The sequence below is a fragment of the Pseudomonas sp. PDM01 genome (assembly GCF_014852325.1).
GTDB classification, from domain to species: domain Bacteria; phylum Pseudomonadota; class Gammaproteobacteria; order Pseudomonadales; family Pseudomonadaceae; genus Aquipseudomonas; species Aquipseudomonas migulae.
Genome location: NZ_JACVBK010000003.1, coordinates 229,495 through 287,165, shown reverse-complemented (window position 1 = coordinate 287,165; position 57,671 = coordinate 229,495). Strand labels below are relative to the sequence as shown.

The 57,671-nt window shown below is 59.1% G+C and carries 42 protein-coding genes (2 of these 42 only partly in view); 30 read left to right on the top strand and 12 right to left on the bottom strand.

The window, feature by feature from the left end:
- Window positions 1-1,662, top strand: the 3' portion of a protein-coding gene (locus IB246_RS09175; protein WP_008042041.1) for a methyl-accepting chemotaxis protein. Its footprint begins 273 nt before the window's first position; only the last 1,662 of its 1,935 coding nucleotides appear in the window; the start codon falls outside the window, past its left edge; its stop codon occupies window positions 1,660-1,662.
- Between the two features lie 87 nt (window positions 1,663-1,749).
- Here the strand turns inward: IB246_RS09175 and IB246_RS09170 are convergent, their stop codons facing one another.
- The 3 genes from IB246_RS09170 to putA all read right to left on the bottom strand — a co-directional run bounded on the left by IB246_RS09170 (window position 1,750) and on the right by putA (window position 8,366).
- The gene (locus IB246_RS09170; RefSeq protein ID WP_008042042.1) at window positions 1,750-2,121 is read right to left on the bottom strand and encodes a hypothetical protein; all 372 of its coding nucleotides are present in this window, start codon (window positions 2,119-2,121) and stop codon (window positions 1,750-1,752) included.
- A 230-nt stretch (window positions 2,122-2,351) separates the two neighbouring features.
- On the bottom strand, window positions 2,352-4,154 hold the full coding sequence (locus IB246_RS09165) for an acyl-CoA dehydrogenase (protein WP_008042043.1): 1,803 nt from the start codon (window positions 4,152-4,154) through the stop codon (window positions 2,352-2,354).
- A gap of 258 nt (window positions 4,155-4,412) precedes the next feature.
- Entirely contained in the window at window positions 4,413-8,366 is a 3,954-nt protein-coding gene (putA, locus tag IB246_RS09160) for a trifunctional transcriptional regulator/proline dehydrogenase/L-glutamate gamma-semialdehyde dehydrogenase (RefSeq protein WP_008025099.1), read from the bottom strand.
- A gap of 463 nt (window positions 8,367-8,829) precedes the next feature.
- Between putA and putP the strand changes: the two genes are divergently transcribed.
- From putP to IB246_RS09125, 7 genes are all read left to right on the top strand, one after another.
- Window positions 8,830-10,314, top strand: a complete 1,485-nt coding sequence (gene putP, locus IB246_RS09155; RefSeq protein WP_008042044.1) for a sodium/proline symporter PutP — start codon at window positions 8,830-8,832, stop codon at window positions 10,312-10,314.
- Between the two features lie 377 nt (window positions 10,315-10,691).
- Window positions 10,692-12,608 carry a type VI secretion system tip protein VgrG gene (locus IB246_RS09150; protein WP_008042045.1) on the top strand — a complete coding sequence of 639 codons (1,917 nt, stop codon included), beginning with the start codon at window positions 10,692-10,694 and terminating at the stop codon, window positions 12,606-12,608.
- Window positions 12,598-13,335 (top strand): DUF4123 domain-containing protein, encoded by a 738-nt coding sequence (locus IB246_RS09145; protein ID WP_008042046.1) that lies wholly within the window; start codon window positions 12,598-12,600, stop codon window positions 13,333-13,335. The genes IB246_RS09150 and IB246_RS09145 overlap by 11 nt, the downstream gene beginning before the upstream one ends.
- Window positions 13,335-18,116, top strand: a complete 4,782-nt coding sequence (locus tag IB246_RS09140; protein ID WP_008042047.1) for an RHS repeat-associated core domain-containing protein — start codon at window positions 13,335-13,337, stop codon at window positions 18,114-18,116. Before IB246_RS09145 ends, IB246_RS09140 begins: the two co-directional genes overlap by 1 nt.
- Window positions 18,116-18,475, top strand: coding sequence for a hypothetical protein (locus IB246_RS09135; RefSeq protein ID WP_008042048.1), 360 nt, complete (start codon window positions 18,116-18,118; stop codon window positions 18,473-18,475). Before IB246_RS09140 ends, IB246_RS09135 begins: the two co-directional genes overlap by 1 nt.
- Before the next feature lie 148 nt (window positions 18,476-18,623).
- Entirely contained in the window at window positions 18,624-19,034 is a 411-nt protein-coding gene (locus tag IB246_RS09130; protein ID WP_032832685.1) for a hypothetical protein, read from the top strand.
- Between the two features lie 491 nt (window positions 19,035-19,525).
- A complete protein-coding gene (locus tag IB246_RS09125; RefSeq protein ID WP_008042049.1) occupies window positions 19,526-19,843 on the top strand; it encodes a hypothetical protein in 318 nt (105 codons plus the stop codon).
- Between the two features lie 67 nt (window positions 19,844-19,910).
- Here IB246_RS09125 and IB246_RS09120 read toward each other — a convergent pair whose 3' ends face one another.
- Genes IB246_RS09120 through IB246_RS09110 form a run of 3 tightly spaced genes read right to left on the bottom strand, consistent with a single transcriptional unit; the run spans window position 19,911 to window position 21,480 of the window.
- The gene (locus IB246_RS09120; RefSeq protein ID WP_008042050.1) at window positions 19,911-20,327 is read right to left on the bottom strand and encodes a hypothetical protein; all 417 of its coding nucleotides are present in this window, start codon (window positions 20,325-20,327) and stop codon (window positions 19,911-19,913) included.
- Window positions 20,324-20,896: a type VI secretion system amidase effector protein Tae4 gene (locus tag IB246_RS09115; RefSeq protein WP_008042051.1), complete on the bottom strand. Its 573-nt coding sequence runs from the start codon at window positions 20,894-20,896 to the stop codon at window positions 20,324-20,326. The genes IB246_RS09120 and IB246_RS09115 overlap by 4 nt, the downstream gene beginning before the upstream one ends.
- Window positions 20,896-21,480: a PAAR domain-containing protein gene (locus IB246_RS09110; RefSeq protein ID WP_008042052.1), complete on the bottom strand. Its 585-nt coding sequence runs from the start codon at window positions 21,478-21,480 to the stop codon at window positions 20,896-20,898. Before IB246_RS09110 ends, IB246_RS09115 begins: the two co-directional genes overlap by 1 nt.
- Window positions 21,481-21,731: 251 nt before the next feature.
- On the opposite strand from IB246_RS09110, the gene IB246_RS09105 reads away from it, so the two are divergent.
- The gene (locus IB246_RS09105) at window positions 21,732-22,568 is read left to right on the top strand and encodes a 23S rRNA (adenine(2030)-N(6))-methyltransferase RlmJ (protein ID WP_008025084.1); all 837 of its coding nucleotides are present in this window, start codon (window positions 21,732-21,734) and stop codon (window positions 22,566-22,568) included.
- Between the two features lie 396 nt (window positions 22,569-22,964).
- On the opposite strand, the gene msrA is transcribed toward IB246_RS09105, so the two are convergent.
- From msrA to aceE, 5 genes are all read right to left on the bottom strand, one after another.
- On the bottom strand, window positions 22,965-23,612 hold the full coding sequence (msrA, locus tag IB246_RS09100; protein ID WP_008040336.1) for a peptide-methionine (S)-S-oxide reductase MsrA: 648 nt from the start codon (window positions 23,610-23,612) through the stop codon (window positions 22,965-22,967).
- A 198-nt stretch (window positions 23,613-23,810) separates the two neighbouring features.
- On the bottom strand, window positions 23,811-26,504 hold the full coding sequence (locus IB246_RS09095) for a GGDEF and EAL domain-containing protein (protein ID WP_008040338.1): 2,694 nt from the start codon (window positions 26,502-26,504) through the stop codon (window positions 23,811-23,813).
- A gap of 666 nt (window positions 26,505-27,170) precedes the next feature.
- The gene (locus IB246_RS09090) at window positions 27,171-28,565 is read right to left on the bottom strand and encodes an alkaline phosphatase D family protein (RefSeq protein ID WP_008040340.1); all 1,395 of its coding nucleotides are present in this window, start codon (window positions 28,563-28,565) and stop codon (window positions 27,171-27,173) included.
- A gap of 271 nt (window positions 28,566-28,836) precedes the next feature.
- Complete coding sequence (gene aceF / locus IB246_RS09085) at window positions 28,837-30,801, bottom strand: dihydrolipoyllysine-residue acetyltransferase (protein ID WP_008040341.1); 1,965 nt, start codon at window positions 30,799-30,801, stop codon at window positions 28,837-28,839.
- A gap of 11 nt (window positions 30,802-30,812) precedes the next feature.
- Entirely contained in the window at window positions 30,813-33,458 is a 2,646-nt protein-coding gene (gene aceE, locus IB246_RS09080; protein WP_008027850.1) for a pyruvate dehydrogenase (acetyl-transferring), homodimeric type, read from the bottom strand.
- Window positions 33,459-33,648: 190 nt separating this feature from the next.
- Here aceE and IB246_RS09075 point away from each other — a divergent pair, with 190 nt between their 5' ends.
- The 17 genes from IB246_RS09075 to IB246_RS08995 all read left to right on the top strand — a co-directional run bounded on the left by IB246_RS09075 (window position 33,649) and on the right by IB246_RS08995 (window position 52,942).
- Complete coding sequence (locus tag IB246_RS09075; RefSeq protein WP_157214357.1) at window positions 33,649-33,846, top strand: hypothetical protein; 198 nt, start codon at window positions 33,649-33,651, stop codon at window positions 33,844-33,846.
- A complete protein-coding gene (gene glnE, locus IB246_RS09070; protein ID WP_008040344.1) occupies window positions 33,843-36,782 on the top strand; it encodes a bifunctional [glutamate--ammonia ligase]-adenylyl-L-tyrosine phosphorylase/[glutamate--ammonia-ligase] adenylyltransferase in 2,940 nt (979 codons plus the stop codon). The genes IB246_RS09075 and glnE overlap by 4 nt, the downstream gene beginning before the upstream one ends.
- A 332-nt stretch (window positions 36,783-37,114) precedes the next feature.
- Window positions 37,115-38,149 (top strand): lipopolysaccharide heptosyltransferase II, encoded by a 1,035-nt coding sequence (gene waaF / locus IB246_RS09065; protein WP_008040346.1) that lies wholly within the window; start codon window positions 37,115-37,117, stop codon window positions 38,147-38,149.
- A gap of 1 nt (window position 38,150) precedes the next feature.
- Window positions 38,151-39,212 carry a lipopolysaccharide heptosyltransferase I gene (gene waaC, locus IB246_RS09060; RefSeq protein ID WP_008027853.1) on the top strand — a complete coding sequence of 354 codons (1,062 nt, stop codon included), beginning with the start codon at window positions 38,151-38,153 and terminating at the stop codon, window positions 39,210-39,212.
- Window positions 39,212-40,336 (top strand): glycosyltransferase family 4 protein, encoded by a 1,125-nt coding sequence (locus tag IB246_RS09055; RefSeq protein ID WP_008040352.1) that lies wholly within the window; start codon window positions 39,212-39,214, stop codon window positions 40,334-40,336. The genes waaC and IB246_RS09055 overlap by 1 nt, the downstream gene beginning before the upstream one ends.
- Entirely contained in the window at window positions 40,333-41,139 is an 807-nt protein-coding gene (rfaP, locus tag IB246_RS09050) for a lipopolysaccharide core heptose(I) kinase RfaP (protein ID WP_008040354.1), read from the top strand. The genes IB246_RS09055 and rfaP overlap by 4 nt, the downstream gene beginning before the upstream one ends.
- The gene (locus IB246_RS09045) at window positions 41,139-41,873 is read left to right on the top strand and encodes a lipopolysaccharide kinase InaA family protein (RefSeq protein ID WP_008040356.1); all 735 of its coding nucleotides are present in this window, start codon (window positions 41,139-41,141) and stop codon (window positions 41,871-41,873) included. Before rfaP ends, IB246_RS09045 begins: the two co-directional genes overlap by 1 nt.
- Window positions 41,870-42,622 (top strand): lipopolysaccharide kinase InaA family protein, encoded by a 753-nt coding sequence (locus IB246_RS09040; RefSeq protein ID WP_008040359.1) that lies wholly within the window; start codon window positions 41,870-41,872, stop codon window positions 42,620-42,622. Before IB246_RS09045 ends, IB246_RS09040 begins: the two co-directional genes overlap by 4 nt.
- Window positions 42,622-44,073: a lipopolysaccharide kinase InaA family protein gene (locus tag IB246_RS09035; RefSeq protein WP_008040361.1), complete on the top strand. Its 1,452-nt coding sequence runs from the start codon at window positions 42,622-42,624 to the stop codon at window positions 44,071-44,073. The genes IB246_RS09040 and IB246_RS09035 overlap by 1 nt, the downstream gene beginning before the upstream one ends.
- Window positions 44,074-44,310: 237 nt before the next feature.
- A complete protein-coding gene (locus IB246_RS09030) occupies window positions 44,311-44,646 on the top strand; it encodes a YceK/YidQ family lipoprotein (protein WP_008027859.1) in 336 nt (111 codons plus the stop codon).
- Window positions 44,647-44,820: 174 nt separating this feature from the next.
- Window positions 44,821-46,578: a carbamoyltransferase gene (locus IB246_RS09025; RefSeq protein ID WP_008040362.1), complete on the top strand. Its 1,758-nt coding sequence runs from the start codon at window positions 44,821-44,823 to the stop codon at window positions 46,576-46,578.
- Complete coding sequence (locus IB246_RS09020) at window positions 46,562-47,692, top strand: glycosyltransferase (protein WP_008040363.1); 1,131 nt, start codon at window positions 46,562-46,564, stop codon at window positions 47,690-47,692. The genes IB246_RS09025 and IB246_RS09020 overlap by 17 nt, the downstream gene beginning before the upstream one ends.
- Entirely contained in the window at window positions 47,692-48,588 is an 897-nt protein-coding gene (locus tag IB246_RS09015) for an antimicrobial resistance protein Mig-14 (RefSeq protein ID WP_008040364.1), read from the top strand. The genes IB246_RS09020 and IB246_RS09015 overlap by 1 nt, the downstream gene beginning before the upstream one ends.
- Window positions 48,589-48,596: 8 nt before the next feature.
- Window positions 48,597-50,027: a PIG-L deacetylase family protein gene (locus tag IB246_RS09010; protein WP_008040373.1), complete on the top strand. Its 1,431-nt coding sequence runs from the start codon at window positions 48,597-48,599 to the stop codon at window positions 50,025-50,027.
- Window positions 50,024-50,980: a glycosyltransferase gene (locus IB246_RS09005; protein WP_008027864.1), complete on the top strand. Its 957-nt coding sequence runs from the start codon at window positions 50,024-50,026 to the stop codon at window positions 50,978-50,980. The genes IB246_RS09010 and IB246_RS09005 overlap by 4 nt, the downstream gene beginning before the upstream one ends.
- Before the next feature lie 38 nt (window positions 50,981-51,018).
- Window positions 51,019-51,786, top strand: a complete 768-nt coding sequence (locus tag IB246_RS09000; protein ID WP_008040375.1) for a hypothetical protein — start codon at window positions 51,019-51,021, stop codon at window positions 51,784-51,786.
- 4 nt (window positions 51,787-51,790) lie between these two features.
- Window positions 51,791-52,942 (top strand): O-antigen ligase family protein, encoded by a 1,152-nt coding sequence (locus IB246_RS08995; RefSeq protein ID WP_008040383.1) that lies wholly within the window; start codon window positions 51,791-51,793, stop codon window positions 52,940-52,942.
- Window positions 52,943-52,984: 42 nt separating this feature from the next.
- Here IB246_RS08995 and IB246_RS08990 read toward each other — a convergent pair whose 3' ends face one another.
- Window positions 52,985-53,626, bottom strand: a complete 642-nt coding sequence (locus tag IB246_RS08990; protein ID WP_008040384.1) for a hypothetical protein — start codon at window positions 53,624-53,626, stop codon at window positions 52,985-52,987.
- A 115-nt stretch (window positions 53,627-53,741) separates the two neighbouring features.
- Between IB246_RS08990 and msbA the strand changes: the two genes are divergently transcribed.
- The 4 genes from msbA to hldE form a co-directional block, all read left to right on the top strand.
- Entirely contained in the window at window positions 53,742-55,541 is a 1,800-nt protein-coding gene (gene msbA / locus IB246_RS08985) for a lipid A export permease/ATP-binding protein MsbA (RefSeq protein ID WP_008040387.1), read from the top strand.
- 185 nt (window positions 55,542-55,726) lie between these two features.
- Window positions 55,727-56,431: a sulfotransferase family 2 domain-containing protein gene (locus IB246_RS08980; RefSeq protein WP_008040389.1), complete on the top strand. Its 705-nt coding sequence runs from the start codon at window positions 55,727-55,729 to the stop codon at window positions 56,429-56,431.
- Window positions 56,424-57,029, top strand: coding sequence for an adenylyl-sulfate kinase (gene cysC, locus IB246_RS08975; RefSeq protein ID WP_008040391.1), 606 nt, complete (start codon window positions 56,424-56,426; stop codon window positions 57,027-57,029). Before IB246_RS08980 ends, cysC begins: the two co-directional genes overlap by 8 nt.
- A 102-nt stretch (window positions 57,030-57,131) precedes the next feature.
- A protein-coding gene (gene hldE / locus IB246_RS08970) for a bifunctional D-glycero-beta-D-manno-heptose-7-phosphate kinase/D-glycero-beta-D-manno-heptose 1-phosphate adenylyltransferase HldE (protein ID WP_008040393.1) crosses the window boundary here: on the top strand, window positions 57,132-57,671 show its start. 885 nt of this gene lie beyond the right edge of the window; only the first 540 of its 1,425 coding nucleotides appear in the window; the start codon lies at window positions 57,132-57,134; its stop codon lies off the right edge, out of view.

Below are 57,671 nucleotides of genomic sequence, written 5' to 3'. Positions count from 1 at the left end.
ACCGCCGCGTTCGTGCAGTATCTGGAGGGCATCCGCGCCGAACACAAAGCCTTTACCGCGCTAATTGTCGGTACGGCTTCAAACCACTATTTCACTGAAAAAGGCCTGGACCGCAGCCTCAGCCGTTCCAATCCCAAAGACGCCTGGTTCTATTCGTTCCTCGACAGCAACCAGCCGCGCACCCTCAATATCGACAACGACACAGCCACCGGAGAATTGGCGCTGTTCATCGACCTCAAGGTCGAGCAGGCCGGCAAAGTCGTGGGCGTTGCCGGGCTTGGCCTGAGCATGAAAGAGCTGTCGGAGCTGATTCACAACTTCACCTTCGGTGAGCGCGGCAAGGTCTATCTCGTGCGTTCCGACGGTTTGATCCAGGTTCACCCCGAAGCGCAATTCAGTGGCAAGCGCACCTTGGTCGAGCAAATCGGTGCGTCGGCCGCGCAGGCAGTCATGGGTCAAAAAGCTGCCAGCAGCAGCTTCGTGCGTGATGGCGAAGATTTCCTGGCCTTGAGCCTGCCGCTGAGGGACTTGGGTTGGACCCTGGTGGCCGAAGTGCCGCAGTCGCAGATCTACGCCGAAGCCCGTCGCGCCATGTGGATGAGCAGCGGCATTGGCCTGGCCGTGGCGTTGGTGTGCCTGTTGCTGGTGGTGTTGCTGGCCCGTGGGTTGGTGCGGCCGATTCGTCAAGTAACAGCAGCGTTGGTTGCCATCGGTAGCGGTGGTGGAGATTTGACCCACCGGTTAGATTCCAGCCGCGCCGATGAACTGGGTGACCTGGCGCGCGGCTTCAATCGATTCCTCGACAGTCAGCGCGAGATGATCGGCGAAGTGCTGACCACCAGTGAGCGTTTGCGCACCGCCGTCAGCCAGGTGGCGAAGGTTGTGGATAACACAGCCGAACGCTCCGGGCGTCAGCAGGAAATGACCGACATGGTTGCCACCGCCGTCCACGAAATGGGCCTGACCGTGCAGGAAATCGCGCAGAACGCCGGAAATGCGGCGGTTGCCTCGCAGGATGCTCGCGATGAGGCGATGCAGGCGCGGGAAGTGGTCGGTGGGTCGATTCGGCATATTGAAAGCATGTCCGATGAAATCGGTGTCGCCGCCAGTGCGGTGGGCGAACTGGCTGATCAGGTGGCGTCGATCGATCAGGTGTTGGCGGTGATTCGCGGGATTTCCGAGCAGACCAACTTGCTGGCGCTTAACGCGGCCATCGAAGCGGCGCGGGCCGGGGATATGGGGCGCGGGTTTGCCGTCGTGGCAGATGAAGTGCGGACGCTGGCGCGGCGAACTCAAACGTCCACCGATGAAATTCAGCAAATCATCGGCAGCCTCAAACAAGGCGCGGAGAACGCGGTGTCGTCGATGCACACCGGTCAAGCGGCGACCGGCACCGGTGTCGAATCGAGCCAGCGCACCGGGACGTCGCTGACCGCGATTACCGGGCAGATCGAGCGCATCAGCGACATGAACCATCAAGTTGCGACCGCGACGGAAGAACAGTCGGCGGTAACCGAAGAGATCAACCGCAACGTGCAGGGGATTTCCGACTTGGCTCGGGCGACGGCAGGGGAGGTCAGGGCTTGCCGAGAGGATTGTCAGACGTTGCAGCGGTTGGCGGATGATTTGGCGCGGCAGATGGGTGGGTTCAGGTTGAATTAAGTAATTGCTGCGTTTTGAAAATTCAACGTAATGGTGGAGTAAGAATCCATTAGTGCCTTTTATAAAAAAGGCACTAATGGATTTTTTTCATGGGAATACGGGAAACAATGGATGACTTACAGTTATCGTGTATTCGGCATTGCTAATGTTTCCTTGTTTGGAGGTTACAGTGTGATATCCCTCTGTACTTTCGATGAATACATAATCTCCTTGGTTAGCATGGGTGGAAAACTTTGCGGTGCTGACGGGTTTGTCCGTTTTGACACTAGTGCAAGCAGCTGGGCTGAACAATTTTACTTCCAAGGTGTAACGTGCGTTTTGGTCGTCAGAATGCCAGTGGTAAAACTTACCGGCAACGATATGTTTGGTGCCGTTAATTATGATGCTCTCATGGATGGCAAGCCCCAAGAGGATGCTATCTTTGTCGACTGGACTTGTTTCAGTATTTATATCGTTCATCTTTTCTTGTCCTTGGTAATTGTTTTAAATATTGAATGTGCGAAATCTGGAAGTTTCGATTTTAAGCACAACAAGAGTCTATAAAAAATAACCAAAGCTGTAACCTGTAATATATGACAGGTGCGCACGAGTTTGTCACGCAGTACTATCGTATGTTTTGTTGCTGCATTAAAGGATGGCGTTTTATTCCGTATGGAATAGGCGCCATCCATCAATGGTGGAGGACTATCTCAGAACCACTCATCCTGCATGTTCAAACACACATCATCCCGCGCCTCAAGAATCGCCAATTCATGGTGGCAACCCGGCACTTCCCAGGTCAGGAAATACCGCGCCGCCTGCAGCTTGCCATTATAGAAGCTCACATCCGCCGCGTTCCCCTTGACCAACCCTTCCTCGGCGCGAATCGCCTGTTCCAGCCAGCGCCAGCCAATCACTGTGTGCCCAAACACCTTCAAGTACAGCGCCGAATTCGCCAGGCTGCTGTTGACCTTGCCTTGAGCCAGGTCGGTCAGCAAACCGAGGGTTACGGTTTGCAGGCGGGCCACCAGTTTCTCCAGCGGTTCACGCAGCGCATTCAGCGATTCGTACGCTTGCGCTCGCTCGGCCGTGTCGGCAATCAGGCGGATCAATTGCTTCAGTCCCGCACCACCGTTCTGCGCCAGTTTGCGGCCCAGCAAGTCCAGTGACTGAATGCCGTGGGTGCCTTCGTGAATCGGGTTCAGACGGTTGTCGCGGTAATACTGCTCAACCGGGTATTCGCGGGTATAACCGTGGCCGCCGAGAATCTGGATCGCCAGTTCGTTGGCCTTCAGGCAAAACTCCGACGGCCAGGATTTGACGATTGGCGTCAGCAAGTCCAGCAGCTCATGGGCCTGTTTGCGCTCGGCTTCGGTCGCAAGCGTCGTGGTGTCATCGAACAGTCGCGCCGCGTACAGCCCGAGGTCGAACGAGCCTTCGACGTAAGCCTTTTGCGTGAGCAACATGCGTTTGACGTCGGCGTGCTGAATGATCGCCACCGGCGCGGTGTTCGGGTCTTTGCTGTCCGGCACGCGGCCTTGCGGACGCTCGCGGGCGTATTCCAGCGAATACAGGTAACCGGCGTAACCGAGCATCACCGCGCCCATGCCGACGCCGATTCGCGCTTCGTTCATCATCTGGAACATGTAGCTCAAACCGTGGTGCGGCTTGCCCACCAGATAACCGATGCACTCACCGTTATCACCGAAATTCAGCGCCGTGGACGTCGTGCCGCGCCAGCCCATCTTGTGGAACAGCCCGGCCAGCAACACGTCGTTGCGCTTGCCCAGGCTGCCGTCATCGTTGACCAGGAACTTGGGCACGATAAACAGCGAAATCCCCTTCACTCCGGCCGGTGCATCCGGCAGCTTGGCCAGCACCATGTGCACGATGTTTTCCGACAGCGGGTGATCGCCGCCGGAGATGAAGATCTTGTTGCCCTTGAGTCGATAGGTGCCGTCAGAAGCGGGCTCGGCGCGGGTACGAATATCCGACAACGACGAACCTGCGTGCGGCTCGGTCAGGGCCATGGTGCCGAAGAAACGGCCGTCGATCATCGGTTGCAGGAAGCGCTGTTTCTGTTCCTCGGTGCCGAAGCTTTCGATCAGGTTCGCCGCGCCCATGGTCAGGAACGGGTATGAAGTCGAGGCCGCGTTGGCTGACTGGAAGTGCGCGAAACACGCCTGGGACAACAGCGTAGGAAGTTGCATGCCGCCGGCGTCGAAACTGCGCGCGGCGTTGAGGAAACCGGCTTCGAGGAAGGCATCCACCGCTGGTTTCACTTCCGGAATCAGAATCGCCTGACCGTTCTCGTAGCGAGGCTCATTCTCGTCGCCCTTACGGTTGTGCGGGGCAAAAAACTTCTCGGCAATGCTGCGAGCGGTGCCGATGGCGGCGTCGAAGGTCTCGCGATTGTGCTCGGCGAAACGCTCACGCTGGGTCAGGCCTTCGGCATCGAGGACTTCATACAGCTCGAAAGCCAGATTGCGGGAACTGAGCAACGTCTCGGACATGGCGGCCTACCTTTTTTTGGAATGGACCGAGTCTAGGCGTGGGGATAGAGGCTGAACAGGATGATTGATGAGCGTGATGGTAGGGCAGAGCGACGACTTAACAGGCACCACAAAACAAATGTGGGAGCGAGCCTGCTCGCGATAGCGGTGTTTCATCCAATACATGTGTCGGATGACACACCGCTATCGCGAGCAGGCTCGCTCCCACAAGGGGTATTGCGTACCGGGCGGCTATTGCGGCAGCCCGGCTTATCGGTTTTAGCCGATGGTCATCAAGCTCGCATTACCACCCGCCGCAGCGGTGTTAACGCTCAACGCTCGCTCGATCACCAGGCGCTCCAACGCAATGTTGGTCTCGCCCAGCGACAACCCGTGAACCCCGACAATCGCCCCGGCACGCTTGGCCACTTGCTGGCACACCGCACGCAATTGATCGGAATGGCCGTGATGCAGAACCGCATCAAACACCACTTCGTCCTTGTTCCAGTCGGCAACCAGCTTGATGCGCGCCTGAACTTCCTTCGGCAGGCGTGCGAACAAGGCTTTGGTCAGGTCAGCTTCCGGCCATACCGCTGAGCCACCGACGGCCAATACCGCCGCCAGTTGCGTCAGCAAATCGCCTTCAGCTTCGGCCAGGGACAGCACGTGCTCACGCGGCAGGATCGCGTAGCTGTTGCGCTCGCCGGTCGGGCCTGCCAGAACACGGGTGATGCCGCTTTGCGATTGCGCCGCGAACTGCACGCACAAGGCGCTCAGGTCGGCAAACTTGTTGCTGTCGGCCCAGGTTTGCAGGGCGGTCAGCGGTTTGCTCATGGCATCGCGCAGACGAACATCCGGTGCAGTGGCGGCGTCGCCACGAGCGAAGGATTGTTCGATTGCATCGGCAGGACGCGTCGACAGCAGGCGGTACAGGTACAACGGACCACCGGCTTTCGGGCCGGTGCCCGACAGGCCTTCGCCACCGAACGGTTGCACGCCAACCACAGCACCAACGATGTTGCGGTTCACATAGACGTTACCGGCATTGACGTTGTCGATCACCTTGGCGATGGTCTCGTCGATGCGCGTATGCACGCCCAGCGTCAGGCCGTAGCCGGAAGCGTTGATCTGGCCGATCAACTGGTCGATGTCTTTGCGCTTGTAGCGCACCACGTGCAGCACCGGGCCGAAGATCTCGCGTTGCAGCTCATCGAAGCTTTCCAGCTCGATCAGCGTCGGCATCACGAAGGTGCCGCGTTTGACTTCTTCGCTGTTGGCGATGGCCACCTGGTACACGTTGCGACCTTTGTCGCGCATGGCCTGGATGTGCTTCTCGATGCCCGCCTTGGCTTCGGCGTCGATCACCGGGCCGATGTCCACGGACAGGCGCTCAGGGTTGCCGAGACGGCATTCAGCCATGGCGCCCTTGAGCATTTCGATGACACGGTCAGCAGAATCTTCCTGCAAGCAAAGTACACGCAGAGCCGAGCAACGTTGACCGGCGCTGTCGAAGGCCGACGACACCACGTCGATCACGACTTGTTCGGTCAGTGCCGAGGAGTCGACGATCATCGCGTTCTGGCCGCCAGTCTCGGCGATCAGCGGAATCGGACGGCCCTGTGCATCCAGGCGACCGGCGACGTTGCGTTGCAGCAAACGAGCGACTTCGGTGGAGCCGGTGAACATCACGCCTTTGACCCGATCGTCACCGACCAGACGGGCACCCACGGTTTCGCCACGGCCCGGCAGCAGTTGCAGCACGCCTTCCGGAATCCCGGCTTCGAGCATCAGGCGCACGGCCTGGGCGGCGACCAGTGGGGTTTGTTCCGCAGGCTTGGCCAGTACCGGGTTACCGGCGGCCAATGCAGCGGCAACCTGACCGCTGAAGATTGCCAGCGGGAAGTTCCACGGGCTGATGCACACCACCGGGCCCAATGGGCGGTGGGCGTCGTTGGTGAAATCGTTGCGAGCCTGCACCGCGTAATAACGCAGGAAGTCCACGGCCTCACGCACTTCGGCGATGGCGTTGGCGAAGGTCTTGCCGGCTTCGCGAGCCAACAGGCCCATCAGCGGCTGGATCTCGCCTTCCATCAAATCGGCGGCACGTTCCAGAATCGCAGCACGTTCGGCCGGCGGGGTGGCCTGCCAGATCGGTGCAGCGTTCAGGGCGCACTGGATCGCGTTGTCGACGTCTTCGACATTCGCTTCCTGTACGTGACCGACCACGTCACGCAAATCGGACGGGTTCAGAACAGGCGCAGGGGTTTCGGTGCTGGAGACGCAACCGAGCATCGGCGCGGCTTTCCAGTGGTTGTGAGCAGTGGCCAGCAGAGCGCACGACAGCGAAGCCAGGCGATGTTCGTTGGCCATGTCGATGCCGCTGGAGTTGGCGCGCTCGGCACCATAAAGATCGCGCGGCAGCGGGATACGCGGGTGCGGCAGGCCGAAGCCGCCTTCCAGCGTCGCCATCTGCTCGATGCTGGCCACTGGATCGGCCACCAGCTCCTGAATCGAAATGGACTGGTCGGCGATACGGTTCACGAACGAGGTGTTCGCGCCGTTTTCCAGCAGGCGACGTACCAGGTACGCCAGCAGGGTTTCGTGAGTCCCGACTGGTGCGTACACGCGGCACGGACGGTTCAGTTTGCCTTCGGAAACTTTACCTACAACCTGTTCGTACAGCGGTTCGCCCATGCCGTGCAGGCACTGGAACTCGTACTGGCCCGGGTAATAGTTCTGACCGGCGATGTGGTAAATGGCCGACAGAGTGTGGGCGTTGTGTGTGGCGAATTGCGGGTAGATGACTTCCGGCACCGACAACAATTTGCGGGCGCAAGCGATGTAGGAAACGTCGGTGTACACCTTGCGGGTGTAGACCGGATAGCCTTCCAGGCCTTCGACCTGGGCGCGCTTGATTTCGCTGTCCCAGTACGCGCCTTTCACCAGGCGGATCATCAGGCGATGACGGCTGCGGCGAGCCAGGTCGATCACGTAATCGATCACGTACGGGCAACGCTTCTGATACGCCTGGATCACGAAACCGATGCCGTTCCAGCCGGTCAGTTGCGGCTCGAAGCACAGGCGCTCAAGCAGATCCAGCGACAGCTCAAGGCGGTCGGCTTCTTCGGCGTCGATGTTCAGGCCGATGTCGTATTGCTTGGCCAGCAGGGTCAGCGACAACAGGCGCGGGTACAACTCGTCCATCACACGCTCGTACTGCGCACGGCTGTAACGCGGGTGCAGTGCCGACAGCTTGATGGAAATGCCCGGGCCTTCATAAATCCCACGACCGTGGGACGCTTTGCCGATCGAGTGGATGGCTTGTTCGTACGACGCGAGGTACTTCTGCGCGTCGTGCTCCGTGAGGGCTGCTTCACCGAGCATGTCGTAGGAATAACGGAAACCCTTGGCTTCGAACTTGCTCGCGTTGGCCAGGGCTTCGGCGATGGTTTCGCCGGTGACGAACTGCTCGCCCATCAGGCGCATGGCCATGTCGACGCCCTTGCGGATCATCGGCTCGCCGCTCTTGCCGATGATGCGGCTCAGGGACGAAGTCAAACCCGCTTCATTATGGGTGGCGACCAGTTTGCCGGTCAGCAGCAAGCCCCAGGTTGCGGCGTTGACGAACAGCGACGGGCTGTTGCCCAAGTGTGGCTGCCAGTTACCGGTGCTGATTTTGTCGCGGATCAGTGCGTCACGAGTGCCCTTGTCCGGGATGCGCAACAGCGCTTCGGCCAGGCACATCAGTGCCACGCCTTCCTGGGACGACAGGGAAAATTCCTGCAACAGGCCCTGAACAATTCCGGCACGGCCACCGGCGCTCTTCTGATTGCGCAGTTTCTCGGCAATCGAGGCAGCGAGCTTGTTGGTGGCGTCAGCCATGGCAACCGGCAGGCGCGCCTGTTCGATCAGCATCGGCACCACTTCCGGCTCAGGACGACGGTAAGCAGCGGTAATGGCGGCGCGCAACACCGATTGCGGCAAGATGCTTTCGGCGAACTCAAGGAAGCACTGGTGCGCGTGGTCGACATGGACGTCGCCACTGTCGTCAGCTTCTTTGGCCGTCAGGCCGTTGAGCTCGGTCAGGGTTGCACCACCCTCGAGTTTTTCCAGGTAATTGAAAATTGCCTGCTTGATCAGCCAGTGCGGCGTGCGATCAATCGAAGTCGCGGCGGCCTTGAGGCGCTCGCGGGTCGGGTCGTCAAGTTTGACCCCAAGGGTGGTGGTAGCCATATTTTTATCCTCATGTTTGCCACGACCGCGTGGCATCAGCTGGCGGCAAGATTAGCTGCGCGCTCTCTGAGGTGCAACCGGGTGCAACCCTTTTTTTGTCGGAATAATAGGCAGCTCGTCAGGAATTAAATTCCGGTACGAACGTACCGCTCCTGCTTGGTGCTTTTGCTTCTAGTAAACGCTCATGACTGCTCTAAAAGGGAGCAAAAACAGAGCTTTTCAAGCTAAATCCGACTAGGTGCAACTTATTCTCAAAAAATGGGTTGCACCTTATTTGCGTTGTTGAATAGGATTCGCGCCCAAGGTGCAACCGGTTAAAAAGACAGGTGCACCGGCTGATGGCTTTCCTGGGGAAACATCAGTCCTAAATGCGCGGACCCGCAAATCGTTTGATCAAACATTGTCGTTTGTCGGCGTTTTCACACTCTGCCGCTACATAAAAACAAAGCCAGGGCATCACTTAATGAGCGTTAGCAATCCAACCCTGATCACGTTCGTGATCTACATCGCAGCAATGGTGCTGATCGGCTTCATGGCCTATCGCTCCACCAACAACCTTTCTGACTACATTCTGGGCGGTCGCAGCCTGGGCAGCGTCGTGACTGCATTGTCCGCTGGCGCCTCCGACATGAGCGGCTGGTTGTTGATGGGTCTGCCGGGCGCCATCTACATGTCCGGTCTGTCCGAAAGCTGGATCGCCATCGGTCTGATCGTCGGTGCTTACCTGAACTGGCTGTTCGTCGCCGGCCGTCTGCGCGTGCAGACCGAGCACAACGGCGATGCGCTGACGCTGCCGGACTACTTCTCCAGCCGTTTCGAAGACAAAAGCGGCCTGCTGCGGATCATCTCGGCGGTTGTGATCCTGGTGTTCTTCACCATCTACTGCGCGTCCGGCATCGTCGCTGGCGCCCGTCTGTTCGAAAGCACCTTCGGCATGTCCTACGAGACCGCGCTGTGGGCCGGTGCTGCGGCGACGATTGCCTACACCTTCGTCGGTGGTTTCCTGGCAGTCAGCTGGACTGACACCGTACAAGCCACGCTGATGATCTTCGCCCTGATCCTCACGCCGATCATCGTGTTGCTGGCGACCGGCGGCGTCGATACCGCGTTCCTGGCCATCGAAGCGCAAGATCCAGCCAACTTCGACATGCTGAAAAACACCACCTTCATCGGCATCATCTCGCTGATGGGCTGGGGCCTGGGCTACTTCGGCCAACCGCACATCCTGGCGCGTTTCATGGCGGCGGATTCGGTCAAGTCGATCGCCAATGCCCGTCGCATTTCCATGACCTGGATGATCCTGTGCCTGGGCGGCACCGTGGCTGTAGGCTTTTTCGGTATTGCCTACTTCTCGGCCAACCCTGCCGTGGCGATGCCCGTCAGCGAAAACCACGAGCGCGTGTTCATCGAACTGGCCAAAATCCTGTTCAACCCATGGATCGCCGGTATTTTGCTGTCGGCCATTCTGGCTGCGGTGATGAGTACCCTGAGCTGCCAGTTGCTGGTGTGCTCGAGCGCCCTGACCGAAGACTTCTACAAAACCTTCCTGCGTAAATCGGCTTCCCAGGTGGAACTGGTCTGGGTCGGCCGCGCCATGGTGCTGCTGGTTGCCCTGATCGCCATCGCATTGGCCGCCAACCCGGAAAACCGTGTGCTGGGTCTGGTCAGCTACGCTTGGGCCGGTTTCGGTGCTGCGTTCGGTCCAGTGGTCCTGATCTCCGTGATCTGGAAAGACATGACCCGTAACGGCGCACTGGCTGGCATCCTGGTCGGCGCGATCACCGTGATCGTGTGGAAACACTTCGAACTGCTGGGCCTGTACGAAATCATCCCTGGTTTCATCTTCGCCAGCCTGGCGATCTACATCGTCAGCAAACTGGGCGCGCCGACTCACGGCATGCTGCAGCGTTTCGCTGCTGCCGAGGCTGATTTCCGCCTGAACAAGTGATCGGGATGAGCTGAGGCTCAACCCTTTCGCCGAACATGAAAACGGCCCGCTTCCTTTGGAGGTGGGCCGTTTTTATTGGGCGGGGAAAAGTTTGGTGTTGCCGATGCCGCCTTCGCGGGCAAGCCTCGCTCCTACAGGATTGCATTGATTCAAAACTAATGGGCGCAACCAAAAAACCGTAGGAGCGAGGCTTGCCCGCGAAGGCGTAATTTGATTCAACCCCGACCTTCCTAAGGGAATGTCTGTAGTTCGCTGTCCTGATTTATGAAGGAAAATTCTCTAAAAAAGCACGACAAATCTGAGTTTCCTGTCCCTTCGTCAACACCCCTTGCCGCTCATGCAGAATCGCCCGCCTTCACTCTGCAGAGACACATCGGATGTTCGCTCTTGCTAATCAACCGCGTTTCACGCTGACCGTCGACGGTGACCAGCATGACCTCAAGGTGCTTGAGTTCACCGGCAAGGAAGCCATCAGCCAGCCTTACCGCTTTGATCTGGAACTGGTCAGTGAACGGCCGGACATCGAGCTCGAAAGCCTTCTGCATCGTCAGGCATTTCTGAGTTTCGATACACACGGCAGCGGTATACACGGTCAGATTTTTCGGGTTGGCCAGGGCGATTCCGGTAAGCGTCTGACGCGCTATCAAGTCAGCCTGCTCCCGCGTTTGACCTACCTCGACCAGCGCATCAATCAGCGGATTTTCCAGCACAAAAGCGTGCCGGTGATCATTGCGCAAATCCTTGAGGATCATGGCATCCAGCGCGATGCGTTCGCCTTTCAGCTCGGCAGCGATTACCCCGATCGCGAGTACTGCGTGCAATACGCGGAAAGCGATCTGGCGTTCATCCAGCGGTTGTGCGCCGAGATCGGCATTCACTACCACTTTCAGCACAGCCCTGACGGGCATTTGCTGGTGTTTGGTGATGACCAGACGGTTTTCCCCCTGATCGACAAACCGACACTTTTCTCGCCTGACACGGGAATGGCGGCCGACGCGCCTGCGATCAATCGCTTCAACGTGCGGCTGGAAACCCGCACCACTTCGGTAGCCCGTCGCGACTACGACTTCCATAAACCCGGGCTGCAACTTGAAAGCCGAAGCGACAACGGGCAACTGCCGACGCTTGAGGATTATCACTTTCCTGGCCAGTTCACGGATCGCGAATCTGGCAGGGCGCTGGCTCAACGAACACTGGAGCGCCACAACGCGGACTACCGTCAGGCTGAAGGTCGCAGCGATGAGCCCGCTTTGGTGGCAGGCCACTTCCTGGCGTTGTCGGAACATCCACGCCAGGCCTGGAATGACCTGTGGCTGATCACCAAAATCGAACACCATGGCCGTCAGCCGCAAGTGCTCGAAGAGTCAGTCAGCAGCGACGGGGCGGATGATTTCCAGGGCTATCGCAATACCTTTCTGGCGACGCCGTGGGATGTTTCGTTTCGCCCACCCCTGATCGGGAAACCCTCTTTCACCGGTTATCAGACCGCCGTAGTCACTGGCCCGACCGACAGTGAAATCCACTGCGACGAGTACGGCCGCGTCAAGGTTCAGCTCGCCTGGGATCGTGACGCAAAGCGCAATGAACATTCCAGTTGCTGGTTGCGCGTCGCCACCGGCTGGGCGCATGACGGCTACGGCGTCGCACTGATTCCTCGGGTCGGCATGGAAGTGTTGGTGGGGTTCCTCGATGCCGACGTCGATAAACCGATGGTCATGGGCTGCGTACCCAATGGCGCCAACTCGATATCGCTGAATCTGCCCGCCGACAAAACCCGCAGCATTTTCCGCAGCCAAAGTAGTCCCGGTGGCGGTGGTTACAGCGAATTACGCATCGAGGATCGCAAAGGCGCCGAGGAAATCTACCTGCGGGCCCAGCGAAACTGGACTCAACACGTGTTGAACGACCTGCACGTCCAGGTCGGAAATCAGCGCAGTGCGGTGATTGGTGCCAACGATAACCTGCACGTTCACGGTGACCGCTCCATCACCGTCAGCAACCAGACCCTCAAGGCGAGCGGGCAATTTCACGCCAGCGCCGGCCAGCAAATTGTCATCGATGGCGGCGCAAGCGCGACCATCCAGGCGGGTGGCCACTGGATCAACATCGGCCCCGCCGGGATCTTCAGCAGCGTTCCGATTGAACTGGGCGGTGCACCGATGCCGGCCATGGACGCCGCGACCACTCAACGAACACTTCTGGCACTCAGCACAGCACAGATTCTGACCCTGAAAAGCGACGCCCCATTCTGCGAAGAATGTGAACGCTGCAAGGGTGGTGTCTGTGCAGCCTGAGTGCTTGTCACCCCTCACTTGGCTGGAGCGCCAACCACTCGAGCCTTCCGAGCAGTTGTTCGCAGTGTTCGGCAATGCCAGTTCCGCTGAGCCGTTCAACGCCTGGCAGAGATCAAGTCCGTTGCATGCTCCGAGCCCGATCTGGGCGGACACCCCTTACGCCGAGTGGGAACCGGTCATGCCCTATGTCGGAATCGTCGCTGCTGACAGTGAGTTTCTGGACTGGGTCGCCACTACCGAGTCTCGCGATTGGGGCTGGCTGGCGGTTTCTTCTTCGCCTCAAGACGTGTTGATCGAACATCTGCGCAGCCTCACGCAAGTGTTTTTGCCCAATGGCAACGCGGTGTTTTTCCGCTTTTGGGATGGGCATTACTTGCTGCCGATTCTTCAGTCTGCGGATGTCGAAGTTGCTCAACTGCTGCCGGTCGTGGGGCGGTGCCTGATCAATGGTCAACCGCTCGACATCGGTGGAACTGCACTGAAAACCGCCAGGGTTTTTCCATGGTGGGAAATCTCCAAAACGCTGTTGAAGCAACTCTGTGAACACTCAAACACCACTCGGCTGAACAACTTGCTCACGTGGCTGAGCGAGGACCGTCCTGATCTTTTCGAGGCGTTTTCCGAAAGCGTTTTGCGGCACAAAGTCGCGATCTTTCTGGCAGAGCCGGGCCTACCGCCAGCCCCGAAATCAGCCTTGGTGGATTACCTGTCGATGGAGCTGGACTGATGGATCAGATCGTACGGATCGAGCAGGAGCTCGAAGGTTTCAAGGACACGCTGAGTGTGTATCGCCAGCAACTCAAGGGCTTTTTAAGTCGCAATGCCGACAAGGTCAGCCGGGCAATGGACCTGCCCTCGCTGATGGACATGGACCGGCAGATCAAACTGGGCAATGTCACTACGTCGGTGAGCCGCAGTGATGACGACTTTTTCTCCAGTGTTGCGCAGTGTCCGCTAAACGGAATTCTGCAAATCGAGAGCAAGTTCGAATCGGTTTATGACGTTCCGCTGGGGAACATTGATGTTGATGTGATTGCCGTTGATGGCGGCGAAAAAAACACCGTCACGCTCGATGAAAACGGCAAGGGACAATTCAGGGGCATTGCCGGGAAGTTCTACCGCGTGCATGTCCACAGCGCGGTGACTTCGGATCAGGTTGATGAGCTTTTCAAGTCTTACGACGGCCTGACCGGACAGCTGGAAGACTGGCTGCGCACTGAGTGGCAAGGCTTCAAACCGCAGTGGTCGCAGTCAGCGTTTGCCGCTGCGGGTAATGGCCTGCTGGCGGGAAGTTGGGCGGCGGTCATTGGTGTGTGGGACAGCATCAGCCTGCTCTCGGACATTCTCCAGGATCCCGGCAAGTTCGTTGAGCGGTTGGGTAGCAGTGCGGATGAACTGGCCACGCTCGCCAAAACCGCTCCGGACGTCATGGCCAAGGTCCAACTGCTGGCCAGTGACGAAGCGGCGCTGTGTTTGCTGTTGCGAACCGCCAGCCTCTGGCTGGAGATGCTGCCGCCCAGCGAGATCGCTGGAAAAACCGCCGAAGCACTGTCGACGGTGGTGGTTCAGTTGCTCATCGACATTCTAATTGGCGTGGTCCTGACCTTCGCCGGTGCGGGGGCGGGCATCGCCTACCTGGGTATGCGTCTCGCCAGCTACGGCGCCCATATCGTCAGCGCCGTGCAGGGTTTCGTCAAAGCGATTTTCACCCTCATCAACAACTTCATGACCTACGTCGACCAGTACAAAAAGGTCGCCGCACGGGGCGTGGCAGCGGGTGTGAAAAAAGGCGGATTGCACCTGCGTTGGGACGCCAGACGCAATACCACGCTCAAGCAAAACGAACACCACGACGACGCTTCGAAGCAGGCCACAAATCCCAACGGCGACAGCGCCGATGCGGCCGATAAAACCGCGACCAACAAATGCCCTGTGTCGATGGTCACCGGTGAAGAACTGCTGACCCTCACCGACGGTTCATTGAATGGAATCCTGCCGTTCGACTTCACGCGCCTCTATCGCACCAGCGCCGTCGAGATTGATTGCGGCCTCGGTTTCGGCTGGAGTCACAGCCTTGCGCACCGACTGGAAATCGATGGCGATGGCGTCGTCTGGATCGACCACGAAAACCGTCGCACCACCTTTCCGCTGCCTGGCAATGAGCGTCCGGCGATCCACAACAGCCTCTCGCGTGCAGCGATTTACCTGGGCGATGCCCCGGAAGAACTGATCCTCGCCCAGGCCGGCGACGACACGCGTTTCTATCATTTCATCAACGGTCGATTGGCTGCGATCAGCGACGGTTACGACAACCGGTTGCGCATCACTCACGACCGCCGCGACCGTATCCAGCGCCTCGACAACGGCGCCGGCCGCGCCTTGCTGTTGCGCTACGACCAGCACCATTTGATTGCCGTCGACTACCAGCGTTTTGTCCCGGCAGACACGTCGGACGAAGCCTGGATAACCGAACAGACACTGGTCAGTTACCGCTACGACGAGCGCGCGCGACTGATCGAAGCGACCAACGCCGCCGGGGAAAGCGAGCGCTACGACTACGACGACCAGCACGTCATCCAGCAGCGGCAACTGGCCGGTGGGGCGAGTTTCTTCTGGGAGTGGGAAAGGTCTGGCAAGGCTGTGCGATGCGTCCGGCATTGGGCGTCGTTTGCGCAGATGGAAGCGCGCTATGTCTGGGATGACGAGGGCAGTGTCACCGTCCACAACATCGACGGCAGCGAAGAGGTTTACCAGCATGACGACCGGGCGCGACTGGTGCGCAAGGTCGAGCTGGATGGCGGCGAACACCTCAAAGCCTACGACGATAAAGGTCGATTGATTGCCGAACAGGATCCGCTCGGCGCCGTTACCGAGTACCACTACGACGAAGTCGGACGCTTGGTGGCGCTGATTCCGCCGGAAGACGAGCCCACGTCCTACGAGTATCGCAACGGTTTCCTGCATGCCCGGTATCGCGGCAAAGCGGTCTGGAAATATCAGCGCAACGCTCAGGGCGACATCACCGAAGCGACCGACCCCGACGGCCATGTCACCCATTATCACTACGATGAAAAAGGCCAGTTGCTGTCGATCCGTTACCCGGATAGCAGTCGCCATCTCTTCGTCCGCAATGCTTTAGGGCAACTGGTTGAAGAAACTTTGCCGGACGGTGGGTTGCGGCGGTTTTCCTACGACGCGCTGGGTCGACGGATTACCGATCAGGATGAACACGGAGCACTCACCCGATACGAGTGGGACGCCGTTGGACGACTGGTTCAGACGACACTTCCTACGGGGGCCACGCGCGCCTTCAGCTACAACACCTACGGAAAAATCACCGCCGAACGCGACGAGCTTGGCCTCGTTACCCGCTACGAATACGTCGATGGTTTGCATCTGGTCAGCCGCCGGATCAATCCCGACGGCACGCAGCTCAGCTATCGCTACGACAACGCGCAGCTGCTGCTCACAGAAATCGAAAACGAGTCCGGCGAACAATATCGCCTGGACTACACGCCCGGTGGATTGATCCGACAGGAAACCGGGTTCGATGGCCAGCGCACGGCGTACACCTACGACCTCAATGGAAACCTGCTGGAAAAAACCGAGTTCGGCGACGACGGCTCGCAGCGGGTTACCGCTTATGAGCGAGATTCGGCAGGGCGGCTGCTGGTCAAAACGCTGCCCGACGACATCAAGGTCAAATACCGCTACGACGACCTCGGCCGACTGATCAGCGTCGACGACGGTCACGATCATCCACTGGAATTCGAGTACGACCGACAAGACCGTTTGATCACCGAGCACCAAGGCTGGGGCACCTTGCGCTACGGATACGACGCCTGTGGCCAACTCAACCGCATGCGCCTGCCGGACGGCAGCAAGCTCGATTACCACCACGCCAAGGGTGGCGCGCTGACCGCCATCGACCTCAACGGCGCGCCGCTCACCACCCACCAATTCACGTTTGGCCGCGAACAACAGCGCCAACAAGGCCAGCTCACCAGCCGCTACCACTACGACGAACAGGGCCGCCTGCAAGCGCACGCGATCAATCAACAAACCCGGCCGCTGTACCTGCGCCACTACACCTACGCGGTCAACGGCAACCTGGCGACCGTCGCCGACAGCCGCCACGGCCAGCGCAGTTATTACTACGACGCCCTCAACCGCCTGACCCGCGTGCGCCACACCCGCGACGACCCACCGGAAAGCTTCGCCCACGACCCGGCCGGCAACCTGCTGATGCAAAACCGCCCCGGTGTGGCTGCCGTAAAAGGCAATCGCCTGCTCATGCAAGGCGACCGCCATTACGACTACGACGCCTTCGGCAACCTCATCCGCGAACGTCGCGGCACCGGGCAAAAACTCGTCACCGAATATGCCTACGACTGCCAGCATCGCTTGGTTAGCGTCACGACCCCGGACGGACGTTGCGCGAGTTACCGCTACGACGCCTTCGGCCGACGCATCGCTAAAACCGTCGACGGTAAAACCACCGAGTTCTTCTGGCAGGGCGACAACCTCGTCGCTGAAAGCAGTCGCGAACACTACCGCAGCTATGTTTACGAACCGGGCACCTTCCGCCCATTGGCCATGCTCGACGGCAAAGGCCCGCGCAAGGCTTGCCCGTTTTACTACCAACTCGATCACCTTGGTACTCCGCAGGAACTGACCGATTTTGGTGGCGAGATTGTCTGGTCGGCGAAGTACAACGCCTACGGAAAAGTCACGCGGTTGGCGTTTGGTGGGGGCGAGCAACTTGAGCAGCCGCTGCGGTTTCAAGGGCAGTACTTCGATGCCGAGAGCGGCCTGCATTACAACCGGCATCGGTACTATGATCCGGAGGTAGGGCGGTACCTGACGCCGGATCCGGTCAAGTTGGCGGGTGGGCTGAACGGGTATCGGTACGCGCTGAATCCGACGGGGTGGGTTGATCCGTTGGGGTTGAGCGGGAATTGCCCGCTGTCGGGTAAGCCTGGATGTGGGGCGCCGGATGATACGTCTGGCGCTAAGGTTGATGAGGGTGAGCCGCCGCTGCCGAAAATGACGGCTGATCAGCGTCGGGCAAGGATTGATGAGTTGGCGGAGGCGAATGTATATAGGCGTCTGAAGGAAATGGAGGAGTCGATTGAAGGTGCTCACTTTCTGCAGAAACATGGCGCGCAAACCACCCTGCAATCCCAGCGCTTGCGAGTGGAGGAAGGCAGGAATCCCACGACGGGAGAAATAGATAGGTATGAGAGAGGAAGACGAAGAGGTGAGCCGGTCATACCCTCCGCTGCAACACATTTCCTGAGTCATCGTGATCAATTCAACGCAATACAACGTGCGCAGTTAATTTTTAGGCAGAGCGGCATAGATGCTTCGCGAGAACCAATTGAAATGGGTAGAAAAATAGGTGAAGGATTTAAAAGAGATGGGTTGGAGTATGGTGAGCAGACTAGAGCGGTCGTCATACTGGATGGAAATGGTGACGCTAAAACTTCATTCACGGATTTTGACTGATGAATAGGCCTTATTCGCTGTGGAGTATACGTGGTCTGCTTTTTGTATTTGATATTGAAAATACGCGTGATTTGGAGCGGGAGGAAATTATTGTTTCGAAAAATGTAAATGATAACATTGAACTTGCCGAGCTTTTTGATGTGTTGCTACAGCCGGAATTTTTTATATATAGTGAGAAAGAACGTAGATTATTGATAGAAGCCTTGTCTTATTTTTTAGAGAGGGGGGAGAGTTTTGACGAGATATTTTTAAAAATGGATACGTATTTTGATGATGAAGTTAGAGATCAGAGGCAGTTTATGACGGTTCTCCTTAATTGTTTGGAACGGTATCAGAGTCAAGGAAATGACAGTCAATGATTCCTACGAAATAGCAAGGTGGAGCGAGCATGGGTGGGCGGAAAGCAAAGGACGTGGATATATTTTTCTGCTAACTTAAGAGTTATGGTTCTCATTAATAGTGGGGCAAAATTATTCCGTCCCCTTTTAGCCAGTTAAGTGAGGGGACATGTTTGTTGATCCTGGTACTGGGCAGCCATACATTCCGACGCCTTCATATTTTTTGGGGTGTTTCGATATTTATGATCGGGAAGAAACGCTTGGAGAGGAGCTGGAGAAATTTAATCCGAATGATCCGTCGGATAGGGAGAAATTAATACTCAGGTACTGTCTAGTTAGAAATCGCTCCTATCGACATCGCTTTTTACTTTATAAGTGCTTAGAAAAGGCGCTTGATGATAAGTGGTACGATTTCCAGTCGCTTTTTAAATATGATCCACAGGCATACTCCTCATTCCCCTATGGGTGGGGTGAAATGGAAAATACGAGAGTTTTCTTTGAAGATATTTATCGATTGGCAACTGTGGAATGGAAAGAAGACCTCCAAAAGGCCAGTCTTGAAGATGCATCCACTTGGTGACAACAGTTATCTATTTGGCAGAAAGATTTTATGAGCGCTTCGCGCTCAATTCGCGGGCAAGCTTGCTCCTACAGGATTGGAGGCGTTCCTGATTTTTGCGGCCCGCCTCAATCCTGTAGGAGCGAGGCTTGCCCGCGAAGGCGGTCTTACAGGCTGCGAAATTTCTGGGCAAGGTCGTCGGAAGTTTCCTTCAAGTTGTAGCGGTTTGCATGAACTGGTGGGAAGTGCGTTCCATCGATAGTCTCTGGTGGTCACTGAAAATTCAGTGGCAGGGTGTAGGAACCCTTCAAGACTAGAGAGGACGCTTTGGCGTCGATACCTGTATTTGCGGCCGGCAACGTGCGTCCGTAAGATCAGTTACGGCGGCTCTGCGCGGGCATGCTTCGGCGTGGTCGAGTTCTCTGGTCTCGATATTCCTACCCCGCGTATAGCTGCCACCCAAGCCTGTAGGAAGGCCGATGGTAGCTTCCCTTCTTACCAGAGGTTTAAAAATGACTAATCTTCACCCCGATCCACCCTACGAAAAACCAACTCCTCCACCCAAAAGCCGTTTCATGGCTCTGACCAGTAACTGCGACGACATGCCCACCTTGTTCGTCGATACCCTCGCACCACTCGACGTTTTATACGACGCCGCCAGCTATCGAATCCGCGCTGTCACCCAAGTGCTCGAAAACCTGTCGATGCGTGGTTCTATCGAGTGCCAGTCCTTCATCCTCAGTGACTTTGCCCTGCTCTGCGCCATTCCGTTGCGGGACGGGTGTGATGTGCTGGACGTGTTGGGGCGGCGGTTGAAGGCGCTGTCGTAGCATCGGTAAAGGGGGGATCCTTCCGGCTTAATTGTGGGAAGGATCGTCCGGATGATTTTTTGATGACCTACTTTGGCAGGTACTGATCCTGAGATTTGACGAATGCGTTGAATTCCACGGAGTTGTAAACCTCTAGACAACCATAAAAAACCATTTTTTTATCGGAGTGCTTGCTGACGGATGAGGTCCTTGCGTAGGCATTACGCATGTATTTCTCGGTTTCTGCGTAGGGGTCATGCGTGACCTCGAGGGTGTCCTCGTTTTGAACGATCAGATGCTGACCTTTTCCCATCGACGAGTAGGCGCCAATCGCGAGTCCTATATCAGATTTGATTTCTGACTCGTCCTTGAATTGGCCGGAAATACAGTTGGCCAACCCATAATTTTTAAGCGTTTCTCGAGCCTTATCGATACTGATTTCAGCAGATATGGCTCGCCCTGAAACCAATAGTAGTGCCAGCACAATTAACTGCGAGCGTGTCATCCTTTCAACTCCCAAAAGTTTATTTTTTCCAGCTTTACCCTCGGATTGTCATAGGTGTGGCTGTCTTGCCTATGGTAGTCACTGTCGTCACCGGTCACGCTCCCGTTCCAAAGGGTAGCGTGGCCTGATGCGTCGCTCCATCCGGTGATCTCCATGACAATGACGCCTTTTTTGCCATTTATAAAATTTGAATTACTTTGCGTCAAAATATGGTCGGGTTCGCCCCAGTTATGTCTAAGAAAAGCGAGGAAATCGACCACCTTCATGATGTAGGGGAGTTGGTCCGCTCCACTCAATCGATAGATGGGCTGGTTTTTTATGATCGTGCCTTTGGGGATTTTGTATCCGCCATAGTTAAAGGCTCTGCTTATCCTCAAGGCGCAGGCATTCGCATAAGCATCAGGCTTTTCCACTCTTGCCGCTTCGACTCCGCCGCCGACAAGTCCATAAACCTCCAGTGAGCCTTTATGACCCACTTCTGCATATGCGTTCCATAAAGTGCTGAAACGAGGCCGTTTAACCGAAATGTTGGAAGACACCCCGCCGGAACTGATGACAACTTGAGCCATTATGCTTCCCCTTCCATGTCAATAATTTCGCTTCCAAATGCGTTTGGAATGATGGCTATGCCTTTGGCTCCGACTATCCCGGTCAACGCTTTTTCGGTGGGGCCGCTAATGTTGACGGTAACCGTCTCGCCGGGAAAATAACCCGAGGTTTTTACATGAATATTCAAGTCGGTGTAAAACCGGGAAACTGACTCAACAGGCACCTGCGCATCGCCATAGGACAAGGAAATATCAGTGATGGTCTTGGGACGATTGAGCGCGGCAGTGATGCCTGAAAAATCTGCTTTGTTGTGTTCGGCTCCTCCATATACAGATGACTGAGCGAACATCACCTTGTTGGATTGTGGAGGGCAGCCGCAGGCAACGTAATCACCTTCCAGGGCAACCAATCCGGCCGGTAACGTAATGGTTCTGGGCCCGACCGCGACGATAGGGCCTTTTCCTTTGCTGCAGGCTGGGCAACTTGCCAAGTGTCCAATGGACGAGGTGCTTACGGCGCTATCGATGTTGATACCGACATTCCCTTCCAGTACCGAGCCGCCGGTTGAGGTGGGCGCACCGATACCAATCATTTTCCGTCCCATGTAAATCTCCATTTTAGGGGTATCAGGCCGGTCCGATCTTCGCATTCATGTGTAAGCGCCACGATGGCAGGTCTTCGGCAATATGTGACTTGATGTTGCTCGCCACATGAGCAAGATCAAAAAATCGCAGCCGTCGGCGGTTTCGACGGGGGGACGTGGTTGCGATTGAAGGAGCGAATGCCCGCTCAGCCGCGAAGCCCTGACGTTCGCCTCGGTACAAGGTAAACTTCCCGGCCTTCGCAGGAGCAATCATGAATTATCGTCACGCCTTCCATGCCGGCAATCACGCCGATGTGTTCAAACACCTGACCTTGACCCGCCTCATCGCCCTGATGTCGCGCAAGGAGCAGCCGTTTGCCTATCTCGACACTCACGCCGGCATTGGTCTGTATGACCTGCAAGGCGATCAGGCGAGCCGTACCGGTGAGTACCTGGAAGGCATTGCGCGGTTGTGGGATCAGCCGGATCTGCCGGAACTGACCGCCGATTACATGAAGGTGCTGCACGACATGAACCCGGATGGCCAGTTGCGCTATTACCCGGGGTCGCCAGAGCTGGCGCGCCGTCTGACGCGGCCGCAGGATCGGGTGATGCTCAACGAGAAGCACCCCGAAGACGGTGTGTTGCTCAAGGACAACATGGCCGGCGACCGTCGGGTGAAGGTGCACTTGGGCGAAGGCTGGCATGTGCCGCGTGCAATGTTGCCGGTGCAGGAGAAGCGGGCGGTGATGTTGATTGATCCGCCGTTTGAACAGCTCGATGAGATGCAGCGTTGTGCGGCGTCGCTGAAAGAAGCGATTGGCCGGATGCGTCAAACCGTGGCGGCGATCTGGTACCCGGTGAAGGACCAGCGCATGTTGCGTCGTTTTTATCAGGATCTGGCCGGCACGGGCGCGCCGAAGTTGTTGCGGGTGGAGTTGCTGGTGCATCCGCTGGACACGCCGAACAGTCTGAACGGTTCCGGGTTGGCGATCGCGAACCCGCCGTGGGGGCTGGAAGAGGAATTGCGTGAGCTGCTGCCGTGGTTGTCCAAGAAGTTGGGACAAACCCAGGGTGGGTGGCAGATGGATTGGTTGATCGCCGAATAACCACGGCAAACGAAAAACCCTGTAGGAGCCGGCAAGCCGGCTCCTACAATTGGATCTGTGTCAGATTGGATTGAGCGGGAACGCCAATCAGTTGTGTGCCGAGCTCAATATTGTGTCTGACACGAAACCTGTAGGAGCCGGCTTGCCGGCGATGGCGGCCGAGAGATCTTCGCTGGATTTTCCGCCGTCATCGCCAGCAAGCCGGCTCCTACAATTGGATCTGCGTCGGATCGGATTGGGTGGGTGATGCCAATCAGTTGAGTGCCGAGCGCAATCTCGTGACTGACACACAACCTGTAGGAGCCGGCTTGCTGGCGATGGCGGCCGAGAGATCAACGCTAGATTTCCCGCTGCCATCGCCAGCAAGCTGGCTCCTACAATTGACTCTGCGTCAGGTCAGATTGGGCAGGTGACGCCGGTGCCGCCAATCCCGCAGTAGCCTTCAGGGTTCTTGGCCAGGTACTGCTGGTGATAGGCCTCGGCGAAGTAGAACGTCGGCGCTTCTTCGATTTCGGTGGTGATGGTGCCTTTACCCGCCTTGGTCAGTTCGGCCTGGAACACTTTTTCGCTGTTCTTGGCCGCTTCCAGTTGCGTCGGGTTGGTGGCGTAGACCACCGAGCGGTACTGAGTGCCGATGTCATTGCCCTGGCGCATACCCTGAGTCGGGTTGTGCAGTTCCCAGAACATTTTCAGCAGTTCTTCATAGCTGACTTTCGCCGGCTCGTAGACCACCAGTACCACTTCGCTGTGGCCGGTCAGGCCCGAGCAGACTTCTTCATACGTCGGGTTCGGCGTGAAGCCACCGGCGTAACCCACCGCCGTACTCACCACGCCTTCGCGCTGCCAGAACTTGCGCTCAGCACCCCAGAAGCAACCCAGGCCGAAGATCGCAAAATCCACGTCCATCGCGAACGGGCCCAGCAGCGGGGCGTCGTGGACGAAGTGTTTTTCCGGCACGGTCATCGGGGATTCGCGGCCAGGCAGAGCTTGTTCTTTAGTAGGGAGCACGTTTTTGTTCACCAGAATTTCCGAGCGCAGAACCATGATCAGTCCTCTCAGTCAGGTTGAAATGTAGGTAGTCAGACCGCCAGTTTGCCCAATGCTGCCTGGTAACGCACTACCCAATGTAGGAGTGAGCCTGCTCGCGAAGAGGTCGGCAAATCCAACATCTACGTTGGATGACACACCGCCATCGCCGGCAAGCCGGTCTCGCTCCTACAGGGGGGGATTGCGGTGGGGCAGTCAGGCGAGTGGGCCGCGCGGGTAGCGCTTGAGCTTTTCGATCAGCTCGGAGCCCGGAATCGGTCGGTCGAACAGGTAGCCCTGGCCGACGTCGCAGCGGTGGCGGCGCAGGAAAGCCAGCTGTTCGGCCGTCTCGATGCCTTCAGCCACGACCTTGAGTTTCAGGTTGTGGGCCATGGCGATCACCGCGGAGGTGATTTCCATGTCGTCCTGGTTGTCCGGGATTTCGTGAATGAAGCTTCGATCAATCTTAATGATGTCGATGGGGAATTTTTTCAAGTAACTCAGCGACGAGTAACCGGTGCCGAAGTCGTCCATGGCCAGGGTCAGGCCCAGGCGCTTGAGCTGGTCGAGCTGCAAGTGGGTGTCTTCGGTGGCTTCCAGCAGCAGGCCTTCGGTCAGTTCCAGCTCCAGCAGGCTCGGCGGCAGCGCTTCTTCCTTGAGGATGTTGGCAATCGAGGACACCAGGTCCGGGTCGGAGAACTGCTTGGGCGACAGGTTGATCGCCACTTGCAGATTGCCCAGGCCGGCGGCCGTCAGGTCTTTGCTCATGCGGCAGGCCTGGCGGGCGATCCATTTACCGATCGGGATGATCAACCCGGTTTCTTCGGCGACGCTGATGAACTGGTCCGGGCGGATCATGCCTTTTTCCGGATGGTTCCAGCGCAGCAACGCTTCCATGCCCAGCAGGCGACCGCTGCGCAGGCACAGTTTCGGCTGGTAGAACACGTCCAGCTCGTTCTGCGTCAGGGCGCGGCGCAGGTTGTTCTCGACGAACAGTTTGTAACTGGCCTCGGCGTTCAGCGCTTCGGTGAACACCTGAACCTGATGCTTGCCGTTGGCCTTGGCCTTGTGCAGCGCGAGCCCGGCGTTACGCATCAGGGTTTGCGGGTCACGGCCGTGCAGCGGCGCGCAGGCCAGGCCCACGGAGCCGGTGACGCTGATCAGCTGGTTGTCGACGAACATCGGTTTGTCGAGGGTCGCCAGCAGTTGGTTGGCGACTTGCTGGCCCATCGCGAGGTCGGTGTTGTCCAGCAGCACGGCGAATTCGTTACTGGCGAAGCGCGCCAGGCTGCCGCTCGGGATCAGGCTGTTGCGCAGGCGTCGGGCCAGGCTGATCAGCAGTTTGTCGCCGGTCTGGTGGCCGAGGCTGTCGTTGATTCGCTTGAAGTTGTCGATGTCCACCAGCAGCAGACTGATCGGGGTATCGCTGTCTCGGGCGAAGCGCTCATCGAGATTACGGATGAACGCCGGGCGGTTACCGAGGTTGGTCAGGTTGTCGGTGTAGGCCAGGCGCTCGATGCGCTGCTGGGCGAGTTTGGTCTGGGTGATGTCTTCGTAGATGCCGATGTAATGCGTCAGCTCGCGGTTGTCGCCGTACACCTTGGAAATCGACAGCTGGCCCCAGTAGGGTTCGAGGTTTTTGCGGCGGCTCTTGAATTCACCCTGCCAACTGTTGCTCTTGGCCAGCGCCGAGGGCGCGTCGAACAGCAGTTCACTGAGGTTTTCCAGGGCCGGCAGTTCCGACAGTCGCTGGCCGTGGACTTCTTCGGTGGAGTACTGGGTGATCGCGGTGAAACTCGGGTTGACGTATTCCACCACGCCGTCGCAATTGACCAGCAAAAAGGCGTTGGCACTTTGCTCGACCGCACGCTGGAAAAGGTGCAGGGCGCTGGTGGCGGTGCGACGGTTGTGGTTGTTGATGACCTGGGCGAACTGGTCGGCCAGCTCGCCGGCGAAGGCGATTTCGTCGGACTGCCAGGCGCGGGTCGCACCGGTCTGCTCCAGACAGAGCACGCCGACCACTTGGCCATCGACACGAATGCTGGCGTCGAGCATCGCGTTCACATCACGCGGGCGCAGGCTTTCGGCCATTTCCCGGGTGCGCGGATCGCGAATCGCATTGTGGGCATCGATTGCACGGCTGCCGTGCAGCGCGTCCATGTAATCGGGGAAGCCGCTGATGTCGATCGGCTCCGGTAGGGCGTATTCCTGGGTGGCGCGGTGATACGCCGAGATCGGCACCAACATCGAACCGTCGAGGTTCCACAGGCTGGCGCAGTCGATTTCGTAGATGTCACAGGCGCTGCGGGTGATCAGCTCGGCGGCTTCTTGCAGGGAGTTGCCGGTGCTGTAGCGCTGGCGGGTCAGCAGCAGGATCAAGTCTTGCTGGGCGCGCACGCGGTCCAGGTGCAGGAGCTGCTCCTGTTGGGCGCGCTGATTGAGTTCCAGGGCGATCTGCAAGCGCGAGTTCTGGGTTTCGAGGTCCAGCGCCGGCAGCAGCGGATCGCCTTGGAACATGCCATCGACCACCAGCAGGTAGCCGCGCAGCAGGTGTCGATTGTGTTGTTTGTAGGCTTCGCCCAGTTCCAGCAGGCTCAGGGTGCCTGCGGCGGTGTGCAAGGTGTAGCGGATCAGGTAATGCGGGCTATCGGTGAGTTGTTGCTGGACCGCGTCATGCAGCTGATAGCGCGCTTCGGGCTCCATCAGGCTGGCATAGGGCGAACCGACCAGCGCACAGAGTTCCACCGCGGGCAGGCCGAACTGTCGCTCGCAATTGGGATCGAGAAACAGCAGCGCCCAGCTGGGTTCATTCAGCCGTTCGAAACGCAGCATGCCGAGCCGCGAGGGCACCGGCAACTGCGTCACTACCTCGGCCACCATACGGCTGGCGGCATCGGGTTGGCTTTTCATGGAGGGTAACTCGCTTCGAATGTGCTGATCGCGCTGGGCTCTCGCCCTCTTTACTGTTGCCTGCGGCAAGGTTGCATCATTGCGACACCGACTGACAAGAGACATGAAGGCCAAGTGCTATAAGAATATGTCGGCCGGCGTGAACATTTCTTCAGTAATGGCTGAAAACTAACGTATTTCGCTGGAAAAAGCGTTACGGCTGATCGCCAGCAAGCTGGCTCCTACAGGGGGAGGTGGGGTAATTCTCGATCTGCGGGGCGACACCGAACCTGTAGGAGCCTGGCTTGCCAGCGATGGCGGCCTGAAGGGCGGCGCAGAGTTTGAGACCGCTATCGCCAGCAAGCCGGCTCCTACAGGGGGGGGCGGTGGGGTAATTCTCGATCTGTGGAGCGACACCGAACCTGTAGGAGCCTGGCTTGCCAGCGATGGCGGCCTGAAGGGCGGCGCAGAGTTTGAGACCGCTATCGCCAGCAAGCCGGCTCCTACAGGGGGTTTGCGTGATTTCTCGATCTGCGGGGCGACACCGGACCTGAAGGAGCCTGGCTTGCCAGCGATGGCGGCCTGAAGGGCGGCGCAGAGTTTGAGGCCGCCATCGCCAGCAAGCTGGCTCCTACAGGGGGTCGCGTAATTTCTGTAGGAGCCGGCTTGCTGGTGATGTTTTCGGCATCACCGCAACGTAATGCTCGTCGACTGTAAAAGTTTGCCGTCGCGGTCGTGATAACTGACGCGGATCTGTTCTGGCTCAACGATCAGGTGCGCGAAATTGTCCTGGCTGATGACTTGGCTGGTCAGTTCATGCCGATAATCTCCGGCGGCAGTCCGCACCAATGGCTGATCAAGGATGAAGGTGGAGGCCTTGGCGTAGGGCAGCAATTTGCTGTTGCACAGCGGCGAGGAGACGATGGTGTGCACCTCGAAGTCCGGGTCTTCGCTGTGGGTCAACCGACTGGTCAGGGAGCCGTGCACATCACCGGACACGAAGAACACGTTCTTGATGCGGCGTGTACGAATAGTCTCCAGCAACCGTAGTCGTTGCTCCGGAAAGGCTTTCCAGGCGTCATCGCCCAGGCGTTTTCGGTCGGGGTAGAACATCACGCTGGTGACCACGAATTTGACCCGTGCCGGGCTGTGGATCAGCCATTCGCACAGGGCCTGCTCCTGCTCTTCGTCGAGAATGCGCCGGTCGCCGGCCGACAGGTTGCGTCGGGTCCGGCTGTCAGTGACAAACCATTCGATATCCCCGTTGGTGAATTGATACCAATAGCGCTCCAAGTGCTGACGGATGTTTCCATCTTCAAGCAACTCATGGGCCGGGCTATGGCTGGCTTGATATAACTCATAAGCGGCGATGGCATTGTTGTAGAGAAGGTCATCGTTTTTGTTTTTATTGGCGGGCCAGTTGTCTTCGATTTCATGGTCGTCGAGGATCATGTAAGTCGGCGTGCCAGACATTAACTTTGAAATGTGCGGCTGGGAAAAAGCCATGCGGTACTTGCTGAGTATTTCCTTGAATTCCCGATCAGGGGCGATGATGTTCAAGTCGTCGATATAGACTTGGTCGCCGGTCATCAACAGGGCGCTGATGGGCGTTTCGGCGCGCTGCGCCAGGTTCGTGATGGAGGCAAAGATCCGGTCGCCCAGGTGCGGGAACGAAGGTGCGCCGACCGTCATCCGCAGGTAACGGCATGACCCGACGATGTAAGCCCGTGGCGCTGCGGGATTGCCGGACTGGGTGCTGAAACGGTAGACGTGCCTGGGCCATTGCAGCGGCAGTTCCTGAACCGTCTCCACGGTGTGCACGGGGCTCATGGGGCTGAACCAGCCTGCCTGGTATTCGTACTCGGTATCGGTGGCGAGATCGTTGAGGGCAAAGACGTCGCACATGTCTCGCGTGCTTGTCAGCTGTTTGAATATTGCTTTGGACCACGGCGTATCACCGCTGCGTCGATAACGAATTCCACCAAACACCAAAGTGTCTTCTTGTAACTCGCCACGTAAAAAGATACGGGCGTGTTGAGTTGTAGTGTGGCCAATAATCGGGCCGACTGTAGGTTTAAACATATTCGAATCCATTCGAAGGGGTATTAACTAAATAAGTAAGCCGACTAAACCTTTAGTTAGTCATTTGTATAACCAAGCCTAGTGGGAGGCCGGCAAAAAATATCGTGCCGAAGTGGATTCGAGTTGTGGGCTAACTCAACCACTAACGTAGGAAAGTGACTTTCTTCAAGTCAAAAAAAGCCCCGCCAAATTGGCGGGGTTGAGGTACGAGCGTGGCGCTCGGAAAACGTGAAACGCGAACGGCCCTCCGGTGAAGGAGGGCCGGCCGGTGTTACAGCAAGATGGTGCGGATGTCCGCCAGCAGGCTGCTCAGACGCTGGGTGAAGCGTGCAGCAGCGGCGCCGTTGATCACACGGTGATCGTAGGACAGCGACAGCGGCAGCATCAGTTTCGGCTGGAAGGCTTTGCCGTCCCAGACTGGCTGGATGGTTGCCTTGGAAACACCGAGGATCGCCACTTCCGGCGCGTTGACGATCGGCGTGAAGCCGGTGCCGCCAATGTGGCCGAGGCTGGAAATGGTGAAGCAGGCGCCTTGCATGTCGTCAGCGGTGAGCTTCTTGTCGCGGGCTTTGGCAGCCAGCGCAGCGGCTTCGGCTGCCAGTTGCAACAGGCTCTTCTGGTCGACGTTCTTGATGACCGGTACCAGCAGGCCTTCAGGGGTGTCGACGGCGAAGCCGATGTTCACGTACTTCTTGCGGATGATCGCCTTGCCGCTTGGTGCCAGCGAACTGTTGAAGTCCGGCAGTTCCTTGAGCATGTGCGCGCAGGATTTGAGCAGCAGCGGCAGGATGGTCAGCTTGACGCCGGCCTTCTCTGCAACGGCTTTCTGAGCGATACGGAACGCTTCCAGCTCGGTGATATCAGCCGAATCGAACTGAGTCACGTGCGGGATGTTCAACCAGCTGCGGTGCAGGCTCGACGCGCCGATTTGCATCAGGCGAGTCATCGGCACTTCTTCGGTTTCACCGAAGCGGCTGAAGTCCACGACCGGAATCGGCGGGATGCCCGCGCCACCGGTTGCGCCAGCAGCAGCGGCCGGTGCTTCCTTGGCCTTCTGCATCATGGCTTTGACGTAAACCTGAACGTCTTCTTTCAGCACTCGACCGTGCGGGCCGCTTGGGCTGACCGCGCTCAGCTCGACGCCGAATTCGCGGGCCAGTTGGCGTACCGCAGGGCCTGCGTGAACCTTGGCGCCCGATTTGGCCGGGGCCGCCGCTGGTGCTGGAGCAGCAGGAGCAGCGGCGGCTGGCGCAGGAGCGCTCGGTGCCGCAGCGACTGGAGCCGACGCCGCAGCCGGGGCAGCAGCAGGCGCAGCGCCTTTGACTTTCAGCTTCAGGATCAGGTCGCCGGTACCGACTTCGTCATCCAGCTTGATGGAAATGCTTTCCACCACGCCAGCGGCAGGCGATGGGATTTCCATGCTCGCCTTGTCGGATTCCAGGGTGATCAGCGACTGGTCGGCGGCGACGGTGTCACCGGCCTTGACCAATACTTCGATGATCTTGGCCTTGCCCGCCGAACCGATGTCCGGGACGTGAATGTCCTGAACGCTGTCGGCAACCGGTGCGGCCGGGGCGGCAGCGGCTGGCGCAGGTGCAGCGGCAGGAGCAGCAGCCTGAGCTGGCGCGGCCGCAGCCGGTGCCGCAGCACCTGCCACTTCCAGGTCCAGAATCAGGTCGCCGGTGCCGACTTCGTCGTTGAGCTTGACGCTGATGGCTTTGATCACGCCAGCGGCAGGCGATGGAATTTCCATGCTCGCCTTGTCGGATTCCAGGGTGATCAGCGACTGATCAGCCTCGACGGTGTCGCCGACCTTGACCTGGATCTCGATGATCTGGGCCTTGCCTGCCGAACCGATGTCCGGCACGTGCACTTGCTGAACCGAAGCGGCAGCTGGCGCAGCAGCAGGAGCGGCCGGCGCTGGAGCAGCGGCCGGTTTCTCTGCGGCTTTGGCTGCTGGCGCGGCAGCCGCAGGAGACGATGCAGAGGCTGGGGCAGCGGCACCTTCGACTTCCAGCTCCAGCAGTTCGTCGCCTTCTTTCAGGCGGTCGCCCAGCTTCACTTTCAGGCTCTTGATGATACCGGCCTTCGGCGCAGGCACTTCCATGCTCGCCTTGTCCGACTCAAGTGTCAGGATGCTCTGGTCGGCTTCGATACGGTCGCCGACCTTCACAAACAGTTCAATTACTTCACCTTCACCGCTGCCGATGTCAGGTACGCGAATGAGTTCGCTCACAGAATCTCTCCTCAGCAGTCCAGTGGGTTGCGTTTTTCCGGGTTGATACCGAACTTGGCGATGGCTTCAGCCACCACTTTAGGTTCGATGTCACCACGGTCAGCCAGTGCTTCCAGGGCTGCCAACACCACGAAATGACGATCGACTTCGAAGAAGTGACGCAGCTTCTTGCGGCTGTCACTGCGGCCGAAACCGTCGGTGCCCAGGACTTTGAATTCCTTGGACGGGACCCACTGACGAATTTGCTCAGCGAACAGCTTCATGTAGTCGGTAGACGCGATGACCGGACCTTGACGGCCGTTCAGGCACTCTTCGACGTAGCTCAGTTTAGGCTTCTGGCCAGGGTGCAGACGGTTGGTGCGCTCGACGGCCAGGCCATCGCGACGCAGTTCGTTGAAGCTGGTAACGCTCCACACGTCGGCGCCAACGTTGAACTGCTCACGCAGGATCTTCGCCGCTTCACGGACTTCACGCAGGATGGTGCCGGAGCCCATCAGCTGAACGTGGTGCGCCGCTTCGCGGGTGTCTTCTTCGAGCAGGTACATGCCCTTGATGATGCCTTCCTCGACACCGGCCGGCATGGCTGGCTGCTGGTAGGACTCGTTCATCACGGTGATGTAGTAGAAAACGTCCTGCTGCTCTTCGGTCATCTTCTTCATGCCGTCCTGAATGATCACCGCCAGCTCGTAGCCGTAGGTTGGATCATAGGTGCGGCAGTTCGGGATGGTGGCAGCCAGGATGTGGCTGTGACCGTCTTCGTGTTGCAGGCCTTCGCCGTTCAGCGTGGTCCGGCCGGCAGTGCCGCCGATCAGGAAGCCACGGGTACGGCTGTCGCCGGCAGCCCAGGCCAGGTCGCCGATACGCTGGAAGCCGAACATCGAGTAGAAGATGTAGAACGGCAGCATTGGCTGGTTGTGGCTGGAGTACGAAGTACCGGCAGCGATGAAGGAGCTCATGGCGCCCGCTTCGTTGATGCCTTCTTCGAGGATCTGGCCCTTTTTGTCTTCCTTGTAGAACATCACCTGGTCTTTATCGACTGGCTCGTAGAGCTGGCCGACGGACGAGTAGATGCCCAACTGACGGAACATGCCTTCCATACCGAAGGTACGGGCTTCGTCCGGGATGATCGGAACGATGCGCGGGCCGATTTCCTTGTCCTTGACCAGCTGCGCGAGGATCCGCACGAAGGCCATGGTGGTGGAAATTTCACGGTCGCCCGAGCCGTCGAGGATCGCCTTGAGCGTATCCAGCGATGGCGTCGGTACGCTGAAGCTCTGCGCGCGGCGCTGTGGCACGAAGCCGCCCAGTGCAGTGCGGCGCTCGCTCAGGTAGCGGGCTTCGGCGCTGTTTGGTTCTGGCTTGAAGAACGGCAGGTTTTCCAGCTCGTCGTCTTTGACCGGGATGTCGAAACGATCACGGAACAACTTCAGGCTGTCGACGTCGACTTTCTTGGTGTTGTGCGCAGTGTTTTTCGCTTCGCCGGCACCGGTGCCATAACCTTTGATGGTCTTGGCCAGGATGACGGTCGGTTGTTCTTTGTGGTTGACCGCTTCGTGGTACGCCGCGTAGACCTTGTACGGGTCGTGGCCGCCACGGTTGAGTTTCCAGATCTCGTCGTCGGACAGGTCTGCAACCATCGCCTTGAGTTCTGGCGTGTTGAAGAAGTGTTCACGCACGAACGCGCCGTCTTTGGCTTTGTAGTTCTGGTACTCGCCGTCGATGACTTCGTCCATGCGACGTTGCAGGATGCCGTCGACGTCTTTGGCCAGCAGTGGGTCCCAGAAACGGCCCCAGATGACTTTGGTCACGTTCCACTGAGCACCGCGGAACACGCCTTCGAGTTCCTGGATGATCTTGCCGTTGCCGCGAACCGGGCCGTCGAGGCGCTGCAGGTTGCAGTTGATGACGAAGATCAGGTTGTCGAGCTTCTCGCGGCCAGCCAGCGAGATCGCGCCCAGGGATTCCGGCTCGTCGCACTCGCCGTCGCCCAGGAAGCACCAGACTTTCTGCTTGCCTTCCGGAATGAAGCCACGGGCTTCCAGGTACTTCATGAAGCGCGCCTGGTAGATCGCCTGGATCGGGCCCAGACCCATGGATACAGTCGGGAACTGCCAGAAATCAGGCATCAGCCAAGGGTGCGGGTAGGACGACAGGCCCTGACCGTCCACTTCCTGGCGGAAGTTGTTCATCTGGTCTTCGGTGATGCGGCCTTCCATGAACGCACGGGCGTAAACGCCTGGCGAGGTGTGGCCCTGGAAGTAGATCAGGTCGCCACCGTGTTCGTCGGTCGGGGCCTGGAAGAAATAGTTGAAGCCGATGTCGTACAGGGTTGCGCTGGAGGCGAAGCTGGAGATGTGACCGCCCAGGTCAGAATCTTTCAGGTTCGTGCGCATCACCATGGCCATCGCGTTCCAGCGTACCAGCGAGCGAATGCGGCGTTCCATGAACAGGTCGCCAGGCATGCGTGCTTCGTGGGTAACGGGAATGGTGTTGCGGTATGGCGTGGTGATGGCGTAAGGCAATTGCGAACCGCTGCGGGTTGCGAGTTCGCCCATACGGGTCATCAGATAGTGAGCACGGTCTTCGCCTTCTTTGTCGAGAACCGATTCCAGGGCGTCCAGCCATTCCTGGGTTTCGACGGGATCGAGGTCTTGCATGGCTTGCTCCAGGGCGGAAAGGCTTCCAGAATCGGTTGCCTGAGTTTGCGACTGGCCTTGTGGGCAGACGATATAAATTCTTGGATTGCCGAGAGGTAGGATTCGGCGGCGTGTAGTTTTACTACAAATCATCGGGCATTTCAGCTATTCGAATGTATATACGAGTAGTAAAACTACAGATGAGCGGCTTGTGGCCTCCGGCTACGTTGTGAGAATAATCGTTAAGGTTGGTCTTTTACCAACCGAAAAAGGTGAAAGCTTGATGCTGCCTGCCAAAAATAAAGAAATTTCAGCTATTTCTAACCTTTGTTCGACAGTCGATCAGGTAGTGCAATTTGAAAATTCACTACATGCAGCCTCCTACACGCCGATCAAGGATAGACCATGAGCCTCCCTACGCTTGCTGAACTGCCCGGCATTCTCCTGCCGTTTGTCACCCGCGCCGAGCAGTCGTTCCGTACGGCCGTCGAGGCTCTTGATGATGATCAAGGCCTGTCCGCCTGGACGCCTGAGCGCTGGGCGCAATTCGCCCGCGTCACCGCCGCCAGCGACTTCGTGATTGAACAGAGTGCACGTGACCCTTTGATGTTGCTGGCGCTGGTGCAGTCCGGTGAGCTGGACCGTGGCTATGCTCCCGGCGAACTGTGCGCGCAGATTGCGGCAGCGGTGAACGCGGCTGAAACCGAAGACGAGCTCGGTCGCGCCCTGCGTCGCCAGCGCACCCGCCATCAAGTGCGGATCATCTGGCGCGACCTGACCCGTCAGGCCGATCTGGTCCAGACCTGCCGCGACCTCTCGGACATGGCCGATGCGAGCATCGATCAGGCCTATCAGTGGTTGTACTCGCGGCATTGCCAGCAGTTTGGCGTGCCCACCGGCCGACGCAGCGGCGAGCCGCAGCAGATGGTCATTCTCGGCATGGGCAAGCTTGGCGCGGTCGAGCTGAACCTGTCGTCGGACATCGACCTGATCTTCGCCTACCCCGAGGGTGGCGAAACCGTCGGCGTGAAACGCTCGCTGGATAATCAGGAATTTTTCATCCGCCTCGGTCAGCGCGTGATCAAGGCGCTGGACCCGATGACCGTTGACGGCTTTGTGTTCCGCGTCGACATGCGCCTGCGCCCTTACGGTTCGTCGGGTGCGCTGGTGTTGAGCTTCAACGCGCTGGAGCAGTATTACCAGGATCAGGGCCGTGACTGGGAACGCTACGCGATGATCAAGTCGCGGGTGGTGGCCGGCGACCAAGTGGCCGGCGCACAGCTGCAAGACATGCTGCGCCCGTTCGTTTACCGGCGTTACCTGGACTTCTCCGCCATCGAAGCGCTGCGCACGATGAAGCAGCTGATTCAGCAGGAAGTCCGGCGCAAGGGCATGGCCGACAATATCAAGCTCGGCTCCGGCGGCATCCGCGAAGTCGAGTTTATCGCCCAGGCGTTCCAGCTGATCCACGGTGGTCGCGACCTGAGCCTGCAACAACGTCCTCTATTAAAAGTACTGAGCACGCTGGAAGGTCAGGGTTACCTGCCGCCGACGGTGGTCAGCGAGCTGCGCGAAGGCTACGAATTCCTGCGTTACACCGAGCACGCGATCCAGGCGATTGCCGACCGCCAGACGCAGATGTTGCCGGACGGGGCGCAGGATCAGGCGCGCATTGCCTTTATGCTGGGCTTCGCCGATTGGGACGCCTTCCATGAGCAGCTGATGTATTGGCGCGGTCGCGTGGCCTGGCACTTTGGCCAGGTGATCGCCGACCCTGATGAAGAGGAAGGCACCGAAAGCGAAGTGGTGGTCGGCGGTGAATGGCTGCCATTGTGGGAGGAGGCGCAGGACGAAGAGGCCGCTTGTCGCCAATTGGAGGAGGGCGGTTTCGCCGATGCCACCAAAGCGCTGAAAGCCCTGGCCAGCCTGCGCAGCAGCCCGCAATTGCGCGCGATGCAGCGTCTGGGCCGCGAACGCCTTGATGCGTTCATTCCACGGTTGCTGGCCCAGGCGGTCGAACACGCCAACCCGGATCTGGTGCTGGAGCGCGTGCTGCCACTGGTCGAAGCAGTGGCCCGACGCTCCGCGTACCTGGTGCTGCTGACTGAAAATCCCGGCGCGCTGCGACGTTTGCTGACCTTGTGCGCCGCGAGCCCGTGGATCGCTGAACAGATCACGCGCTTCCCGCTGCTGCTCGATGAATTGCTCAACGAAGGCCGGTTGTTCAAGCCGCCCTTGGCGCCGGAACTGGCCGCCGAGTTGCGCGAGCGCCTGACACGAATCCCCGAGGATGACCTCGAACAACAAATGGAAGCCCTGCGCCATTTCAAACTGGCGCACCGTTTGCGCGTCGCCGCGTCGGAAATCGCCGGCAGCCTGCCGCTGATGAAAGTCAGCGATTACCTGACCTGGCTCGCTGAAGCGATCCTCGAACAAGTGTTGGCCCTGGCCTGGCGCCAGACCGTGGCCAAATACGGCACGCCGCAGCGCACCGATGGCACTTTGTGCGATCCCGGTTTCATCATTGTCGGTTACGGGAAAGTCGGCGGGCTGGAACTCGGGCATGGTTCGGACCTGGACCTGGTGTTCATTCATGACGGCGATCCGCAGGCAGAAACCGACGGGCCGAAACCGATCGACGGCGCGCAATTTTTCACCCGGCTGGGGCAGCGGATCATTCACTTGCTCACCGCCCAGACCAACTCCGGTCAGCTGTATGAGGTGGACATGCGCCTGCGACCATCCGGTGCTTCGGGCCTGCTGGTGAGTTCGCTCGGGGCGTTTGCCCGTTATCAGGAAAACGAAGCCTGGACCTGGGAACATCAGGCGCTGGTACGGGCGCGGGTGCTGGTGGGCAGTCAGGATGTCGGCCAGGCGTTCGAGAAGGTTCGCGCGGCGATATTGGGCAAAGTTCGGGATTTGCCGACCTTGCGTCAGGAGGTCAGCGAGATGCGCGCGAAGATGCGCGATAACCTTGGCAGCAAGAGCACCGCGGCCGGCACCGGGGCGAATGCCTTCGAAGCCACGGCGCCGTTCGATCTCAAGCAGGACGCGGGAGGTATCGTCGATATTGAATTTATGGTGCAATACGCGGCTCTGGCATGGTCCGAAACACACCCGCCATTGCTGCGCTGGACCGACAATATCCGCATTCTGGAAGAGCTGGAACACGAAGGGCTGATGCCCGCCGAAGACGCCAGCCTGTTGCGAGAGGCCTATAAAGCCTACCGCTCCGCCGCGCACCGGCAGGCCTTGCAGAAGGACGCCGGGGTGATACCGGGCGACCAGTTCGCGGACGAACGGCGGCAGGTATTGCGGATCTGGCGCGAGCTGGGATTGAGCTGAATCTCGCCAGTTGGAGCGACGAAATTCAAATGTGGGAGCGAGCCTGCTCGCGATGAGGCCGTAACATGTAGCATTTATGTTGACTGTCACGCCGCCATCGCGAGCAGGCTCACTCCCACAGTAGATCTGCAGTGTTTTGTAGATTTAGGTAGCTAAGCTGCACCGCACTGGATGTGCACCAATACCCATGTAGGAGCGGGCTTGCCCGCGATAGCGGAGTGACAGTCGACAGTCATGTTGGATGTGATGATCCCATCGCGAGCAAACAGGCTCCCACAGTGATTCTCGAGGCGGGGAGGCGTATGCCTCCCCGGTTCGTTTTTGGAAACCACATGAAAATTCTGATCGTTGGGCCCAGTTGGGTCGGTGACATGGTGATGGCGCAGACACTGTTTCAGTGTCTCAAGCAACGCCACCCGCAATGCGAAATCGACGTGCTGGCCCCCGAGTGGAGCCGGCCGATTCTTGAGCGCATGCCCGAAGTTCGCCAGGCCTTGAGCTTTCCGCTCGGCCACGGCGCGCTGGAGCTGGCGACGCGTCGGCGCATCGGCAAATCCCTGGCCGGTCAGTACGACCAGGCGATCCTGCTGCCCAATTCCCTGAAGTCGGCGCTGGTGCCGTTCTTCGCCGGTATCCCGAAACGCACCGGCTGGCGTGGCGAATTTCGCTACGGCTTGCTCAATGACGTGCGCACGCTGGACAAAGAACGTTACCCACTGATGATCGAGCGCTTCATGGCGCTGGCGTACGAGCCCGGCCTTGATCTGCCGAAACCGTATCCGCGCCCGAGCTTGCAGATCGATCCGGTCACCCGTGAAGCGGCGCTGGCCAAATTCGGCCTGAGCCTCGACCGTCCGGTGTTGGCGCTGTGCCCTGGTGCCGAGTTTGGCGAGTCCAAGCGCTGGCCGTCCGAGCATTACGCCCAGGTCGCCGAAGCGAAGATTCGCGAAGGCTGGCAAGTCTGGCTGTTCGGTTCGAAAAATGATCACGCCGTGGGCGAAGACATTCGCGCGCGGCTGATTCCCGGCCTGCGTGAAGAGTCGGTGAACCTCAGCGGCGGCACGTCCCTGGCCGAGGCCATCGACCTGATGTCCTGCGCCGATTCGGTGGTGTCCAACGATTCCGGCCTGATGCACGTCGCGGCGGCACTGAACCGCCCGTTGGTGGCGGTGTACGGCTCGACGTCGCCGGGCTTCACGCCACCGCTGGCCGAACATGTCGAGATCGTGCGCCTGGGCATCGAATGCAGCCCGTGCTTTGATCGCACGTGCCGCTTTGGTCATTACAACTGCCTGCGCCAGCTGATGCCGCAAGCGGTGAACGAAGCCTTGCAGCGGTTGCAGGGCACTGTGGTCGAGGTCAAATAGTTTGCGGGTTCTGCTGATCAAGACTTCTTCGCTGGGCGACGTGATTCATGCGTTGCCGGCGTTGACCGACGCATCCCGGGCGATTCCCGGCATCACGTTCGACTGGGTGGTGGAAGAAGGTTTCGCCGAAATCCCGACCTGGCACCCGGCCGTGGGCAAGGTGATTCCGGTGGCGATCCGTCGCTGGCGCAAGAACATCTGGCAAACCATCAAGAGTGGCGAGTGGAAGCGCTTCAAGCAAAGCGTTCGCGCCACGAAATATGATTTGGTGATTGACGCGCAAGGCCTGTTGAAAAGCGCGTTGCTGACCCGCTACGTCAAGGCGCCGGTGGCGGGCCTGGATAAAGGATCGGCGCGAGAGCCGATCGCTGCGCGTTTCTATGATCGGCGCCTGGCGGTCGCCCGTGGTCAACACGCGGTGGAGCGAGTGCGTCAGTTGTTCGCCATCGCCTTGGGCTACGACTTGCCAAAAGGTCTGGGCGATTACGGTCTGAACGTCGAGCGCCTGGTGGAATTGCCGCGCAAGAATCCTTACGTGCTGTTCCTGCACGGCACCACCTGGGACACCAAACACTGGCCTGAAGCCTATTGGCGCGAACTGGCCGAGCGCGTTGGCTATCTGGGCGTCGGCGTGAAGCTGGCGTGGGGCAATCCGGCCGAGAAGGCCCGGGCCGAACGCATCGCCAAAGACATGCGTCACGTTGAAGTGCTGCCCAAGTTGAACCTGGCGGGCATCGGCAAAGTGCTGGCCGGTGCGCAAGCGTGCGTGGCGGTGGACACCGGTCTCGGTCACCTCGCGGCCGCACTCGATGTGCCAACGCTGTCGCTGTTCGGTCCGACCAACCCTGGCCTGACCGGCGCGTATGGCAAGGCACAGATTCACATGGCCAGCGATTTCCCCTGCGCACCCTGCCTGCAAAAGAAATGCACCTATCAACCGACGGCCGAAGATGCCCGCCGGTTTGACCTGAAACGCGAGTCGCCACTGTGCTTCACGCGTTTGAATCCCGAGCGTGTCGCGACCCGACTGAGCACGTTGTTACTGGCTGAGGAGCTGCGCTGATGCAATTGGCATTCGTCTTGTACAAGTACTTTCCGTTCGGGGGCTTGCAGCGCGATTTCATGCGCATTGCCCTGGAATGCCAGCAGCGCGGTCATCAGATTCGTGTCTACACGCTGATCTGGGAAGGCGACATCCCGCCGGGTTTCGAAGTGCTGGTGGCGCCGGTCAAGGCGTTCTTCAATCATCGTCGCAACGAGAAACTCAGCGAGTGGATGGAGGCCGATCTGGCCAAGCGTCCGGTGGACCGCCTGATCGGTTTCAACAAAATGCCAGGCCTGGACGTCTACTACGCCGCCGACGGCTGCTTTGAAGACAAGGCGCAGAACCTGCGCAACTCGCTGTACCGTCGTTGGGGCCGCTACCGGCACTTCGCCGAGTACGAGCGCGCGGTGTTCGCCAAGGACGCCAAGACAGAAGTGCTGATGATCTCCGAAGTCCAGCAGCCGCTGTTCATCAAGCATTACGACACGCCGCTGGAACGCTTCCATTTGCTGCCGCCGGGCATTTCTCAGGACCGTCGCGCGCCACCGAATGCGGCTGAGATTCGTGTCGGGTTCCGTCGTGAATTCAGCCTGCAGGACGACGAGTTGTTGCTGGTGCAGATCGGCTCCGGGTTCAAGACCAAGGGCGTGGATCGCAGCCTCAAGGCACTGGCCGCATTGCCCGCTGACCTGAAGAAACGCACCCGGCTGTTTGTAATTGGCCAGGATGACCCCAAGTTATTCCAGGTGCAGAGCGCCACCTTGGGGCTCGGTGATAACGTGACGTTCCTCAAGGGCCGCAGCGATATCCCGCGTTTTCTGCTGGGTGCTGACCTGTTGATCCACCCGGCGTACAACGAAAACACCGGGACCGTGTTGCTCGAAGCCCTGGTGGCCGGGTTGCCGGTACTGGTCAGCGCCGTGTGCGGTTACGCTCATTACATCGCCGAGGCCGACGCCGGCCTGGTGCTGGATGAACCCTTCGATCAGGCGCAACTGACGCAATACCTGACCAGCATGTTGAACGACGCTCAAGCACGGGCGGCCTGGAGCCGCAATGGTCTGGCTTTCGCCGAGACGGCCGACCTCTACAGCATGCCGCAACACGCGGCCGATGTGATTCTGGCGGAGCACGCTAAATGAAGTTGATGCTGGCTGAACCGTTCAAGAGCCTTTGGGCCGGGCGAGACCCGTTCGCCGAAGTCGAAGGCTTGCAGGGCGAGGTTTATCGCGAGCTGGAAGCGCGCCGGACCTTGCGCACCGAAGTGAACGGCCATGGTTTTTTCGTGAAGATCCACCGTGGCATTGGCTGGGGCGAGATCTTCAAGAACCTGCTGACCGCCAAACTGCCGGTGCTCGGTGCGGGCCAGGAGTGGAAAGCCATTCAGCGCCTGCAGGAAGTCGGTGTGCCGACCATGACCGCCGTTGCCTACGGTGAAAAGGGCAGCAACCCGGCGGACCAGCATTCGTTCATCGTTACCGAAGAGCTGGCGCCGACCGTCAGCCTCGAAGATTTCAGTATCGACTGGGTCAAGCAACCACCGGAGCCCAAACTCAAGCGCGCGCTGATCGCCGAAGTCGCGCGCATGACCGGCATGATGCACCGCGCCGGGGTCAACCATCGCGACTGCTACATCTGCCACTTCCTGTTGCACACCGATAAACCGGTGACCGCCGACGATTTCAAACTTTCGGTGATCGACCTGCACCGCGCCCAGACCCGCCCGACGATTACCCAGCGCTGGCGTAACAAGGATCTGGCGGCGCTGTACTTCTCGGCCCTGGACATCGGCTTGACCCAGCGCGACAAATTGCGTTTCCTCAAGGGCTACTTCCAGCAACCGCTGCGCCAGGTTCTGTCGGAAGAAGCGGGGCTGCTCGCCTGGCTGGAAGGCAAGGCCAACAAACTCTACGACCGTAAACAGCGATACGGGGATGCGCTCTGATGTCGGGCTGGAAACTGGAACCTGCTTATAGCGAGCTGGCAGAAGATTTCGGCAGCCTTGAAGCGGTGTTTGCGCTTAAGGGCGAGCGACTGACTCACGACCCATTGTCCGAAGTCATCCGCGTCAATCGCAATGGCGTCAACTATTACGTCAAGCGTTACGTCGGCGCGGGCAAGGGCTTGCGCCGTTATCTGGGCAAGCCGCGGGTGAAAATGGAGTGGCAGAACCTCAAGCGCTTCGCCAAATGGGGCATTCCCACTGCTGAAGTGGTGGCCTGGGGGCTGGAGCGGCGCGGTGCGGCGTATGCTCGTGGGGCGATGATTACCCTTGAACTGCCGCAAACCGTGGACCTGTCCATCCTGGCTGAACGGCATGATCCGAAATTGGCGGACCGCGCCTGGGTCGATCATGTCAGTCGGCAATTGGCCGGTTACACCCGGACCATGCACGACCACCGCTTCACCCATAACGATCTGAAGTGGCGCAACCTGTTGATCGACGACCAGGCCCGGCTGTTCCTGATCGATTGCCCCAACGGTAATTTCTGGCGCGGCTTCTGGCTCAAGTACCGTATCACCAAGGATCTGGCGTGCCTGGACAAGGTCGCCAAGTATCAGCTGTCGGCGACTCAACGCCTGCGCTTTTACCTGCAATACAGCCAACGGACACGACTCAATGCCGCCGACAAAAAACGGATCCGGCACGTGGTTAGATTTTTCGAGGGACGCGAATGACTGATTTTCTGGCTGCTGAAGACCGTGCGCTACTGGAGCGCCACGGCCTCGGCAACTTCGATGCGCTTTGGGCCAGGCAGCTTGATGCTGTGGATGAGCCCAACACCGTGCGCGGTGGCTGGAGCAGCGTGTTTCGGCTGGATCTTGAAGGTCACGGCTTCTACCTCAAGCGGCAAAGCAACTACCAGATGCGCACGTTGCATGCGCCGTTTGGCGAACCCAGTTTTGCCCGGGAATTTCGCAACATCAGTCGTTATGAAAAGCTTGGCATTCCGGCGCTGAAAGCGGCGTTCTTCGGTGAGCGCAAAGTCGAGGGCGAAGTCCGGGCGATTCTGCTGACCCGTGCGCTGGACGGTTGGGATGACCTGGATTCGCTGCTGCAGCGTTGGTCGGAGTTAAGTGGCGCGCAGCACTCGGCGATTTTGCAGGCGTGTGGCGAGCTGGCTCGGCGCCTGCACGCGGCGCGTCAGGTTCATGGCTGCTTCTATCCCAAACACATTTTTCTGCGGGCCACGGGCGACGGTTACCAGGCTCAATTGATCGACCTGGAGAAAACCCGGCCGCTGCTGTGGGGCCGACGTGACCGGGTCAAGGATCTGGAGCCGTTGACGCGGCGGGCGCCCGAGTGGAGCGATGCGCAGGTGCGTGAATTACTGGCCGCTTACCTGGATCAATCGCAGGACAGTTCGCTGATCGACAGCTGGCTGGCGCGACTGACCGCGCGGCGCAGCCACAAGGAGGCGCGCTGATGCGTTTGTCCGAACTGAAAAACACCGGCCGTAGCCCGGCTCTGCCGCTGAGTGTTTCACTGGCCGATGCCGCCGGCCCTGCCGAGTTGCAATTGTTGAGTCTGTTGCGGGTGTTGCCGGGCCAGCGTTATGTCGGCGCCGGTGTCTGGCGTGGCCGTCCGGTGCTGGCCAAGTTGTTGGTCGGCACCAAGGCGGCCCGGCATTTTCAGCGAGAACTGGACGGTGTGCGCTTGCTCGCCGCTCAAGGTCTGACCACGCCGCAGCTGCTGGCCGACGGCTTGAAGGACGGCGAGGGCGGCTGGCTGCTGTTCGATTTCCTTGAAGGCGCCGAGAGCCTGGGGGATACCTGGAAACAGGTCGAGCACTTGCCGGTGCTCGCGGATGGGCAAGGGGCCGTGTTGGCCGAGGCGTTGGGCGCGATCGGCCAGATGCACCGCAAAGGGCTGTGGCAGGAAGACCTGCATCTGGACAACCTGCTGCGCCAGGGCGGTCGACTGTATCTGATCGACGGTGCGGGGATCTGCAGCGAAACCCCCGGCCAGCCACTGTCGCGACAGAAAGTCCTGGAAAACCTCGGGGTGTTTTTCGCCCAGTTGCCCAAGGCGCTGGAGCCTTTCACCGAAGAATTGCTGGTGTATTACCTGTTGAGCAATGGCGAGCATGCCTTGCCCATGGAAGCGTTGCAGAAACAGATCGACAAGGTCCGCAGCTGGCGCCTGAAAGACTTCCTGATTAAGGTCGGACGCGAATGCACGCTGTTCAGCGTGCAGCGCGGGGCCTTCGGGTTGCGGGCGATTCGCCGCGAGGAAGAAGCGGCGATGTTGCCGGTGCTGGAGCAGGCCGATGCATTGCTCGATCAGGGCCATCTGTACAAGACCGGCGGCGCGGCGAGTGTCGGAAAAGTCGCGGTGGACGGTCGGACGCTGGTAATCAAGCGCTACAACATCAAAGGCTTTGCCCACTGGCTCAAGCGCTTCTGGCGCCCGAGCCGTGCCTGGCACTCATGGCGCGAAGGCAATCGGCTGGCATTCCTCGGTATCGCCACGCCGAAACCGTTGGCCGTGCTGGAAAAACGTTTTCTCTGGTTGCGCAGCCGGGCGTATCTGGTGACCGAGCATTTGCCGGGGCCGGACATCATCGAGCGGTTTGCGCCATACGTTGAAAGCGGTGAAGCGCCCGAGGCAGAGCTGGTGGCGCTGGATCAGTTGTTTGCAGAGCTGATTCGCGAGCGGATCAGTCATGGCGACTTCAAGGGCCACAACCTGTTCTGGCAGGTAGATCGCTGGGCACTGATCGATCTGGACGCGATGCGTCAGCACGGCTCGCTCGCCAGCTTCGCCCCGGCGTATGCGCGGGACCGGGCGCGGTTCATGCGCAATTGGCCTGAGAGCAGCGCGCTGTATCAGGTCATCGATCAGCGGCTGCCCAAAGAAATCTCCAGCGCTGCCTGAATCGGGCCTTCGGTCCTATCGTCGGAACGCCGCCCGGAGCCGGCTCGCTCCCACATTGGATTTGTGTTCACAGTAAATCAATTGTGGGAGCGAGCCTGCTCGCGATGGGGCCGGCACAGCCACCGGAGATCAGGGGGACAAGTTCTTATGAAATCTCCTACATGATCCCCAGACCCCATGAACTGTGCCCTGAATAGCCGCAATGCTAGTTTGCCTGACGTTCATGGAGGGCAAATCTTGACGATCAAAACGGCTGTTCTGCTCGGCACATTCTCACTGGCGCTATCTGGCTGCGGCACCGCCGTCACCGTCCTGCAAAATGACGAAGACGCGGCGCGTGACCTGCGCAAACAAAAAACCTACTGCCAGTCCATCCCGCGAATCTACAGCGGGATGGCCTACGATTTTTGTGTGCTGAATGCACCGCCGGACCCCACGGGTTTTCTTGTACCGCTGGTTTTGCTGGACCTGGCGTTGTCCGGTGCGCTGGACACCGTTGCCTTGCCGTACACGATTTACCGGCAGGGGGTCGATGGCAATCTCAGGATTTACTGGCGGCCGGGTCGCGGATGATCCTGGCCATGCGTCCTGGCCTTGGGTCATGTTTACGCCGCTGATAACCGTAGGGTCATTCCCGGCATGTTTACGCTATAATCCCGCCCTTTAGCTGTCTCTCGCCCCTTGCGAGGGCACATTAATTTTTGAGGCGCGTTGCGCCTGCATGCAGACTAAAGAGGCTAGACCCCTGTGGCATTGACGATTCTTGGCCTGTCCGGCGCCCTTAGCCATGATCCTTCCGCAGCCTTGTACATCGACGGCAAGCTGGTCGCGGCGGCTGAAGAAGAGCGCTTTGTGCGCGATAAACATGCAAAGAACCGCATGCCATACGAATCGGCGAAGTTCTGCCTCGAGCAGGCGGGCATCAAGCCGTCCGACGTTGACGTGGTTGCGATTCCGTTCGCGCCGATCAGCCTGTTCGGCAAGGCACGCTGGCACTACGCCAAGCGTTACTGGTACGCCCCGGACCGCGCCCTCGACGCGATCCTGATGGGCAACCGTCGCTACAAGCGCTATCGCAACAAGATCGTCTGGTGCCTGGAGCAACTGGGCTTCGATCCAAAGAAAATCAAGATCGAGCCCGTCGAGCATCACCTGGCTCACGCTTCCAGCGCTTACCACTGCTCCGGTTTCAAAGAGAAAACCGCGATCCTCGGCATCGACGGCAAGGGTGAGTACGCCACGACCTTCTTCGGTTACGGCGAAAACGGCAAGATCCACAAGATCAAGGAATTCTTCGATCCGGATTCCCTCGGCGGCCTGTACGGTGCGATCACCGAGTTCCTCGGTTTCGAGATGCTCGACGGCGAGTTCAAGGTCATGGGCATGGCGCCGTACGGCGACGCCAGCAAATACGACTTCTCGCGCCTGGCCTCGTTCGAGAACGGCGAGCTGGTGATCAACACCGACTACGCCAACGTCATCGGTCTGCGCCGTTATAAAGAGAAGGGCAAGGGTTTCTACTTCTCGCCGAAGCTGATCGAGTGGCTGGGTCCCAAGCGCGAAGGCGACATCGCCGACGAGCCGTACATCCACTACGCCGCGAGCATGCAAGCGCTGTTCGAGAAACTGGCGTTGCAGATGATCGACCATTACCTGGGCGACGTACTCAAGGAAACCGGCAAGCTGGCCTTCGCCGGCGGCTGTGCGTTGAACGTCAAGCTCAACCAGAAAATCATCGCCCGTGACGACGTCAAAGAGCTGTTCGTCCAGCCTGCGTCCGGCGATGCCGGCACTGCGGTCGGCGCGGCGGCTTACGTGTCTCACGCCCGTGGTGTGCCGGTCGAGAAGATGGAACACGTCTACCTCGGCCCGTCGTACAGCAACGAAGACGTGCTGGCAGCATGCGCCCGTCACCCGAGCAAGCCGGTATGGCGCAAGCTCGATAACATGCCGGAAAACATTGCCAAAATCATGGTCGATGGCAACCCGGTTGCGTGGTTCCAGGGTCGCATGGAGTTCGGTCCGCGTGCCTTGGGCGGTCGTTCGATCATCGGTTGCCCGAGTGCGACCGGCGTGGCTGACCGCATCAACCACCAGATCAAGTTCCGCGAGCGCTGGAGGCCTTTCTGCCCGTCGATGCTCGACACCGTCGCACCGCAGATGATCAAGATCGATCACCCGGCGCCGTTCATGACCTTCACCTTCGAAGTGGCTGAAGAGTGGAAAACCCGCGTGCCGGAAGTCGTTCACGAAGACGGCACGTCCCGGGCCCAGGTGCTCAAGCGCGAATACAACCCGCGCTACTACGACATGATGAAGGCGCTGGAAGTGCTGACCGGCAACGGCGTGTCGCTGAACACGTCGCTCAACCGTCGTGGCGAGCCGATGATCTGCTCGCCAACGGATGCCCTGAACATGTTCTTCGGCTCCGACCTGCAGTATCTGATCATGGAAGACATCCTGGTGGTCAAAGAGGGCGCGGACGCATATGACACGCTCGGCTGAACGCCATGTGCTGCAGTTCTGTCACGGCTATGACGGGCCGTTTCTGGACTGCGCCCGGCAGTACGCCAGCCTGTTCGCGGGGACCGGATATCGAGTGACCACGGTGTTTCTGACCGGGGTTGCAGACAGCGAGGTTGCCGCGGGCTGTGCTTCCGATGAAGTGTTGTTCATGGAATACAGCTCCAAGGCCATTCGTGGCCTGAAGCTGGGTGCCATCGGCGATCTGCGCAAGATCGCCGCTTCGCGCAACTTCAGCTTCTGCATCGCTCATCGTTTCAAGCCGATCTACATCGCCTTGCTGGGCACTTCGTTGCCGGTCATCGGTGTGCATCATGCGTTTGATGACTACAAGCGCGGCACTCGCAAGCTCTTCGCCCATATTTTCCGCAAGCGCCTGAGCCTGCTCGGGGTTTCCGACGCGGTGCGCGATGACATGCGCGGTTGCTTGCCGAAATGGCCGGCCGGGCGGATTCAGACGCTCTATAACCGCATCGATGTGCAAACCTTGCAAGACAGCCAGGTGTCCGTTCGTGAAGCCCGGGAAACCCTGGGGTTGTCGATGGATGCCTGGGTTGTCGGCAACGTCGGGCGGCTGCATCCGGACAAGGATCAGGCCACGTTGCTGGAAGGTTTTGCGACGGCTCTGCCGGGTTTGCCGGCTAACAGCCAACTGGTTATTTTGGGTACCGGTCGGCTGGAGCAGGACCTCAAGGCCCAGGCCCGCGAGTTGGGCATTGGCGATCGCGTACTGTTCCTTGGGCAGGTGCCCGAGGCTCGGCGTTATTTCCGTGCCTTCGATGTGTTTGCCCTGAGTTCCGATCACGAGCCGTTCGGCATGGTGTTGCTGGAGGCCATGGCTGCCGGCGTGCCGTTGCTCGCCACGGCGTGTGGCGGCGCGAAGGAAGTGGTGGAAGGCGTTGGCATTCTGTTCCCGTTGGGCGATGCCGGGCACCTGGCTCAAGGGCTGCACCATCTGGCCGCAATGGATGAGCAACAACGTCGCCAGTGCGCCGAGCTGATGCTCGACCGCCTGCGTGAGCGCTTCTCCGACCGTGCCGTACGCGATGCTTTCTGGCGTTTGCCACACGTTACCGAACTGGCGCCGAGGGGCTGATGCTCAACCGACTACAAGGCTGGCGCGAGCGTGGCTGGGCGGTGGTCGATGCCTCGACATACGCCGAGGCCTGGCACCGTTATGGCGGCAGCGTCGCGACGCATCCGATGGTCGTCGAGCGACTGGCTCATTTGGCCGGCATTCCCGTGCGCTATCTGGCCTGGGCGCAAAACGGTGACGTCCAGGCAGCCATCCCGACCTGGGGGCGCGACCTTGCCTTGTCCAAGGACGTGCTCAAGCGCAACGGTAAAAAAGGCCTGTTCGACCTCGGCAATGCCGAGCTCATCCTGCCGGCCGCTGCTGATACGCAAGCGCCCCTGCGCCATCGCGCCCGTTATCTGTCAGCACTGAATGAAGGCCGCTTCGCAGGCATCAGGTTGCAGACTGAACAATTGGCCATGGCCCGCACTCCGGAAGAGCTGTCGAAGAAGTTTCGCTACAACCAGCGCCGCGAATTGCGCTTGCTGGAGGAGGCGGGCGGCGTGGTGCGGCCGGTCAGCGAGTTTTCCAGCCGAGAACTGGCCGCGATTTATTGCGACCTGTTTCAGCGTCGCTGGGGCTTTGCGGCCACCGGCGCCGAGCGCATGGGCGAAGTGATCGAGTTGTTGCGTGATTTGTTGATCGGCTCGGTGATTTTCCTCAACGACGCGCCAATCGCGATTCAACTGGTTTACCGCGTCGAAGCGCCGCAATGGATCAGTGTCGAGTACATCAATGGTGGCGTGGACCCGCAAACCCGTGAATTCAGCCCTGGCAGCGTGCTGAGCTTTCTCAATACGCAAAGTGCCTGGGAGCATGCGCGAGCGCTGGACAAGCCCCTTCGCTTCTCCTTCGGTCGCGCCGATCGAGAATACAAGGATCGCTGGTGCAATCCTGTGCCAGTCTTCACCGTATGAGCCAATCCATGAGCCGTAAACAGCAATTGCTCAAGCGCCATCGGCGCCAGAAACGCATCGGCCTGCTGGTCGCGCTGGTGCTGTTGATTGCCATCGGCGTGCTGGTGGCCTGGTGGTTACCGCTGATTCTGGCGGTCCTGGGCTGGATCGCTCACGAAGCATGGTTTGCCGACCATTTGTTTTATTCGCCCAAAGACGATTACGAGTACAGCTTTCCGCCCTATACCCAACAACCCAAGGTTCACCTGGACGGTGAGCATTTGCGGCTGGATGACGGCGTCATGCTGGTGGACGACGCGACCCTGGTGCTGGCGTTACGGATCAAAAGCACCTGGCTGGGGCGCTTTCTCGACCCGATAGTGGAGTTGTCGGGTGGCGACAGTCCGGACCGGCAAGTCTTTGAGCGCGGTGTGAACGGTCTGCGTTACCTCAACCTCAGCGGCCAGGCGCAGGTTCTGTCCAAAGGCGAGTTGCGTTTGCGCGGGCGTTTCTGCCGATTGCTCGGCGAACCGGTACTTTGGGCGTTCGAACATCCGGATTACAGCAATCGGCGGGTGATGGTGATCGCGCCCCATGCCGACGATGCCGAATTGGCCGCGTTCGGCTTGTACAGCAGTGCCAGCGAAAGCTGGATCGTGACCTTGACCGCCGGTGAAATCGAGGCCGAACACTATCAGCAGATGGGGCTCAAAGGCGTCGAAGCATCCCGGTTGAAAGGTTCGCTTCGCGCCTGGGACAGTATCAGCGTGCCATTGTGGGGCGGCGTACCTCAGGAACGCTGTGTCCAGCTGGGCTACTTCTGTCTACAGTTGCCTGCCATGCAAAACGCGCCAGCCGAGGCCGTGTTGTCCCGCGAGGCGCAACTGGGCGATACCCGTTATTTTCGCCGATTCAATCCGTTCGCCCTGGGCAGTGACGTGGATGGCGTGCCGTCCTGGAACAACCTGCTGGCCGACCTGAAAGAGCTGATCGAGCGCATTCAGCCCCAGGTCATTGTCTTGCCGCATCCGCGCTTTGACCCGCACCCGGACCACCTGTGTTCGCAACAAGCAGTGATGCAGGCGCTGGGCGGTACAGCCTGGCAGCCCGAGACTTTGTTGCATTACGCCAATCACCTGCACGATAACGATCGCTGGCCAATGGGCGATGCCGGTGCGGGTGTGGCGATGCCTCCGCAGATCAGTGCCGAAGAGCCATTGCGCCCCTGGTCGCTTTGCCTGTCGACCGAAAAACAGTGGCACAAGGCCATGTCGTTGGGCATGATGCACGACCTTCAGCCGCGACTTCCCCTCAAGCGTTTACTCCGCCGGGCGATACAACGTTGCCTGGCTGCCAGGCAATGGCCGGCTTTCGGCGAAAACGAGTTCTTCCGTAAAGCGGTGCGACGCCATGAATTATTCTGGGTCCATGAGCTGTCGGGAAAGAGAGAGACCAATTGAAAGTTCTGTTTCTGGTGCAGAAAGAGCAGCGAGCGATCCTCGACCGGCTGTATGACGGTATCGCTGAGCAGTGCGAGTGTGACAAGCGCGAATTGACCAGTGAGGAACAGGACGACTTGCGTGGCTACTTTCGCAAGCACGTAGATGTCTCTCGCTATGACCGGATCGTGTTCTTCCTGCGCTTCAAAAAAGAAATCAGACAGGTGAGGTTCATACAGACCCTGCCCAATCTGGTTATTCTGGAACACGATGCGTACCAGAATTACATTCCGTGCAAGTACACCGGAAAGTTCAGCGCCCATTACCGCAAGTTGCCCTGGGCGCGGGTGATCAGCTCGGGTTACATGGTCAGCCAGCGCCTGTGCGATGAAGGCTTTGACGCGCATTTCGTGCCCAAGGGCTACGATCAGGCGCTGTTGCAGAACCGTCAGCGTGAACGTGACATCGAGCTGGGTTTCGTCGGCAGCCTGAACAGTGTTGCCTATGCCGGACGCAGGGCGATGCTCGAGTCCGTGGCCGAAGTCGAAAACCTGCTGATCACGCGCACCAAGTCGGGTGAGGAATACTGCGAGACGTTGAGCCGGATCCGTTATTTCGTGAGTGCCGATGTCGGCATGGGCGAATACATGATCAAGAATTTCGAGGCTATGGCCTGTGGTTGTGTGTTGTTTGCTTACGATCAGGGCGAAGAAGAGAATCGCGCACTGGGCTTTGTCGATATGCACAACATTGTGCTTTATCGAACGCGCGATGAATTGAGGGAAAAACTCGCGGTGTTGCGTGAGTCCCCGCAACTGACCGAGTCCATTTCATTGGCCGGGCAGGCTCTGGTAGAGCAGCGTTACACCTTCCGCGCCGTTGGGCATGCGATTGTCGACGCCCTGCGCGCGCCGCTACGCGAGCACGTTCCGCTGGGCTGGAAAGAAAAAATACGCTTAACGCTCGGGCTGTGAAGCCGGCGGTCAAACCACTAATGGAGCGGTGTAAATAAATGCTGTTCAGCGAGACTAGCGACATTTCGGTCGTCATCACCAGTTGCGGTCGCTTCGATTTGTTGAAGCGAACCCTGGAGACGTTTGACCGGTTCAATACGGCTCCCATCCGCAAGGTATTCATTACCGAGGACTCCGGCGACAGCGCCGTCGAGGCCTGCATTCCGGAGCACTGGCGGGCGCATACCCGGTTCTTCATCAACAATCCGCGACTGGGCCAGCTACGATCCATCGATGCGGCCTATGCCGAGGTGCAGACCTCGTGGATTTTCCACTGCGAAGATGACTGGGACTTCTACCGCGAAGGCTTTATCGAAGAGTCCCAATGCTTGCTGGAAGAAGATCCGCAAGCCTTGCAGGTGTGGCTGCGCAGCTTCAATCATGACCTCAAGGTTCACAGTCCTTATGTGTTTTTGAACGAGCGCAAAGTCAGCCACGGCATTCCTTTCTATGTGCTGGGCTCGCACAAGGCCGACTGGCAGGGCTTCTCCCTGAACCCGGGCTTGCGACGCCGTGCCGATTACCTGATTCATGCACCGTACTCCGCTTTTTCCGGAGAGAAAGACCTGTCGCGCCTGTATGCCGGCGAAAACCGCTATGCGCTGATTCTGGAGAACGACGCGGTACTGCACACCGGTTTCGGTGAGCACGTGGTGGTTCCACAGGAGCGGCAAAACAAGTTAAGGCGTAAACGTCTCGATCGAATCAAGCTGGTCGTGGCCCTGATTCTTGGTGTGGCAATAGGTTGGGTAGTCAATGGAATTTAGCGGCATGAAGCCAGGAAAAATCACCATCACGTCGTACTTCGGGGCAGCACTTTGCTTGTTCCTGTTGAGTTTTGTGGTGGGCTGGTCTTCGAAGTGGACCAACAACCTGTATTACGGCCTGATGGTTTTGCCTGGGCTGGTCTTTCTGGTCAAGGAGCGCGGGGCAGGCCTGTTCAAGCTCCCGTTGGCGCTGGGGTGGCTGGCTTTCCTGTTGTGGTTTCTGGTTCCGGCGACGATTGCCGGACATGCGCAGTTCTTCAAGCACATTTTCTATGTGCTGATGTTCGTGATGGTCGTGGGCGCCCTCACCAATCCACAGTTTTTCCGCAGCTCGGCCTTCGTTCGTGCGCAGTTCTGGGTCCTGACGTTGTACGTGTTCAGTTCGGCGATCTACGCCTGGGTGACCGGTGAGTATGCCGTCGGCATCCGTGTCGGACTGCTTCCAGGGCGTCTGGAAAATGTCATCTATGCCAGTATCTGGCTGTTCTGCGCATTGGGGCTGGCGCTGCCGATGTGGGTCAAGGAGCGGAGGCTGATCGAAGGTGGCCTGGCTGTCTTCCTGGCGGTGTTCGCCGTGGTCTTTGTCATGCAGACACGCACCGCGTTGGTGGGCGGAGCCTTCCTGCTGGGCGCCTGGCTGCTTTACGCGCTTTACAAGAAGCCGCGTCTGGTGGGCAGTGCGATGGCGGTTGGCCTGGTGATTCTCGGTCTGTTGTTCTGGATGGTGCACAACGAGCTTTGGTTCCTGTCCCTGTGGAACCGGGGTGATTCGTACCGCATCGAAATCTTCCACATCATGATCGGCGAGTGGCGCAACTGCGGTTGGGCGCTGGGCTGCGGCATCGGTTTCCATACTGAACAGTTGCTCGATGGCACGATGCCGATCCAGCATCCGCACAATATCTTCGTGGCCATGGGGCTTTACGGCGGTGCGGTGGCGTTGCTGCTGTTTGTCGGGTTGATGGTGGCTTCGCTGTGGCAAGCCTGGCGTCTGCGCGATGCGTGGGGTGTTTACCTGGCGTGTGCGTTGGTGATGCTGAACTTCGATGGAAGTTTGCTGATCGGCAACCCGGACGAGTTGTGGCCACTGGTGTTGCTGCCTTCGGCGATGATTCTCTCGCGTGTATTGAAAGCGCGACGCCAGGCACTGGCGTAATGCCTGACCTTCGCCTCCTCCCCGGAGGCGAAGGTGTCCAGATCATTTTTGCAGGGCGATGCTCAGTTCTTCCGCAGAGCAAACGCTCTGGGTCTGGCCATAATTCTGCATGAACACCTCACCGCGATCGTCGAGCAACCACTGGCGATCCTGTGGGTAACGCACCATATGCTTGAAGTTGCGCAGCCGCAGGGTCTTGCGCAGCGGACGGCGATAGACCCGCATATCGGCAATGTCGATCAAACCCAATTGATGCTCGGGCGTCAGCACGATGTTGCCCAGGTGCGCCGAGCGGAAATAGATCCCTCGCTCATGCAGGGTCGCCATGAACGCCCCCAACTGGCCGCGCAGCGGATCAGCGTCGCCTTCGTCGTCCAGCAACTGGCGCAGGGTCTGACCCGGTAACGGATCGTAGTGCACGGCATCGCGCTCGATACTCGCGATGCGGTAGACCTGACGAATCGACGGGCAGGGAATGTGCCGTTCACGCAATGCATCACAATTGTCGGCAAAACGTTTGGCGTACGGATACCAGGCGGCCGACGTCAACAGACGCTTGCGGCGGAACAGCTTGAGGATCGAGCCGTCCGTCAACCGCAGCACCTTGTCTCCCGAACCATCCGCTTCAAGGACTTGTGCACCCTCGCGCAGGGCGAGGTATCGGGTGTGGTCAAGCGCTTGCATCAATACTCCGGGGTCGACGCCGTGAGGCATGGATAGCCGGCCATATTACCGCAGCTCAGCGACTAAAATGGCCTGTGTTACACTCGCGGGCTCTTTTCTCATACAACGGGTTCTCATGACTAGCCCTGATTCGCCTGCGCCGTCGAGCTTGAAGATTTACCTGCGCCTGCTGTCGTATGTGCGCCCGTACTGGGGCCTGTTTGCCATCAGTATCATTGGCTTCGTGATTTTTGCCTCGACACAGCCGATGCTGGCCGGGATTCTCAAATACTTCGTCGACGGCTTGAGCAACCCCGAAGCGGTGCTGTTCCCGAATGTTCCCTACCTAAAAGACTTGCAGTTGCTGATGGCCGTGCCGCTGCTGATCATCCTGATCGCGGCATGGCAAGGCCTGGGGTCGTTCCTGGGCAACTATTACCTGGCCAAGGTCTCCCTCGGTCTGGTCCATGACCTGCGCGTCGAGCTGTTCAACAAATTGCTGGTTTTGCCCAACCGCTATTTCGACACCCATAACTCCGGGCACCTGATTTCGCGTATCACCTTTAACGTGACCATGGTCACCGGTGCTGCCACGGATGCCATCAAAGTGGTCATTCGCGAAGGCCTGACCGTGGTGTTCCTGTTTGCCTACCTGTTGTGGATGAACTGGCAACTGACCCTGGTGATGCTGGCGATCCTGCCGATCATCGCGATCATGGTCAGCAGCGCCAGCAAGAAATTCCGCAAGCAAAGCAAGAAGATCCAGGTGGCGATGGGCGACGTGACACACGTGGCGTCCGAAACCATTCAGGGCTATCGCGTGGTGCGCAGCTTCGGCGGTGAAAGCTATGAAGAGCGGCGCTTTGCCGAAGCCAGTCAGGGCAACACCGACAAGCAATTGCGCATGACCAAGACCGGCGCGGTCTACACGCCGATGCTGCAGTTGGTTATCTACACCGCCATGGCGGTGCTGATGTTCCTCGTGTTGTTCCTGCGCGGTGATGCCACCGCAGGTGACCTGGTGGCCTACATCACCGCCGCCGGCCTGTTGCCGAAACCGATTCGCCAGTTGTCGGAAGTCAGTTCGACCATCCAGAAAGGCGTCGCCGGTGCCGAAAGCATTTTCGAGCAACTGGACGTCGAGCCTGAGATCGACACCGGCACTGTCGAGCGCGATCGCGTCAGCGGTCACCTTGAAGTGCGTAACCTGAGCTTCACTTACCCAGGTACCGACCGTGAAGTGCTGAAGAACATCAGCTTCACCGCGGCGCCGGGGCAAATGATCGCGCTGGTGGGGCGTTCCGGCAGCGGCAAGTCGACCCTGGCCAGTCTGATTCCGCGTTTCTATCACCATGAAACCGGCGAAATCCTGCTCGATGACGTAGAAATCGAAGATTACCGTCTGCGTAATCTGCGTCGGCATGTGGCGCAAGTGACGCAGCATGTGACCCTGTTCAACGACTCCATCGCCAACAACATTGCCTACGGCGACCTTGCCGGCGCGCCGCGTGAAGACATCGAAAAGGCCGCCGCGGACGCTTATGCGATGGACTTCATCTCGCAAATGCCGCAAGGCCTGGACACTCAGGTCGGCGAAAACGGCGTGTTGCTGTCCGGTGGTCAGCGTCAGCGTCTGGCGATTGCCCGGGCCTTGTTGAAGAACGCACCGTTGCTGATTCTCGACGAGGCGACCTCGGCGCTCGATACCGAATCCGAGCGGCACATTCAGGCGGCACTGGATCAGGTCATGAAAGGTCGCACCACGCTGGTGATCGCTCACCGCTTGTCGACCATCGAGAAGGCCGATCTGATCCTGGTCATGGATCATGGGGAAATTGTCGAGCGCGGCACCCACGCCCAGCTTCTGGCGCAAAACGGCTACTACTCGCGCCTGCATGCGATGGGGCTCGATGCACCGGCAGAAAACATCGCCTGACCCGACGCGAGGGTGAGCCTGGCTCACCCTCGCGCTCATCGACGTGCAATGCGTCCGGTGAATTGTATCCAGACCTTTACCTTTCTTGACCAAACCTGAATAAATCTCGGCAACGCGCTTGTTAAGGTTCCTGAACGAACTTTGACTTCAATCGAGGGGGCCATCCCCTTCGCGCGGGTGCTGCAATGTTGCAACGTTATCTCTGGAAGCTGTTGCCCAAGGCGCAACGGCAATTCTTGCTGGGGCGTCTGTCGGTCGTGGACCGTCAGGTGGTCAATCGGTCGATGTCGGCCAACCTGTGCTATCCCCAGCCTTTCACACAGCGTTCCTGCCTGTTCATTCACGTCCCCAAATGCGCCGGGAGCAGCGTCTGTGCGGCGTTGTTCGATGGCTGGAGCCCGGGGCACTTGCCCTTGTACTGGTACGAACAGCAATTTCCCGAGCAGTTTGCCGACAGTTTCAAGTTTGCTTTTGTTCGCGATCCGCTGGAAAGGGCGTACTCGGCCTACGCTTTTCTGCGGGGCAACGAGCTGAGCCTGCGCGACCGGCCCGCGCAGAAACTGGTCAGCCACTACCGCGATTTCGACGATTTCGTCGCTCGCTGGCTGCACCCGGAAACGATCCAGCGGCAGCTGCATTTCGCTGCGCAAACGGATTTTCTCACCGATTCCTTCGGGCATCTGGCGCTGGATTTCATTGGCTATCAGGAGCATCTGGAGCGCGACTTTCAGCGGGTGTGCGAGCAGGTGGGCGACGCGGTGCCGCTGCCGCACATCAACAGCTCGCAGCAGCGGCGCACGGCGCCTGCCCGTGACTTCTGCTCAGTACGCACCCGCCGGTTGGTACGGCGGGTGTACCAGCGCGATTACGAGATGCTCGGTTATGAATGAGGCGCTGTCGATGTCAGTCCCCGGGATCAGGCCTTATGCGTTGTCGCTGTCGATCAACGACCGTGCCGCGATCAAATCGCAGCGGCCGCGCTGCCTCTGGCTGACGGGGTTGTCCGGTGCGGGCAAGTCAACGCTGGCCAATGCCCTAGAGCTACAACTCAACGAGCTCGGGCGGCATACCTTTGTGCTCGATGGTGACAATCTGCGCGCCGGTCTGTGCCGTGACCTGGGGATGGGGGCTGAATGTCGTCGGGAAAATATCCGGCGCATGGCCGAGGTGGCGAGGCTGATGGTCGATGCCGGCCTGATCGTGATTGTTGCGGCGATTTCGCCGTTTCGGGCCGAGCGTGATGCGGCGCGACGGCTGTTCGCCGAGGGCGATTTTATCGAGGTGTATGTGAGCACCTCGTTCGCGGTATGCGCGCAGCGCGACCCAAAAGGCTTGTATCGGGCGGCCCGGCAAGGACGGATCAAGGATTTCACGGGGATCGACAGTCCCTACGAGGCACCGTTGTGCGCCGAGTGTGAAATCGACACGCAAACGCTGGAGATGGCAGATGCTTGCCGGCGGTTATCGGGTTTATTGCTCAATAAATGAGCAATAAACCCCGCAAAATCATCCCGTTGCAGCCGCCACACAAGCCCACGTCAACCCTGTGTTAATATCCCGCCCCTGTTCATTCTGTATGTGGGTTGCTCCATGAAGTTGTCCATGCCGCGATTCGATCAAGCCCCTGTCTTGGTGGTCGGCGATGTCATGCTCGACCGTTACTGGCATGGTGGTACCTCACGGATTTCCCCTGAGGCGCCGGTACCCGTCGTCAAAGTCGAGCAAATCGAGGATCGCCCGGGCGGTGCCGCGAACGTTGCCCTGAACATTGCCGCCCTCGGCGCACCGGCCTCGCTGGTCGGCGTGACCGGCGACGATGAAGCCGCCGACAGCCTGGCCAACAGCCTCAAGGGCGCTGGCGTACGGGCGTTGTTCCAGCGCATCGCGCACCAGCCGACCATCGTCAAGCTGCGGGTCATGAGCCGTCACCAGCAACTGCTGCGTATCGACTTTGAAGAACCCTTCGCCACCGACGCGTTGGCGCTCAGCGAGCAAGTCGATGAACTGCTCGAAGGCATCAAGGTGCTGGTGCTGTCCGACTACGGCAAAGGCGCGTTGAGAAATCATCAAGTGCTGATCCAGGCCGCCCGTGCCCGTGGCATTCCGGTGCTGGCCGATCCCAAGGGCAAG

Bases quoted from the DNA above. Each gene is read 5' to 3' on its own strand.
- IB246_RS09130 (WP_032832685.1), top strand. From the start codon at position 18,624: ATGTTTGTTGATCCTGGTACTGGGCAGCCATACATTCCGACGCCTTCA.
- IB246_RS09095 (WP_008040338.1), bottom strand. From the start codon at position 26,504: ATGAAAAGCCAACCCGATGCCGCCAGCCGTATGGTGGCCGAGGTAGTG.
- IB246_RS09105 (WP_008025084.1), top strand. From the start codon at position 21,732: ATGAATTATCGTCACGCCTTCCATGCCGGCAATCACGCCGATGTGTTC.
- IB246_RS09020 (WP_008040363.1), top strand. From the start codon at position 46,562: ATGACACGCTCGGCTGAACGCCATGTGCTGCAGTTCTGTCACGGCTAT.
- IB246_RS09170 (WP_008042042.1), bottom strand. From the start codon at position 2,121: ATGAACGATATAAATACTGAAACAAGTCCAGTCGACAAAGATAGCATC.
- msbA (WP_008040387.1), top strand. From the start codon at position 53,742: ATGACTAGCCCTGATTCGCCTGCGCCGTCGAGCTTGAAGATTTACCTG.
- IB246_RS09015 (WP_008040364.1), top strand. From the start codon at position 47,692: ATGCTCAACCGACTACAAGGCTGGCGCGAGCGTGGCTGGGCGGTGGTC.
- IB246_RS09120 (WP_008042050.1), bottom strand. From the start codon at position 20,327: ATGACACGCTCGCAGTTAATTGTGCTGGCACTACTATTGGTTTCAGGG.
- IB246_RS09150 (WP_008042045.1), top strand. From the start codon at position 10,692: ATGTTCGCTCTTGCTAATCAACCGCGTTTCACGCTGACCGTCGACGGT.
- IB246_RS08990 (WP_008040384.1), bottom strand. From the start codon at position 53,626: ATGCAAGCGCTTGACCACACCCGATACCTCGCCCTGCGCGAGGGTGCA.
- IB246_RS09165 (WP_008042043.1), bottom strand. From the start codon at position 4,154: ATGTCCGAGACGTTGCTCAGTTCCCGCAATCTGGCTTTCGAGCTGTAT.
- IB246_RS08980 (WP_008040389.1), top strand. From the start codon at position 55,727: ATGTTGCAACGTTATCTCTGGAAGCTGTTGCCCAAGGCGCAACGGCAA.
- putP (WP_008042044.1), top strand. From the start codon at position 8,830: ATGAGCGTTAGCAATCCAACCCTGATCACGTTCGTGATCTACATCGCA.
- waaF (WP_008040346.1), top strand. From the start codon at position 37,115: ATGAAAATTCTGATCGTTGGGCCCAGTTGGGTCGGTGACATGGTGATG.
- IB246_RS09115 (WP_008042051.1), bottom strand. From the start codon at position 20,896: ATGGCTCAAGTTGTCATCAGTTCCGGCGGGGTGTCTTCCAACATTTCG.
- msrA (WP_008040336.1), bottom strand. From the start codon at position 23,612: ATGGTTCTGCGCTCGGAAATTCTGGTGAACAAAAACGTGCTCCCTACT.
- IB246_RS09000 (WP_008040375.1), top strand. From the start codon at position 51,019: ATGCTGTTCAGCGAGACTAGCGACATTTCGGTCGTCATCACCAGTTGC.
- IB246_RS09055 (WP_008040352.1), top strand. From the start codon at position 39,212: ATGCAATTGGCATTCGTCTTGTACAAGTACTTTCCGTTCGGGGGCTTG.
- IB246_RS09125 (WP_008042049.1), top strand. From the start codon at position 19,526: ATGACTAATCTTCACCCCGATCCACCCTACGAAAAACCAACTCCTCCA.
- glnE (WP_008040344.1), top strand. From the start codon at position 33,843: ATGAGCCTCCCTACGCTTGCTGAACTGCCCGGCATTCTCCTGCCGTTT.
- IB246_RS08995 (WP_008040383.1), top strand. From the start codon at position 51,791: ATGAAGCCAGGAAAAATCACCATCACGTCGTACTTCGGGGCAGCACTT.
- cysC (WP_008040391.1), top strand. From the start codon at position 56,424: ATGAATGAGGCGCTGTCGATGTCAGTCCCCGGGATCAGGCCTTATGCG.
- rfaP (WP_008040354.1), top strand. From the start codon at position 40,333: ATGAAGTTGATGCTGGCTGAACCGTTCAAGAGCCTTTGGGCCGGGCGA.
- IB246_RS09110 (WP_008042052.1), bottom strand. From the start codon at position 21,480: ATGGGACGGAAAATGATTGGTATCGGTGCGCCCACCTCAACCGGCGGC.
- IB246_RS09135 (WP_008042048.1), top strand. From the start codon at position 18,116: ATGAATAGGCCTTATTCGCTGTGGAGTATACGTGGTCTGCTTTTTGTA.
- IB246_RS09035 (WP_008040361.1), top strand. From the start codon at position 42,622: ATGCGTTTGTCCGAACTGAAAAACACCGGCCGTAGCCCGGCTCTGCCG.
- IB246_RS09045 (WP_008040356.1), top strand. From the start codon at position 41,139: ATGTCGGGCTGGAAACTGGAACCTGCTTATAGCGAGCTGGCAGAAGAT.
- putA (WP_008025099.1), bottom strand. From the start codon at position 8,366: ATGGCTACCACCACCCTTGGGGTCAAACTTGACGACCCGACCCGCGAG.
- IB246_RS09090 (WP_008040340.1), bottom strand. From the start codon at position 28,565: ATGTTTAAACCTACAGTCGGCCCGATTATTGGCCACACTACAACTCAA.
- aceE (WP_008027850.1), bottom strand. From the start codon at position 33,458: ATGCAAGACCTCGATCCCGTCGAAACCCAGGAATGGCTGGACGCCCTG.
- IB246_RS09010 (WP_008040373.1), top strand. From the start codon at position 48,597: ATGAGCCGTAAACAGCAATTGCTCAAGCGCCATCGGCGCCAGAAACGC.
- IB246_RS09040 (WP_008040359.1), top strand. From the start codon at position 41,870: ATGACTGATTTTCTGGCTGCTGAAGACCGTGCGCTACTGGAGCGCCAC.
- IB246_RS09140 (WP_008042047.1), top strand. From the start codon at position 13,335: ATGGATCAGATCGTACGGATCGAGCAGGAGCTCGAAGGTTTCAAGGAC.